At 62.9% G+C, this 42,944-nt stretch carries 10 protein-coding genes (1 of these 10 cut by a window edge); 6 read left to right on the top strand and 4 right to left on the bottom strand.

The annotated features are described in order from the left end of the window. A partial coding sequence (locus tag IB266_RS05740) for a non-ribosomal peptide synthetase (RefSeq protein ID WP_225613418.1) occupies positions 1 to 2,934 on the bottom strand: 2,934 nt, incomplete at its 3' end. Positions 2,935 to 3,295: 361 nt separating this feature from the next. Between IB266_RS05740 and IB266_RS05735 the strand changes: the two genes are divergently transcribed. The 3 genes from IB266_RS05735 to IB266_RS05725 all read left to right on the top strand — a co-directional run bounded on the left by IB266_RS05735 (position 3,296) and on the right by IB266_RS05725 (position 6,433). Continuing rightward, complete coding sequence (locus IB266_RS05735) at positions 3,296 to 4,300, top strand: cupin-like domain-containing protein (RefSeq protein WP_192260510.1); 1,005 nt, start codon at positions 3,296 to 3,298, stop codon at positions 4,298 to 4,300. Further along, the gene (locus IB266_RS05730) at positions 4,297 to 5,667 is read left to right on the top strand and encodes an MFS transporter (RefSeq protein ID WP_192260509.1); all 1,371 of its coding nucleotides are present in this window, start codon (positions 4,297 to 4,299) and stop codon (positions 5,665 to 5,667) included. The genes IB266_RS05735 and IB266_RS05730 overlap by 4 nt, the downstream gene beginning before the upstream one ends. 154 nt (positions 5,668 to 5,821) lie before the next feature. Further along, on the top strand, positions 5,822 to 6,433 hold the full coding sequence (locus IB266_RS05725) for an aspartyl/asparaginyl beta-hydroxylase domain-containing protein (protein ID WP_060742635.1): 612 nt from the start codon (positions 5,822 to 5,824) through the stop codon (positions 6,431 to 6,433). Positions 6,434 to 7,160: 727 nt separating this feature from the next. Here IB266_RS05725 and IB266_RS05720 read toward each other — a convergent pair. Genes IB266_RS05720 through syrB1 form a run of 3 tightly spaced genes read right to left on the bottom strand, consistent with a single transcriptional unit; the run spans position 7,161 to position 11,233 of the window. Continuing rightward, on the bottom strand, positions 7,161 to 8,372 hold the full coding sequence (locus IB266_RS05720) for an alpha/beta fold hydrolase (protein WP_192260508.1): 1,212 nt from the start codon (positions 8,370 to 8,372) through the stop codon (positions 7,161 to 7,163). Between the two features lie 60 nt (positions 8,373 to 8,432). Continuing rightward, on the bottom strand, positions 8,433 to 9,368 hold the full coding sequence (gene syrB2 / locus IB266_RS05715; protein ID WP_060742633.1) for a syringomycin E biosynthesis L-threonyl-[L-threonyl-carrier protein] 4-chlorinase SyrB2: 936 nt from the start codon (positions 9,366 to 9,368) through the stop codon (positions 8,433 to 8,435). A gap of 17 nt (positions 9,369 to 9,385) precedes the next feature. Next, on the bottom strand, positions 9,386 to 11,233 hold the full coding sequence (gene syrB1, locus IB266_RS05710) for a syringomycin E biosynthesis L-threonine--[L-threonyl-carrier protein] ligase SyrB1 (protein WP_192260507.1): 1,848 nt from the start codon (positions 11,231 to 11,233) through the stop codon (positions 9,386 to 9,388). Between the two features lie 339 nt (positions 11,234 to 11,572). Here syrB1 and IB266_RS05705 point away from each other — a divergent pair, with 339 nt between their 5' ends. The 3 genes from IB266_RS05705 to IB266_RS05695 form a co-directional block, all read left to right on the top strand. Then, the gene (locus IB266_RS05705; protein WP_103309111.1) at positions 11,573 to 12,634 is read left to right on the top strand and encodes a TauD/TfdA family dioxygenase; all 1,062 of its coding nucleotides are present in this window, start codon (positions 11,573 to 11,575) and stop codon (positions 12,632 to 12,634) included. Positions 12,635 to 12,668: 34 nt separating this feature from the next. Then, positions 12,669 to 14,369, top strand: a complete 1,701-nt coding sequence (locus tag IB266_RS05700; RefSeq protein WP_060742630.1) for a cyclic peptide export ABC transporter — start codon at positions 12,669 to 12,671, stop codon at positions 14,367 to 14,369. Positions 14,370 to 14,754: 385 nt separating this feature from the next. Beyond that, positions 14,755 to 42,944 carry the 5' portion of a non-ribosomal peptide synthase/polyketide synthase gene (locus IB266_RS05695; protein ID WP_192260506.1) on the top strand. The gene runs 841 nt beyond the window's last position, so 28,190 of the gene's 29,031 nt are visible here — the first part of the coding sequence; its start codon is at positions 14,755 to 14,757; the stop codon falls past the right edge of the window.

Genomic DNA, 42,944 nt, shown 5'->3' with positions numbered 1-42,944 from the left:
CAGGGCTTCCAGGCCGGGGGCCGGCAGGGCGCGGCGGTCGAGCTTGCCGTTGGCGGTGAGGGGCAAGGCATCGAGGTGGACGAAGGCGCTGGGTACCATGTATTCGGGCAGGTGCTTGAGCAGGGTGCTGCGCAGTTGTTCGGCCGGGATCGGCTCGCCGCAGACATAGGCGACCAGGCGCTTGCTTTCCGACTGCCCGGGGTGGTCTTCCCGGGCAATGACCACCACTTCACGAACACCCGGGCACAACGCCAGGGCCGCTTCGACTTCACCGATTTCGATGCGCAAACCTCGGATCTTTACTTGGAAGTCGTTGCGGCCCAAGTACTCCAGGGCGCCGTTGGCGAGCCAGCGGCCGAGGTCGCCGGTCTTGTACAGGCGCGCGTTCGGCTCGGTGCTGAACGGGTCGGCGATAAAGCGCTCGGCGCTCAATTGCGGTTGGTTCAGGTAACCCCGGGCCACGCCGATACCGCCAATGTGGATTTCCCCGGCGACACCCAACGGTTGTGGTGCGCCACGGCCATCGAGCACGTACATCTGGATATTGGCGATCGGCCGGCCGATGGGCACGCTTTCGCCAGGATCACTGGCGCGGCACTGCCAGGCCGTCACGTCGATGGCCGCTTCGGTCGGGCCATAGAGGTTATGCAGCTCGATCTCTGGCAACTGCCGTTCGAAACGCCGTTGCAGGCTGCGGGGCAGGGCTTCGCCGCTGCACAACACGCGTCGCAGGTCAGGGAAGGCCTGCCCGTCATGGTGTTCGAGGAACAGGTCGAGCATCGACGGCACGAAGTGCAACATCGTGACGCTGGCCTGGCGCATCAGCCGGGCCAGGTAGTCCGGTTCCTGATGGCCGCCCGGGCGGGCCATGACCAGTTCGGCGCCGGCCAGCAGCGGCAGGAAGAATTCCCAGACCGACACATCGAAACCGAACGGGGTCTTTTGCAGCACACGGTCGTTGGCATCGACGCCGTATTCATCCCGGGCCCATAGCAGACGGTTGACCACGCCGAGGTGTTCATTCATCACCCCTTTGGGGGTGCCGGTGGAGCCGGAGGTGTAGAGCACATAGGCCAGGTGAGTGGGGCGCAGGCCAAGGACTTGCGGGTCTGGGTCGTGTTCGGGTTGAGCGGCCAGTTGTGCGTGATCATCGAGGGCCAGCAGCGGCGCACTCGAGGCTGGCAGCAGGCCTTGCAACGCCTGGCTGGTCAGTACGGCCCGCGGGCTGCTGTCGTCGAGCATGAATGCCTGGCGTGCATTCGGCAGGTCCGGGTCGATGGGCACGTAGGCCGCCCCAGCCTTGAGAATCCCCAGCAGGGCGACGACCATTTCCGGTCCCCGCCTCAGGCTCACGGCCACTCGGTCATCGGGTTTCACGCCCAGCTCGATCAGGCGATGGGCCAACCGATTGGCCTGGCGGTTGAGTTGTTCATAACTGAGCAACGGCCCGGTATCGCCGCGCACGGCACAGGCGTGCGGACGCTGCCGGGCTTGCTGTTCGAACAACTGGTGGATCAACACATCCCGCGGATAGTCGCGGGCCGTGGCGTTGAATTCGACTTGCACGCATTGCCGCTCGGCGTGGTTCATGAGCGGGTACTGCCCCACGGGCGTTGCATGCTGTTCCAGCACGGCCTCGAGCATCGAGACGATGCGTTGTTGCAGGTGTCGGGCCTCTTCCAGGCTGAAGTAGGCGGTGTTGAAGTTGAAATCCAGGTGGACGTCTTCGAACGGATGATAATCGCGCACGAAAATCGCCATGGGCGTCTGCTCGTAGCCGTTGTCCATGGTGATGACCGTGGACGAGGTGCCGCCGAACTGATCGTCGCCGTCCAGGCTTTCGAACGACAGTGACACGTCGAACAGCTGGCGACGCCCTGTCTGTGCCAGGCGCAGGGTGCGGTTGAGCTCGGCGATGGGGAAGCGCTGATGGCGGTAGCAGCGGCGCAGTTGCCCGCCGGCAGTGTGCATCAGGTCCAGCAGCGAGGCGTCGAAGTCGACGGGCAGGCGGATCGGACTGACCGAGGAAAACATGCCCGCGGTTTCTTTCGCCCGGGCAGTGGTGCGGTTATGCACCGGCATGCCGATGACGATTTCATCGACGCCCACGGTGCGGCAGAAATAGGTGGCGACCACGCTGATCAGCACATGGGCGACCGACAGGCTGCGTTCGCTGGAAAATTGCGTCAACGCGTTGTACAGCGCCCGGGGCAGCATCGCCTGGACCTGGGCGCTGGGGGCCAGCTCATTGGCCTGGCCTGTCTTGAAATCGGCCCGGCGCTGCAGCAGCGACGGCGGCATCTGTGTGTAGGTTTCCTGCCAGAACTGGCGGTCGCGCTCATAGCGGGACGAGGCCAGGTAAGCCCGGTCGTCTTCCAGGAACGACAGGTAGGAATGCCCTTGGGCGACTTCGTCGTTGCCGGCCAGCAGGGCATTGTAGGCCGTCCCCACGGCATGGCCGATCAGGGCCACGCCAATGCCGTCGGTGACCAGGTGGTGGTAGCGGGCGAGCCAGTAATGGCGGTTCGGGCCGCAGCGGACCATGCGTGCCTCCCAGAGCCGGCCCGTCAATGATTCAAAGGGCTGGCGAAAGGCATTGCGCAGATAGTCCATGGCCAGGCCGGCCTCGGCGTCGGCCTCGGAGAACTCCACCACCTCCAGGTTCACCTTGACCTCGGGCAGCACGCGCTGGCGGCCGGTGCCGCCTTCATGACTGAAGCTCAGGCGCAGGGTGTCGTGCCGGTTGGCGACCAGCTCGATGGCTTTCTCGAACAATGCAATGTCGATCTGGCCCTTGATCTCCAGGGACATGCCGATGTTGTAGTAGGGCAGGTCCGGGTGTGCGAGCTGATCCAGCCAGATGCCCTGCTGGACGGACGCCAACTCGTGGGACGCGGAGTCTTGGGTAGGCAACATATCGGTCGACGAATCCATTTCGGAGCACCTGCTTGCAGAATCGATTGAGGTTTTTCTCCGTTCGAATGGCAGTGGTGAAGGCCTGGACGACTGCCAGTCGGCGGAATCAATAGCCGTGGAGAAGGACATCGGGGGCGGCGCAAGGCGCTGGGTGCGATGGGGCGGCGAGGGCTGCGTTGCGAGCCGTCGAGGGTCCCGTCCTGCCGTTCGGCTGCGCCTGATATCCCTTCACAAAGTGAGAAAAAATTAGAGCATCCGCCTTGGGATGTCTGTCATGGGAAGCAGGGACAACGGCGCGGAACGTGGCTTTGCGGTGCTTGGGCGTGGTCGCGCGAGTCTGTTATACCAACGGCCCTGAGTGTGCTTGCGAGGGTCGAACATGCCATTAACCGCCGAATCGGACCGCCCAGCGACGAAGTTCTGGAGCTTGTCCCGCTTTCCCAATCACCCACAGGCAGGCGCGGTCGACGTGATCGATGCGCTGGCGATTTCCAAAGAGGAATTCACCCGCCGCTACGTCAATCGCAACCGTCCCTGCCTGGTCAAGAATGCGGTACGGCATTGGCCGGCTTTCCAGAAATGGCAACGCCTGGACTACCTCAAGGCGCACTCGCGCAACAGTGCGGTGGTGGTGCGCTCGCAGATCGTTTCCGAGGTCATCGGTTGGTCCAACCCAAAGGTCAAGGCCGAGCTGACCGAGTATGCCAACACGGTGTATCGGGAAATGCCGTTCCACCAGTTTCTCGATGACCTGAACGTGGGGGATTCGCCGTTGGTGGCCGACAGCTGCCGGTTCTCCGAAGGTTCGGCCATCGAGCCGATGAAGGAGGATGTCGGTGGGTTGCCTTTCATGCCGCAGTTGGGCAAGTCCCGGCACTACCCGCCCCATCGCAGTTTCCTGTACCGCAACTCCTATACCGATTGGCACTTCCATGTCGTCGACGAAACGTTCATGGCCCAGGTCGTCGGTGCCAAGGAAGTGTTGCTGTTACCGCCGGACGAAGCCAGTTGGCGGGCCTTGCGCCCGGTGATCGAAGAGGCGGGCTACCTGTACGACATCGACACCAGGCGCTTCCCTGGCACTCAAGCGTTGCGAGCGCTGCGTACGGTGGTGGAGCCGGGGGATGCGTTGTACATCCCGGTCTACTGGTGGCACGCCGTGCAATCGATGGACGATGAATTCGGCGCAACCGTCGCGGCGACATTCCCAACGCCCTTGCACGTCAGTGGCAACATCAGCTCGCCCATCGCCAGGCGGGTGTTGCGGACCTATCTGTTTTCCCGTTTTGCGCCGTTGATATTGGGCGCGGTGCTTTATTCCCTGGCCTATCGGCTGCTGGACAAGTTGATCGGTGTGGTCACGCCTCGCGATGTGCGCCCATGAGCGTGGGGAGCGGCCGCCGGGGTTTTGACCTGGGGCGCGGTTTCTATTTCCTCTGGTGCGGCGAGTCGCTGGCGGTGGTGGGCACGGCGCTGATGGAGTTCGCCCTGGGGGTCTGGGTGTACAACCATACTGGTTCGGCGGTGGCCTTCGCCAACGTGGTACTGGCGGCGACATTGCCGGCGGTGTTGTTCTTGCCCTTGGCGGGTGGGCTGGCCGACCGGATCAGCCACCGGGTAATCATTGTCTGTTGCGATGTGACCCTGGCGGTGCTGCTCCTTGGGGTCATGGCGCTGCTCTGGTTCGAACGCCTGGAGCCGTTGCACCTGTACATTTTCAATTGCCTGGCGTCGATTGTCGGCGCCTTTCGCAAACCGGCCTATCAGGCTGCTGTCAGTACGATTGTCGCCCCTGACAAGTTCACCCGGGCCTCGGGGTTGATCAGTATCAGCAAGAACGCGTCGGCCCTGGTGGCACCGTTGTTGGCGGGTGCGATCATGGCCAGTGCCGGGTTGGTGACGATCCTGGCGGTGGACCTGATGACCTTCTGCTCCGGCACCTTGCTGGTGATCAAGGCGTTCTCCCATGTGCGAGGGGCGCCGGGTCGTCAGGACGGCGGGCCCAAAGGCACGGTGTTTGGCGGGGCGCTGGGGAATGTCGCCGCGGCGCTGAAGTTCTTTGTCGCCGAGCGGCTGATGGCCGGGTTGCTGGTCTACACCATGATGCGCACGGCGCTGTTGTCACTGGCCACCTTGATGATGACGCCATTGCTGCTGTCGACCCTGGGCAGCCAGGCCTTGGGCATGGCCTACACCTGGGCGGCCCTGGGTGGGCTGGCGGGCGCGGGGTTGCTGATCTCGATGGGCAATCCACGCCGGTTGATGGCGCTGGTGGCGGTGGCCGATCTGTTGTTGGCGGGCTGTGTCGTTGCCTTGGGGCTGGTCTCGCAGACCTTCGCCTACTGCGCACTGGCCTTTGTCGCAATCACCATGGCGAGCATCGCCGACGCCAGCGTGAACTCGCTGTGGATGCGCAGGATCCCCGCTGGCAGCCGTGCCAGTGTGTTTGCGTTGATCAGCATGTTGACCATCGCCACCACCAGCCTGGCGGTGATCGTCGGCGGTTTCCTGGTGGATCACTGGTTCCAGCCAGCGCTGATGCCCGGCGGTCTTTATGCCGACTCGATCGGACGCTGGCTGGGCGTGGGGCCGGGGCGTGGTGTGGGGTTGCTGTTCGTGGTGGCCGGTGGGTTGTTCGCGTTCCTGCCATTGAGCGTCTTGCTGTATGGACCGATGCGTCGACTGGACGAGACCCCGGCGCCGGTGGCGGGGGCGCGGATGATCGAAACCCCCCAGGTCGAGCCCCTGTAATGCCGGTCGGCCCCGGTGTACCTGATTCCCGTGACAGACAGGCCAAGCCCGGTAGGTCAACCTTGGCAGGCTCTCCTGCTACGCCCTCTCATCCGGCGGACAGGACTATCTGGCATCGCCAGCGGAATCGACAACCTCAATAAAAGGAGTACCTATGCGCCCGTCGTTTTATGATCCCAGCCGTTTTCCGCAACTGAAGAACCTGGCCGACAACTGGGAAGTGATCCGCGAGGAATTTCTGGCCCTCGATGCGCCAACCCTGACGATCAACCGCGTGGGCAAGCAGATTGCCGAGATCGTCGAGGAGATCGACGCTCACATGGCGGCTGGGGGAGAGTATGGCTGGCTCTGGGGATGGGGTGACGACATGGATATCATGCCGGAGTGGACCCAATACGGCCTGGTGGCCTACGACACTCCGATCCCCTACGCCCGCGACGCCATGCCCGGGACCATCGAGCTGCTGAGCAAGATTCCCGGCATCAAGCTTTGCGCCCTATTGCGCATGGAACCCAACGTGTTCCTCGGTACGCATTCTCATACCGGCACTTGGGAAGAAGGTCTGCTGCACATGCAATTGACCATCGACGCGCCTACCACACAGAACTATGCCTACCTTAATGTCAACGGCAGCTTCAACCAGAGCACCAACGGTAACCTGGTGATTTTCGATGGCTCCCTGGACCACTTTGCAGTCAATGCGTCCAGGGCTCACCGTACTGTGCTGTACCTTGAGTTTCATCGTGAGAAGCACATGGTGGCTTGATGTGGAACCCTGTCACCGGAAAGATTGTGGACGGATGCTGAATCTGTGGGCACCGAAGAACCCATGTGGGAGCCGAGCTTGCTCGCGATGAGGGCGGCACATTCAATCCCGATGCCAGCTGACCCACTGCTATCGCGAGCAAGCTCGCTCCCACAATGGATTGTGGGTGGATGCTGAATCTGTGGGTACCGAAGAACCCAGGTGGGAGCCGAGCTTGCTCGCGATGAGGGCGGCACATTCAATCCCGATGCAAGCTGACCCACTGCTATCGCGAGCAAGCTCGCTCCCACAATGGATTGTGGGTGGATGCTGAATCTGTGGGTACCGAAGAACCCAGGTGGGAGCGAGCTTGCTCGCGATGAGGGCGGTACATTCAATCCCGATGCCAGCTGACCCACTGCTATCGCGAGCAAGCTCGCTCCCACAGTGGATTGTGGGTGGATGCTGAATCTGTGGGTACCGAAGAACCCAGGTGGGAGCCGAGCTTGCTCGCGATGAGGGCGGCACATTCAATCCCGATGCAAGCTGACCCACCGCTATCGCGAGCGAGCTCGCTCCCACAATGGATTGTGGGCAGATGCTGAATCTGTGGGGCCCCAAGACCCCATGTGGGAGCCGAGCTTGCTCGCGATGACGTCGGCACATTCAATCCCGATGCAAGCTGACCCACTGCTATCGCGAGCAAGCTCAGCTCCCACAGGTTTTGCACCGCGCCACGGCTGGTAAGTCAGACCACCGTCGATTCGAGGGTCGATTCCAGGAAGCGGAAGGCAGTGTGTTTCGAGCGATGGGTCGACTCGAAGAACGCCAGATGGCTGCCATTGCGCTCCACATGCAGCAAGGCGTCACTGATGGACTCGGCAATGTGCTTGGAACCACCAAGGTGGGTGGTTTCATCGGCGTCGCCGGCGACGACCAGGGTGGGCGCCGTGATCTGCTCCAGCCGCGACTTCAACTCAGTCTTGTTCAGCGCATCGTTGAGTCGCGCATAGCGATAGAACAGCTCTTCGTTGACATAAGGGTAGAGCGCCGCATGGGCGATGGAGTCCGGAATGGTCGCCAGGGTCGCCTGGTCCAGGAACAACGCCTGCAGGTCGCTGGCTTCGTTGCGGTCCACGGCGGCCGATTCCATCAGCCACTCGAAGTTCTGCTGGTGGGTGGTGCGCAGGCTGTCGTCGCCCAGGTTGTAATCGCCGTGCCACAGGCTCAGGGAGTTGACCCGGTCGGTGTGGATGGCCGCCGCGCTGAGGGCGATCACCGCGCCACCGCAGATACCCATCAAGTGCGCGCTTTGCAGGCCATAGTGGTTCATCACATTGATCAGGTCGCCCACCTGGGCATCGGTGTCCACGGACAACTGATCGAAGGAGGTGCAGGAACCGAACAGCCCGCGGGTTTCCCAGGTGACCACGAAGAACCTTTCGCTCAGCGCATTGAACCAGTCGCGACACAAGTCGAACGGCATGCCGCAGGGCAGGGCGAGGACGATGGCCGGGCGGTTTCGATCGGTGCTGGCATGCACCGACAGCGCCACATTGTCGCGGGTAATCAGGTGCAGTGTCTCGACCTCGGGCACGGCACCGCTGAAATCGAAGTGTCTGACCAGGCGCCCGAAGTCTTTGGCACTGTCGACATCGTCGAAGTGGTCATAGGCAAACTCGAGCGCCTGGCAGATTTTCTTGCTGATGAACATCTCGAAAGACGACAGCTGCGCCTCGCCGTCATGCACGTACTGCACGGCTTTGACGCCGATCCTGGCGAACGCGGTGCTGACCGCGCGTTCCGTGGCTCTCACGCTGGAGGAAGCCTGGTCGGGCGCCACATCACTGCCCTGGGCCAAAAAGCTCAGGCAGATAGGATCGGGCAAATGGATGGCAAGGTGCCTAAGCATCCTCACGGTCTCACACAGGCGCGTCGCTGCGTCGGTGGAAATAGTCATGGATTGGGGACTCCTGTCAGGCACGTTGCGCATGCCAACTGTCATATGGCATTGAAAAGATCAGACGGCTTCGAACTTCTTGCCTCGGGTCGTGTGGGTGACAAGGCGATTGTATTCAGGGGTCGTCTCGCCGATGACCTGCACTGCGCCGTACTTCTCAAGGCTGATACGTCCACCGTATTCCTCGATGTGGTCGGAGTCCGGGTAGATCTTCACGAACGACGGTACATAACGCGAGGCGAAGCCCATGCGCATGTCCTGGGACTCGCCGCTGTGGGGGTAAGAGGCGTGCATCAGGGTCGACCAGAAAATGATGAACTGGCCGGCTTTCATCTGCATGGGCACGGCGGAGGCTTCGTCGGGCTTCCAGTTTTCGTCGATCTGCAGCTGGCGATAGTCGTAGCCGAAGAAACCGCGCCTCACACCATCCTTGACCACCGAGCTGTTGTTGGCATCGGGATCGTAGGCCATGCGCTTGGTTTCGTCGTAGTTCATGCTGTTCTGGGTGCCGGGAATGAACTGCAGGCAACCGTTGGCGATGTTGGCGTCGGTGAAGGCGGTCCAGACGGTGATGGTGCCGCCGAAGTCTTCGTTTTCCGGCCAGAGAATCTGCGGCTTGCCCGAGGCGTTGGCGAAGGTGTCGGCCTGGTGCCAGTCGGTGCCTTCGTCGCCCGGGTATTTAGGGAAAAACTCGGTGCGCCAGCACAGCACGTCCGGGCCGAGGATGCTCTCGACGCGGTCGCAGATTTGCGGACGGCAGATGTGGCTGGCGAGGAATTCGTCGTCCAGGTGGCGATCGTAGTTGGCAATGTTGGTGCCGCCGGAGATCGCATCCAGATCCTGGTAGGCCGCGGCACTGCGGTCGAGCAGGCGCAGGCGGGTGCGCTTCCAGGTCTCTTTCATTTCTTCTGGCGAATAGGCGTCGAACGGTCCGATGAAGCCGTTCTTTTCAAAGGACGCACGTTCTTCCGGGGTCAAGGCGAATTTTTTGCTCATGAGCTTTTCCTTTTCGATCAATGGGCTTGAACAAGGGAGCGCTGGATACAGCCGGCCAACACTTTGGCGGTCGCGCCATCTGCCAGCACACCTGGGTCGAGGTTGACCCGGTAATGGGCCTTGAACGTGCTCAACGAGCGGATCAGGGCCAGGGAGGTGCCGCCGAAGTCGAAGAAATCATCGTTCAGGCCGATGTTCTTCAGGCCCATGTCGTCCGACCAGACCTTGAGCACGAACTGCTCCTGTTCGGTGAGGCCCGTGTCGCTGGCGTGGTCCACGGTCGAGGTGGCGGAATCGGGCGAGGGCAGGCGGCTCTTGTCGATCTTGCCGTGGTCGGTGACCGGCAACGCGGCCAGTGGGATGTAGACCGAGGGGCGCATGTAGTCCGGCAGGTTCGCGGCCACCTGTGCGGCCACTTCGCTGCGCAGCTGTTCGGTCCAGGCCGCTACGCCATGGGTCGGCACCACGTAGGTGACCAGGCGCCAGTCGCCATCGCCGTAATCGTGACCGGCCACGTGGGCGGCGGCTACGGCGGGGCTGGCTTGCAGGCACGCCTCGACTTCGCCCGGCTCGATGCGGAACCCGCGGATCTTCAGCTGTTCATCGCAACGACCGGCGTAGCGGTACTCGCCATCGTCTCCCAGTACCAGCAGGTCGCCGGTGCGATAGGCACGGCTCGAGGTGCCCGGCAGCTGGACGAAGCGTTCGGCGTTCAGGGCAGGACGATTCAGGTAGCCCAGGGCGACCCCGGCGCCTTCGATGTACAGCTCACCGGCGTTGCCTGGGGACACCGGTTGTTGATCGGCGTCGAGCAGGTGCAGGCGCCAGCCGTCCAGCGGCGCGCCGATGGACACCATGGCGGCGCTTTCCAGATCCTGGCCACGCACGCGTTTGAAGGTGGTGTGGACGGTGGCTTCGGTGATGCCGTACATGTTGATCAAGGCCGGCTTCTGATCGCCATGGCGCTCAACCCACGGCCGCAGCACGGTGGCTGGCAGTGCCTCGCCGCCGAACACCACATAGCGCAGGGCCAGTGGCGCACTGACAGAGCGGTCCGCCTCATCCAGGCCGCGGAACGCCGATGGCGTCTGGCTCAGGACAGTCACGCCCTGGTCGGCCAGCCATTGACGCGTGCCACTTGGCGAGCGCGAAACATCGTAGGGCACCACGGCGACGTGGCCACCGTGGGCGAGGGCGCCCCAGATTTCCCACACCGAAAAGTCGAAACCGATGGAGTGGAACATCGACCAGACGTCGTTTTCGGTGAAGGCGAACGAGCGCTGGGTACTTTCCAACAGGCGGCTGACGTTACCGTGCGCCACCAAGACGCCCTTGGGCTCACCGGTGGAACCGGAGGTATAGATGACATAGGCCGCGGCCTCGTCGGGGTTGCGTCGGTCGTTGGCGGGCAGCGGTTGCAGGGTCGGGCCGGCCAGCAATTCGGCCAGGGACAGGACGCGTACGGACGCGCTCGGCGGCAGTTCGGCGAGTTCACCGATCATCAGGCCCAGGCCGCTGTCGCGCACGATGTGTTCGACACGTTTACCGGGGTATTGCGGGTCGACCGGGACGTAGGCGCCGCCGGCCTTGAGGATACCCAGCAGGCTGATGACCAGGTCGACGCCACGTGGCAGGCACATCCCCACCAACATACCGTCCTGGACGCCTTCCTGGCGAAGCCTGGCCGCCAACTGCGACGAAGCCGTGTCGAGTTGTGCGTAGCTCAATGAGCGAGAGGCGTCGGAAACCGCGGTTCGCTCAGGGAATTCACGGGCCCGGGCGACGAATGTTTCATGCAGGAATGCACCGGGCGTGAGAGGGGCTGGCGCGGGATTGACCGATCCGCCAGTGTTCTTAATCGGCATGACTAACGCTCCTGTTAAATGCCAGGCACAGCGTGTTTGCATGTTGCGCAAACCGATGTGCTCGAGACGTCACTGCGACCCACGGCATCGTTTGCGGTACCTGTGCAATTCGCAGCTGACGCATTTCAGCACCGACTTCGTGTCGGCGTCTGTCGCGGGAAATGGGGACAAGAATTTGCCGCTCCGCAAACGGCTCAAGTAGACACCATGACCCCCTCTGTCCCGGTTTGCGGTGCCAGACATCACCGCGGATCAGTGTTTTTATCCTTGCCCGATGGTGGGGCGCATTGGTCCGGCCCTGCGACGTGGATCCGATGATCCGTGGTTCAGGAGTTATTCATGAGTCTTCAAACTGACGCATCGCCCGTCATGCCCGCTGACGGGATGGCGGATTCGCTTGTCTGGCCAGGTCACGGGGCCGGCGAATCGGTCAGGCTGTCATTGCTCGCCGACGGTTTGAGTTTGCCGGTGGTGATCGAACCGATCGAACCGGGGCTGGATCCTTCGCTGTGGGCCAACACCCATCGCGAGGCTATCGAGGCGTTGCTGTGTCGTCACGGCGCGGTGCTGTTTCGTGGTTTTGACCTCGGCTCGGTGCCGGCCTTCGAGGCGTTCGCCGAAGCCTTGTCGCCCGGGTTGCACGGCAGCTACGGCGACTTGCCGAAGAAGGAGGGCGGACGCAACGTCTACCGCTCCACGCCGTATCCCGAGCGCGAGATGATCCTGTATCACAACGAGAGCTCGCACCTGGAAAGCTGGCCGCGCAAGCAATGGTTCTATTGCGAGCAGCCGTCACGGGTTGGCGGTGCGACGCCGCTGGCCGACATCCGCCAAGTGCTGCAAAGCCTGCCGCCGCAGGTGGTGGCTCGGTTCGAACAAAAAGGCCTGATGTACAGCCGCACCTTTACCGCTGGCGTCGAGCCGAGCTGGGCATCGTTCTTCGGCACCAGCGACCGCGCGGCCGTCGAACAGCGATGCCGGGAACAGGGCACCGATTTCGAATGGCTCGACGACGAAACCCTGCAGGTGCGCACCCTCTGTCCAGCGGTTATCCAACATCCGGTGACCGGGGAGCGGGCTTTTTTCAACCAGGTGCAGCTGCACCATCCGTTCTGTCTCGGCGAGGAAATGCGCGAAGACCTGCTCGATATGTTCGGCGCCGATCGTCTGCCGCGCATGGTCAGTTACGGCGATGGAACGCCGATTGAAGACGACGTCATGGCGTTGCTCGGCGAGGCCTATGAGGCCTGTGCGGTCAGGTTCGCCTGGCGCAAGGGCGATGTGGTGATGCTCGACAACATGTTGGCCGCCCACGCTCGCGATCCTTACGAGGAACCACGCCTTATCGTTGTGGCGATGGGCGAAATGACCGCCCGGGGCGATGTATGGCGACCGGCGTGAGCCCTTTCGCGACTCCATTGAAGGATAGCAACCCATGAAAAAAGAGAAGAAAGCGAAGAAGCCCAAAGCGGGCTCGGTCATGCGCCTGTTGTGGCGTAACCATCCCTGGCTGACGCTCTTTACGTTGATCTGCGGTGTCATCAGCGGAGTGGCGTCCATCGCGGTGGTGAGCGTGATCAACGACGCTCTCTACAATGACGGCTCGCGCCTGCAGGCGCTGTACTGGTTCATCGGGCTCAGTGCCACGGCGCTGATCCTGCGCAACGGTGCGGCGTTGTTCCCGGCCTACGCCAGCATGCGGATCATGACGCGCTTGCGCATTGCGCTTTGTCGCAAGATTCTCGCCACGCCACTGGAAGAAGTGGACCGGCGCGGCCCGCCCAATGTGCTGACGATGCTGACCAACGACATCCCGCAATTGAATACGACATTGATCATCATGCCTACCATCCTGGTGGAGACGACGGTCTTTCTGTTCGGCATCGGCTACCTGGCCTACCTGTCGTGGGTCGTGCTGGCCTTGACTGTGTCACTGATGATCCTGGGGGTGGGGCTGTATCTGTTCTTCTTTTCCTGTGGCGTGCGGAACACCTCTCGTGTGCGGGACGAATACACCGCGTTCAATGAATACACCCACGCCCTGGTGTTCGGCCTCAAGGAACTCAAGCTCAATGGCGTGCGGCGTCGTTGGTTCGGTCGCTCGGCCATCGAGGCGTCTTCGACCCGTGTGGCGCGCTACAACTTCGTCGAGCGCCTGTGGTACACCGCTGCCGACAACGTTGGGCAATTCACGCTGTCGCTGCTGATCGGTTGCCTGCTGTTCGCCGCGCCCCTGGTCGGTGCCATCGAGCCGAAAATCATGACCGCCAGCGTCCTGGCGGTGTTGTACATCATGGGCCCGCTGTCGTTGCTGGTCGGGGCGATGCCCTTGCTGGCGGCGGGACGGGTGGCGTGTACGCGTCTTTCGGAATTCGGTTTCTCGATCAACGATCCGCACCCGGAGCCTATCGAGACCGACGTGCCCAAGGTTCATCTGCTGGAGCACAAGAAGTCCTGGAATCGCATCGAATTGAAAGCCGTGCGCATGCATTACCAGGAGCTGCACGCCGAGACCGGCTTCTCCCTGGGGCCCATCGACCTGACGGTGCAGGCCGGCGAGTTGATCTACATCGTCGGTGGCAACGGTTGCGGTAAAAGCACCTTGGCCAAGCTCCTCTGCGGGCTCTACATCCCCCAGGAGGGTGAGGTCCAGCTCGATGGCAAGCCTGTCACGGATGAAAATCGCAACGACTATCGCGATCTGTTCTCCGCGGTATTTTCCGATTTCCATCTGTTCAATCGCCTCATTGGCCCCGACGAAGAGGACGGCAGCCCGACACTGGCGAGCAAGTACTTGGAAACCCTGGGGCTGGCCGACAAGATCAAGATCGAAGGGCAGGGGTATTCAACCCTGAAGGCCTTGTCCTATGGCCAGCAAAAACGCCTGGCACTGGTGTGCGCCTACATGGAAGATCGGTCGGTCTACGTGCTGGACGAATGGGCCGCGGACCAGGATCCGCCGTTCAAGAAGTTCTTCTACGAGGAACTGCTGCCTGACCTCAAGCGTCGTGGCAAGACGGTGCTGATCATTACCCATGACGACCAGTATTTCCAACTGGCCGATCGCATCATCAAGTTGTCGGATGGCCAGATCGTTTCCGACATCAACTGCGCCCTGCGCGACAAGCGAGCCTGATGCCCATTCAGGCTCCATCGTCCGGCTTGCGATGTCGCGACAGGACTGCTGAACACCCGTGATAAACGCTTGGCATCCCCCCGGCAGACGTGTATCCGCCGCCGGGTGGCGATGCCATGCAAGAACGCTCCGATCGTTCGACCGACCCCATGCCGCGCTGGCTAGCCGCGCGGATTTGCATCAACTCCAGGCGTGCCTGTTGCATTCAACCCGGGCAGCACTGACAAATCTCTGAGAAGGAACGTATGGAATTTATCTTTGCGCGTGCTGTGGATGGCGTTGTTGCAACAGGCCTGTCGGCTGACCGGTGTCATGAAAAACGCCGGGCCCCCAGGGCTTCGGGCAGTGCGTTGTGGGTGTGCGTGCGCGTGTCGGAGGGGCAGGTATGAATCAGTTTTTCCAGCTCTCGACAAGTTACCCTCTGACGACAGCGCAGCGGGACATCTGGCTGGACCAGATGACCAAGGGCGATTCTCCCCTGTACAACATTGGTGGCTATCTCCATATCCAGGGCGCCGTCGACCCGGAGCGTTTTCAGCGGGCGGTCGACCTGTTGATTGAGAAATATGATGCCCTGCGTACGGTATTGCATTACGGCGCCGACGGCGTGCCCATGCAAACAATGGCCGAGACATTGGAGGCGCGGGTTCCCGTGCTGGATTTTTCCGATCGGCCCGACCCAGAGGCAGCGGTCCATGCCTGGATGCAACAAAGGATGGCGGTCGCCATCAGGTTGGATGAAAGCCCGTTGTTCCGGTTCTATCTGGCTAAACTCGGTGACGCATCGTTTTATTTTGTGATGCACCTTCACCACATCATCCTGGACGGGTGGGGCGTCGGTCTGGTGCTGACTTCGCTGGGCGAACTCTATGACGCCCTGGAGAACGACCAGCCGCCTGACTTGTCGGCACCGTCCTATGTCGGATTCATCGACGAGGATGCCCGCTATCGTGACTCCCCTCGTTTCAAGCTCGATGAGGCGTACTGGCTGGACAAATACCAGGACGTTCCGGATCCACTGTTCATCGCGCGTCACCACGATCAGCCACCCGGGGTCCTGGCTCCCAGTGCTCAAGCCTTGTATCGCTTCGCCCACACTTTGAGCGATCGAATCGATGTCCTGGCGCAAGCGCATCAGGCGTCACGTTTTTCGGTGCTGCTGGCTGCACTGTATGTCTTTTTCATACGGACCACCCAGCGTGATGAGTTGGTGATCGGCCTGCCGATCCTGAACCGCCCCAATGCAACCTTCAAGAAAACGGCGGGGTTGTTCACGCAGGTCAGTGCCGTGCGCTTCAAGTTCGCCAGCGACTTGTCATTTGGTGAGTTGATACGTGGCGTGACCCGCACACTCAAACAGGACTATCGCAACCAGCGGTTCCCCCTGAGCGAGATGAACCGTTCGCTAGAGTTGCGGCGCGATAACCGCGCGCAACTGTTCGACGTTTCGTTTTCCTATGAGCAGGAAGATCGTCGGTTCATGTTCGGACAGGCGCCGGCTCATTTTGTGATGGGCTCGAACGGCCAGGAACAGATGCCGCTGTCCATCCATATCCGAAGCAACCCGCACGACGACAATGCCTGGCTGCACTGGATCTACAACGAAAGCTATTTCCAGGCCGATGAAATCGAGTCGATGGCCGACCGATTCATGCATGTGCTGGAGCAGGGCTTGCGTGACGATACATTGCCGATCGAAGGCTTCGTTCTGCCGACTGCGGCCGAAGCGGACATGCTCCAGGCCTGGAACGCGAGCGATGCGCGCACGTATGAGCATGACCACACGATCCATGGGCTGTTCGAAGCGCAGGCGCGGGTGCGGGCTGACGCGGTAGCGGTGGTGCATGAAGACCGTTGCCTGACTTATGGCGAACTCAACGCCCGGGCGAATCAGGTGGCGCACCGGCTGTTGATCCTCGGAGTCCGCCCGGACGACCGCGTGGCGATCTGTGTTGAGCGCGGTCTGGACATGATCATCGGGTTGTTGGGCATTCTGAAGTCCGGTGCCGGCTATGTGCCGCTGGATCCGGCCTATCCCCAGGAGCGCCTGGCATTCATGCTCGACGACAGTGCGCCGGTTGCTTTGCTCACTCAATCGACGCTGCAGGTTCAACTGCCGGCGTCGCAAGTTCCGGTGTTGTTGCTTGACCAGGCCGATGCGGCGGGTATCACCGCACAGCCACGCTACAACCCTGATGTGCGCACCCTGGCCTCACACCACTTGGCCTACGTGATCTACACCTCGGGTTCGACCGGGTTGCCCAAGGGGGTGATGGTCGAGCACCGCAACGTCGCGCGGCTGTTCTCGGCGACCCAGCCCTGGTTCGACTTTGGCCCGCAGGACGTGTGGGCGCTGTTTCATTCCTTCGCCTTCGATTTCTCGGTCTGGGAAATCTGGGGCGCGTTGACCCACGGCGGCCGTCTGCTGGTGGTGCCGCAACTGGTCAGCCGTTCTCCCCAAGACTGCTATGCGCTGTTGTGCGAGGCCGGGGTCACGGTGCTGAATCAGACGCCAAGTGCTTTCCGGCAGTTGATCGCGGCCCAGGGTGACAGCGACCTGTGCCACAGCCTGCGCCAGGTGATCTTTGGCGGTGAAGCGCTGGAAACCAGCATGCTCAAGCCGTGGTATGCCCGTGCGACCAATGCCGGGACACAACTGGTGAACATGTACGGCATCACCGAAACGACTGTGCATGTGACTTATCGTGCGTTGTGTGCCGCGGATGCGCAGTTGACCGGCGTCAGCCCGATCGGTAAGCGGATTCCCGATCTGCGCCTGTACCTGCTCGACAAGTACGGCCAACCGGTGCCAGTAGGCGTGGAGGGCGAGTTGTATGTGGGGGGCGCTGGCGTGGCGCGGGGTTACTTGAACCGGCCCCAGCTTGACGAAGCGCGATTCCTGGCCGACCCGTTCGACGGTGGGGCTCATGGGCGAATGTACCGTACCGGAGACCTTGGCCGCTGGCTGAAAAATGGTGAACTGGAATACCTGGGGCGCAACGATGAACAGGTAAAGATCCGTGGTTTCCGCATTGAACTGGGCGAGATCGAAGCGAAGCTGGCGGTATGCGCGCAGGTGCGCGAAGCGGTGGTGATCGCCCGGGAAGACAACCCGGGGGACAAGCGCCTGGTGGCTTATGTGGTGGCCGACGCAGGTCGGCAACTCTCGGTGGCTGACCTGCGAGACCAATTGCTGGGCTTGTTGGCGGACTACATGGTGCCGAGTGCATTCGTGTTGCTGGATGCGCTCCCATTGACGACCAACGGCAAGCTGGACCGCAAAGCCCTGCCGGCGCCCGATTCACAGGCCTATGCCCGGCGCAGCTACGAAGCCCCGGAAGGCGAAGTGGAAACTGTCCTGGCCAGGCTTTGGGCCGAACTGCTTGGTGTGGAACAGGTGGGTCGACACGATCGGTTCTTCGAACTGGGCGGCCACTCCTTGCTGGCGGTCAAGCTGATCGAACGCATGCGCCAGGTCAAGCTGCACGCCGATGTGGGGGTTCTGTTTGGCCAGCCGACGTTGGCATCGCTGGCCGCCGCCACGGGTGTCAGCAAGGGCATCGTGGTGCCGGACAACATGATTGCCCACGGGGTCGAATGCATCACATCGGACATGCTGCCACTGGCAACGCTGACCCAGGACGAGATCGATCGAGTGGTCGCGGCAGTGCCGGGCGGCGTGGACAATGTCCAGGATATCTACGGGCTTGTGCCGTTGCAGGAAGGCATCCTGTATCACCACCTGGCGACCGAGGAAGGCGATCCGTACCTGTTGCAGATTCTGTTGCGCATCGACAGTCGCGAACAGCTCGATGCTATTGTGCAGGCTTTGCAAGTGGCGATCGAGCGCCATGACATTCTGCGTACCTCGGTGGCGTGGGAGGGCTTGGGCGAGCCGGTCCAAGTGGTCTGGCGCCAGGCACAACTGATGGTCGAAGAGCTCGGGCTGGACGTGGCTGAAGGTGATATCGCTGGCCAGATGCAGCGCCGTTTCGATCCACGTCACACCCGCTTCGATCTGCGCCAGGCGCCGATGATGCGCCTTCATTTCACCGAAGATGTCGCCCACGGCAACTGGGTCGCGGTGTTGTTGTTCCATCACCTGATTGACGACGCCACCTCCCTGGGGATGCTGGGCAAGGAGATCGAGGCGCATCTGGAGGGCCGTTCGGCCGAACTTCCGGTATCGGTGCCTTACCGCAACTATGTGGCGCAGGTGCGGTTGGCCGGCAATCAGGAACACCATGAGGCGTTCTTCAGCGAGATGCTGGGGGACATAGACGAGCCGACATTACCGTTCGGTCTGCGGGATGTGCAGGGCGACGGCGTCGGTGTCGAAGAGACGGTGTTGCCGCTGGCCGCCGATCTGGCCCAGCGGTTGCGTACCCAGGCGCGGCGCCTGGGAGTGAGTACGGCCAGCCTGCATCACCTGGCTTGGGGTCAGGTGGTGGGGCGTTTGTCCGGTCGCCAGGATGTGGTGTTCGGCACGGTGCTGATGGGCCGCCTGCACAGTGGGCAGGAAGCCGGCCATGCCCTGGGCATGTTCGTCAACACACTGCCCTTGCGCGTCGAAGCGGGGGGGCAGGGGGTATTGGCCGCGCTGAAAGCGACCCACGCACGGTTGGCGACCCTGCTGAGGCATGAACACGCGCCATTGTCCCTGGCGCAGCGTTGCAGCGGTGTCGCGGCGCCGACCCCCTTGTTCAGCGCGCTGATGAATTACCGGCAGACTGCCGTGGCGGCGCAGGCACCCAAGGCGGTCGGTGAAGGGCGTCGCTGGGCCGGGGCGCAAATTCTGAGTGGCGAAGAACGCACCAACTATCCGCTGACGCTGTCCGTGGACGATCTCGGTGACGGCTTCAGCCTGACCGTTCAAGCGGTGGTCGAAATCGGCGCGCGGCGTATCGGCGCCTATATGGAAGCGGCATTGACGAGTCTGGCGGCGGCGTTGGAGCGTGCGGTTGAATCGCCCCTGGCGGATTTGACGATTTTGCCGGCATTGGAACGCGAGCAACTGCTGGTGGCATTCAACGCCACCGAGGCGGATTATCCGCAGCAGCAGACGGTTCATGGTTTGTTCGAAGAACAGGCCCAGCGTACGCCGGATGCGGTGGCGGTGATCCGGGGTGAGCAGCGCCTGACTTATCACGAGTTGAACGAGCGGGCCAACCGCCTGGCCCATTACCTGCGCAAACAGGGCGTAGAGCCCGATTCGCGGGTGGCGATTTGCGTCGAACGCAGTATCGACATGGTTGTTGGATTGCTGGCGATTCTCAAGGCTGGCGGCGGTTATGTGCCGTTGGATCCGGCGTATCCGCTGGATCGGATTGCCTACATGCTGGAAGACAGTGCGCCGGCGGCGGTGTTGGCCCAGGACGCTACAGTCGGCTTGTTGAGCGATGCCTCGATGGCAGTGATCAATCTCGACAGCGGCGATTGGCAGGACGAATCCGTCCAGAATCCCGAGGTCACTGAGCTGACGTCCTCGCACCTGGCTTATGTCATCTACACCTCAGGCTCGACCGGTCTGCCCAAGGGCGTGATGATCGAACACCGCAACACAGTGAACTTCCTGACCTGGGCCCATCGTTCGTTCGATGACGCCACGTTGTCGAAAACCCTGTTCTCGACGTCGCTGAACTTCGACCTGGCCGTCTATGAATGCTTCGCGCCGCTGACCTCGGGCGGCAGCATCGAAGTGGTCACTAATGTGCTGGAACTGCAGCAGGGCGAGCACGACATCACGCTGATCAACACCGTGCCGTCGGCGCTCAAGGCCTTGCTGGAGTCCGGTGGATTGGGCGAGGGCGTCGACACGGTCAACGTCGCCGGTGAAGCGCTCAAGCGCAGCCTGGTGGAGACGTTGTTCGAGCAGACCCAGGTCAAGCGCCTGTGCAACCTCTACGGCCCGTCGGAAACCACGACCTATTCAAGCTGGGTGTCGATGGCCCGCGAAGACGGATTTGCCGCACACATCGGCAAACCGGTGGCGAACACCCAGTTCTATCTGCTGGATGAGCACAAACAACCCGTGCCGCTGGGCGTGCCGGGCGAAATCTACATCGGTGGTGCCGGGGTCGCTCGCGGTTATCTCAACCGTGATGACCTGACGGCCGAGCGTTTCCTGAAAGATCCATTCAGCACGGCTCCAAACGCCCGTATGTACAAAACCGGTGACCTGGGCCGCTACCTGCCGGACGGGAACATCGAGTACCTGGGCCGCAATGACGACCAGGTGAAGATCCGTGGTTTCCGCATTGAACTGGGGGAGATCGAAGCCAAGCTCGCCCAGGCTCCCAACATCAAGGAAACCGTGGTCGTGGCCCGGGAAGATGTGCCGGGCGACAAGCGCCTGGTCGCCTATTTCACCCAACACTCGCCGGACGAAACAGTAGAGATCGAAGCCCTGCGCACGCACCTGCAAGCGCAATTGCCGGCCTACATGGTGCCGGTGGCCTACGTGCGCCTGGATGCGTTGCCACTGACGCCGAACGGCAAGCTCGACCGCAAGGCCCTGCCGGCACCGGACCTCGATGCGCTGATCACCCGTGGCTACGAAGCCCCGCAAGGCGAAACCGAAACCACCTTGGCGCAGATCTGGCAAGACGTGCTCAAGGTCGAACGCGTCGGCCGGCACGACCATTTCTTCGAACTGGGCGGGCATTCCCTGCTGGCCGTCAGCCTGATCGAGCGGATGCGCCAGGCCGGCTTGAGCGCCGATGTGCGCATACTATTCAATCAACCGACCTTGGCCGCGCTGGCTGCCGCAGTGGGCACTGGCAACGAGGTGACTGTCCCGGCAAACCTGATTCCTTTGGGTTGCGAACACATCACCCCAGCCATGCTGCCGCTGGCGAAGTTGAGTCAGGAGGCCATCGACCGCATCGTATCGACGGTGCCAGGCGGTGCGTGCAACGTGCAGGACATCTATCCGCTGGCGCCGCTGCAGGAAGGCATTCTTTACCATCACCTGGCCGCCGAACAAGGCGATCCTTATGTGCTGCAAGCGCAGTTCACCTTCGATAGCCGCGAACGCCTGGACGATTTCACCCAGGCCTTGCAGGGTGTGATCGACCGCCACGACATCTTGAGGTCATCCATGGCCTGGGAAGGGCTGGACGAGCCGGTGCAAGTGGTCTGGCGCAAGGCGGTACTGGGTGTTGAACACGTCATCCCGCACGATGAGGAGGGTGACATTCTCGCTCAGTTGAAGGCGAGCTTCGACGTCAGTCACCACCGCCTGGATATCCGCCAGGCGCCGTTGATGCGCGTTCGGTTCGCTCAGGACGCCGTCAACCAGCGTTGGTTGGCGACCTTGCTGGTCCATCACATGGCGCTCGACCACACGGCGCTGGAAGTGATGCGCCACGAGATACAGATGCACTTGCAGGGCCACGCTGGTCAGTTGGGCGACGCGGTGCCTTATCGCAACTATGTGGCCCAGGTGTGCCTGGGTGTGAGTCGTGAAGAGCACGAAACGTTTTTCCACGCGATGCTCGGCGACATCGACGAGCCGACGCTGCCGTTCGGCTTGCAGGATGTCCGTGGCGATGGCAGCAGTATCGAAGAAGCCCAGCAGGCCATCTCGACGGAGCTGAGCCGCCGTCTGCGCCTGCAGGCGCGCCAATTGGGCGTGAGTGCCGCGAGCCTGTATCACCTGGCCTGGGCCCAGGTGCTGGGCCGGGTTTCGGGTCGCGAGGACGTGGTGTTCGGCACCGTGTTGATGGGGCGGATGCAGGGCGGCGAAGGGGCCGACCGGGCCTTGGGAATGTTCATCAATACCTTGCCGATCAGTGTGCAAGTCGGTGCACAAAGTGTGCGCGACGGCGTGCTGACGACCCATGCGCGGCTGAGCGGTCTGTTGGGCCATGAGCATGCTTCCCTGGCGTTGGCCCAACGTTGCAGTGGCGTGGTTGCACCGACGCCATTGTTCAGTGCATTGCTCAACTACCGTCATTCGGTCGCCGAGCCTAATGCGTTACAAGCGTCGTCGACCTGGGAAGGGATCGAGGAAGTGGGTGGCGAAGAACGCACCAACTATCCACTGGTGCTGTCCGTGGATGATCTCGGCGAAGGCTTCAGCTTGACCGTTCAGGCAGCGGCCGAAATCGGCGCACGGCGGATCGGCGCCTATATGGAAGCGGCATTGACGAGCCTGGTCGTGGCGTTGGAGTGTGCGGCTGGAACGTCATTGTCTGATTTGACGATCTTGCCAGCGCAGGAGCGTGATCGGTTGCTGGTGACATTCAACGCCACCGAGATCGACTATCCGCAGCAGCAGACGATTCATGGGTTATTCGAGGACCAGGTCCAGCGTACGCCGGATGCGGTGGCGGTGATCCGTGGCGAGCAACGCCTGACGTATCACGAGTTGAACGAACGGGCCAACCGCCTGGCCCATTACCTGCGCAAGCAGGGCGTGGAGCCCGATTCGCGGGTGGCGATTTGCGTCGAACGCGGTATCGACATGGTTGTTGGGCTGCTGGCGATCCTCAAGGCTGGCGGCGGTTATGTGCCGCTGGATCCGGCGTATCCGCTGGATCGGATTACCTACATGCTGGAAGACAGTGCGCCGGCGGTGGTGTTGGCGCAGACGGCGACCCTTGAATTGCTGGCAGCAGCCTCGATGCCGGTGATCGATCTCGACAGTGGCCTGTGGCAGGACGAATCCGTCCAGAATCCGGAGGTGGCCGAGCTGACGTCTTCGCACCTGGCCTATGTCATCTACACCTCCGGTTCGACCGGTCTGCCCAAGGGCGTGATGATCGAGCACCGCAACACGGTGAACTTCCTGACCTGGGCCCATCGTTCGTTCGATGACGCCACGTTGTCGAAAACTCTGTTCTCGACTTCGCTGAACTTCGACCTGGCCGTCTACGAGTGTTTCGCGCCGCTGACCTCGGGTGGCAGCATCGAAGTGGTCACTAATGTGCTGGAACTGCAACAGGGCGAGCACGACATCACCCTGATCAACACCGTGCCGTCGGCGCTCAAGGCCTTGCTGGAGTCCGGTGGATTGGGCGAGGGCGTCGACACGGTCAACGTCGCCGGTGAAGCGCTCAAGCGCAGCCTGGTGGAGACGTTGTTCGAGCAGACCCAGGTCAAGCGCCTGTGCAACCTCTACGGCCCGTCGGAAACCACGACCTATTCAAGCTGGGTGTCGATGGCTCGCGAGGACGGGTTTGCCGCGCACATCGGCAAACCGGTGGCGAACACCCAGTTCTATCTGCTGGATGAGCACAAACAACCCGTGCCGCTGGGCGTGCCGGGCGAAATCTACATCGGTGGTGCCGGGGTCGCTCGTGGTTATTTGAACCGCGACGACCTGACGGCCGAGCGTTTCCTGAAAGATCCATTCAGCACGGCTCCAAACGCCCGTATGTACAAAACCGGTGACCTGGGCCGGTATCTGCCGGATGGGAACATCGAGTACCTGGGCCGTAACGATGACCAGGTGAAGATCCGTGGTTTCCGCATCGAGTTGGGCGAGATCGAAGCCAAGCTCGCGCAACACGATGCCTTGAACGAAACCGTAGTCCTGGCCCGTGAGGACGTACCGGGCGACAAACGCTTGGTGGCTTATTTCACCCAGCATTCGCCAGACGAGTCGGTAGACATCGAAGCCTTGCGCGCCTATCTGCAGGCATTGTTGCCGAGCTACATGGTGCCGGTGGCTTACGTGCGCCTGGATGCGTTACCACTGACGCCGAACGGCAAGCTCGACCGCAAGGCGCTGCCGGCGCCGGATCTGGATGCCGTCATCAGCCGCGGCTACGAAGCCCCGCAAGGCGAAACCGAAACCACCCTGGCGCAGATCTGGCAAGACTTGCTGGGCCTGCAACAGGTCGGTCGCCATGATCACTTCTTCGAACTGGGGGGGCATTCCCTGCTGGCGGTCACGCTGATCGAGCGCATGCGCCAGGCCGGCTTGAGCGCCGACGTGCGCATATTGTTCGGCCAGCCAACCCTCGCGGCGTTGGCGGCGGCAGTGGGAGGCAGCAACGAAATCGTGGTGCCAGTCAACCGGATCGCGCTCGACTGCGAGCGGATCACGCCTGACATGCTGACGCTGACCAGCCTCGACCAGGACGCCATCGACCGCATCGTGTCCACCGTACCGGGTGGTGCGCGCAACGTGCAGGACATCTATCCGTTGGCCCCCTTGCAGGAAGGCATCCTTTACCATCACCTCGCATCCGAACAAGGCGACCCTTACGTGCTGCAAACGCAGTTCGCCTTCGACAACCGCGAACGCCTCGACGCTTTCATCCAGGCCCTGCAAAGCGTCGTTGACCGCCACGACATCTTGAGGTCATCCATGGCCTGGGAAGGGCTGGACGAGCCGGTGCAAGTGGTCTGGCGCAAGGCGGTGCTGGGTGTTGAGCACGTCATCCCGCACGATGAGGAGGGTGACATTCTCGCCCAGTTGAAGGCGAGCTTCGACGTCAGTCACCACCGTCTGGATATCCGCCAGGCGCCGTTGATGTGCGTCCGATTCGCAGAGGACGCCGTCAACCAGCGTTGGCTGGCGACCTTGCTGTTCCATCACATGGCGCTCGACCACACGGCGCTGGAAGTGGTGCGTCACGAGATGCAGGCGCACCTCTCGGGCCAAGCCGGTCAGTTGGGCGATGCGGTGCCTTACCGTAACTATGTGGCCCAGGTATGCCTGGGTGTGAGTCGTGAAGAGCACGAAGCGTTTTTCCGCGCGATGCTCGGCGACATCGACGAACCGACGCTGCCGTTCGGCCTGCAGGATGTTCGTGGCGATGGCAGCGGTATCGAAGAAGCCCGACAGGCTATCGCGACCGACTTGAGTCGACGCCTGCGGACCCAGGCCCGTCGCCTGGGGGTGAGTGCGGCAGCCTTGCATCACCTGGCCTGGGCCCAGGTACTGGGTCGGGTTTCGGGGCGCGAAGACGTGGTGTTCGGCACCGTGCTGATGGGGCGGATGCAGGGCGGCGAAGGCGCCGACCGTGCCTTGGGAATGTTCATCAACACCTTGCCGATTGGCGTGCAGGTCGGTGCGCAAAGCGTCCGCGACGCTGTACTGGCGACCCATACGCGGTTGAGCGGCTTGTTGGGCCATGAACATGCCTCCCTGGCGTTGGCCCAACGTTGCAGTGGCGTGGCTGCACCGACGCCACTGTTCAGTGCATTGCTCAACTACCGTCATTCGGTCGCCGAGCCTATTGCGCTGCAAACCTCGTCAGCCTGGCAGGGTATCGAGATACTGGGGAGCGAAGAACGCACCAATTATCCGTTGACGATGAGCGTCGATGACCTGGGTAAAGACTTCAGCCTGACGGTGCTGGTCGAGTCTCGGGTGGGTGCCCAACGTATCTGCGGCTATATGCAAGTGGCGCTGGAAAGTCTGGTCGAGGCGTTGGAGCATGCGCCACAGACGCCGATGTGCAGCCTGGCAATATTGCCGCTGGCCGAACGTAAGCAACTCCTTGAAACCTGGAACGCGACAGCGGCGATCTATGCCCATGACCCGCTGATCCATCGGCAGTTCGAGGCCCAGGCCGCGGCACACCCGCAAGCGGTGGCAGTGGTGCATGCAGGCCAGACACTGACTTACTGTGAGCTCAACGCCCGGGCGAACCAGGTCGCGCATCGCCTGTTGGCCTTGGGCGTCTGCCCCGATGATCGAGTGGCGATCTGTGTCGAACGCAGCCTGGAAATGGTTGTCGGCCTGTTGGGCGTGCTGAAGGCCGGGGCCGGCTATGTCCCTGTGGACCCGGCCTACCCGGCGGAACGTATTGCCTACCTGTTGCAGGACAGCGCACCGGTTGCGGTGTTGGTGCAGGCCGTCACCCAGGGTTTGCTGGCCGCTGGCGCGGTGCCGGTCATCAATCTCGATAACGCCGGTTGGCAGGACGAGTCCGTCTCCAACCCCGCGGTGCCAGGGCTCGAAGCCCGTCACCTGGCATACGTGATCTACACGTCCGGCTCGACCGGTCTGCCCAAGGGCGTGATGGTCGAGCATCGCAACCTCAGCAACCTGGTGGGCTGGCATTGCCAGGCCTTTAATGTGAAACGCGGTAGCCGCACCTCCAGTGTCGCCGGTTTCGGTTTCGATGCGGCGGCCTGGGAGATCTGGCCTTCGTTGTGTGCGGGGGCGACGTTGCTGTTGCCACCGGCCCATGCGGGCAGCGAGGACGTCGGCGCGCTACTCGACTGGTGGCAGGCCCAGGCGCTGGATGTGTGTTTCCTGCCCACGCCCATTGCCGAATACGCGTTTGGCCGCAACCTGGGACACGATCAACTGCGCACCTTGCTGATTGGTGGCGACCGCCTGCGCAAGCTACCGGCCGATCTGCCCTTCGAACTGATCAACAACTACGGCCCCACGGAAACGACGGTGGTGGCTACCTCGGGGCGGATCGATGCCTCGCAGGCGGTGTTGCATATCGGTAAGCCGGTGGCCAACACCCAGGTCTACCTGCTCGATGCCCACCTGCAACCGGTTCCGGTCGGCGTGGCAGGTGAGCTGTACATTGGTGGCGCCGGGGTTGCCCGGGGTTATTTGAACCGTGGGCAATTGACCGCCGAGCGCTTTGTGAAGGACCCGTTCAGCCCTGTGCAGGACGCGCGGATGTACCGCACCGGTGACCTGGGGCGCTACTTGCCGGACGGCAACATCGACTACCTGGGGCGCAACGACAGCCAACTGAAGATCCGTGGCTTGCGTATCGAGCTGGGTGAAATAGAAGCCAGGCTCGGCGCTTGCGCCGGAGTCCGGGAGGCCGTTGTCGTCGCGGTGGGAGAGGCCCCGGATGACCAGCGCCTGGTGGCGTATTACACGGCGCACGACACCCTGGATCAAGCGCTGACAGCCGATAATCTGCGCGAGCAATTGCAGGTGCACCTGCCCAGCCACATGGTGCCGGCGGCCTACATGTGCCTGGACGCCTTGCCTTTGACCCCGAACGGTAAACTCGACCATCGGGCCTTGCCTGTCCCGGACAGCGAGGCCTATTCGGGACGCGGCTACGCAGCCCCGCAAGGCGAAGTCGAAACGGCATTGGCGCGGATCTGGTCCGAGCTGCTCAAGGTCGAGCAGGTGGGTCGCTACGACAATTTCTTTGAGCTGGGCGGGCATTCGCTCATGGCCGTCAGCCTGATCGAGCGGATGCGCCAGGTCGGCTTGAGCGCCGACGTGCGCGTGCTGTTCAGTCAACCGACCCTGGCCGCGCTGGCCGCCGCCGTCGGTAGTGGCAGTGAGGTCAGTGTCCCGGCGAACTTGATTCCCTTGGACTGTGAACACATTACCCCGGCGATGCTGCCGCTGGTCGCTCTGGACCCGCACGCCATCGAGCGCATCGTATCGACAGTACCGGGGGGGGCGCGCAATGTGCAGGACATCTATCCGCTGGCCCCGCTACAGGAAGGTATTCTCTACCATCACCTCTCGGCCGAGCAGGGCGATCCCTACCTGCTCCAGACGCTGTTCGCTTTCGAGACCCAGGACCGTCTGGAGGACTTCGCGCGCGCGTTGCAACAGGTTATCGATCGTCACGACATTCTCAGGACGTCGATACGTTGGGAGGGATTCGAGCAACCCTTGCAGATCGTCTGGCGCAAAGCGCTGCTGAGACGGCAAGAGGTCGCCCTGGCTCCGGTCGACGGCGATGCCGCGGCGCAACTGTATGAACGCTTCGATTCCAGGCATCACCGTCTGGATATTACCCAGGCACCGATGCTGCGTCTTGTGCATGCCCACGACACGGATAATGACCGTTGGCTGGCGATGCTGCTGTTCCACCACATGACGCTGGACCACACCGCGCTGGACGTGATGCAACACGAAATACAGGCCTGTCTCTCGGGAGAGGCGGCGCAGTTGGGCGCCGCGATGCCGTATCGCAACTATGTGGCCCAGGCCCGTCTGGGTGTGAGTGGCGAAGCCCACGAACGTTTTTTCCGCGACATGCTCGGCGACGTCGACGAGCCGACGCTACCGTTCGGCTTGCAGGATGTGCAAGGCGATGGCAGCGACATCGAGGAGGTCCGCCAGGACGTCGCGGCCGACCTGAGTCGCCGGTTACGGGTCCAGGCGCGTCAGCTCGGGGTGAGCGCGGCGAGCCTGTATCACCTGGTTTGGGCGCAAGTCCTGGGCCAGGTGTCGGGCAAGGACGATGTGGTGTTCGGCACGGTGCTGATGGGCCGGATGCAGGGCGGCGAGGGCGCCGATCGGGCGTTGGGCATGTTCATCAATACGCTGCCCTTGCGGGTGAGCGTGGCGCAAGCCGGCGTCCGTGCCGGCGTCAAGGAGACCCATGCCCGCCTGACCGCGTTGCTGGCCCATGAACACGCTTCCTTGGCGTTGGCGCAACGTAGCAGTGGCGTGCAAGCACCAACACCATTGTTCAGTGCCTTGCTCAACTACCGTCATACCGGAGCGACAACCGCGATCGAGCTGTTGCCGGCCTGGGACGGTATCCAGATACTCAGTAGCGAGGAACGGACCAACTACCCGTTGACGTTGTCGGTGGACGATCAGGGCGAAGCGTTCAGCTTTACCGTCATGACCCCGGCACGCATTGGTGCGCAGCGGCTTTGTGGTTATGTGCAGCACACATTGGAAAACCTGGTCGGCATGCTCGAGCAGACGCCGGACCAGCCTTTGCAGCACCTGTCGATCCTGCCGGCCTTGGAACGTGAACAACTGCTGGTGACATTCAACGCCACCGAGGCGGATTATCCGCAGCAGCAGACGGTTCATGGTTTGTTCGAAGAACAGGTCCAGCGTACGCCGGATGCGGTGGCGGTGATCCGTGGCGAGCAGCGCCTGACTTATCACGAGTTGAACGAGCGGGCCAACCGACTGGCCCATTACCTGCGCAAGCAGGGGGTGAAGCCCGATTCGCGGGTGGCGATCTGCGTAGAGCGTGGCATCGACATGGTCGTGGGGTTGCTGGCGATTCTCAAGGCCGGTGGCGGTTATGTGCCGCTGGATCCGGCGTATCCGCTGGACCGCATCGCCTACATGCTGGAAGACAGTGCGCCGGCGGCGGTGTTGGCCCAGGACGCTACAGTCGGCTTGTTGAGCGATGCCTCGATGGCAGTGATCAATCTCGACAGCGGCGATTGGCAGGACGAATCCGTCCAGAATCCCGAGGTCACTGAGCTGACGTCCTCGCACCTGGCTTATGTCATCTACACCTCCGGTTCGACCGGTCTGCCCAAGGGCGTGATGATCGAGCACCGCAACACGGTGAACTTCCTGACCTGGGCCCATCGTTCATTTGACGCTCAAATCCTGTCGAAAACCCTGTTCTCGACGTCGCTGAACTTCGACCTGGCGGTCTACGAGTGCTTTGCGCCGCTGACCTCGGGCGGCAGCATCGAAGTGGTCACTAATGTGCTGGAACTGCAACAGGGCGAGCACGACATCACGCTGATCAACACCGTGCCCTCGGCGCTCAAGGCCTTGCTGGAATCCGGCGGATTGGGCGAGGGCGTCGACACGGTCAACGTCGCCGGTGAAGCGCTCAAGCGCAGCCTGGTGGAGACGTTGTTCGAGCAGACCCAGGTCAAGCGCCTGTGCAACCTCTACGGCCCGTCGGAAACCACGACCTATTCAAGCTGGGTGTCGATAGCCCGCGAAGACGGATTTGCCGCACACATCGGCAAACCGGTGGCGAACACCCAGTTCTATCTGCTGGATGAGCACAAACAACCCGTGCCGCTGGGCGTGCCGGGCGAAATCTACATCGGTGGTGCCGGGGTCGCTCGCGGTTATCTCAACCGTGATGACCTGACGGCCGAGCGTTTCCTGAAAGATCCATTCAGCACGGCTCCAAACGCCCGTATGTACAAAACCGGTGACCTGGGCCGCTACCTGCCGGACGGCAACATCGAATACCTGGGCCGCAATGACGACCAGGTGAAGATCCGTGGTTTCCGCATCGAACTGGGCGAGATCGAAGCCAAACTCGCCCAGGCTCCCAACATCAAGGAAACCGTAGTCCTGGCCCGGGAAGACGTGCCGGGGGACAAGCGCCTGGTGGCCTATTTCACCCAACACTCGCCGGACGAAACAGTAGAGATCGAAGCCCTGCGCACGCACCTGCAAGCGCAGTTGCCGGCCTACATGGTGCCGGTGGCCTACGTGCGCCTGGATGCCTTGCCACTGACCCCCAACGGCAAGCTCGACCGCAAGGCCTTGCCGGCACCGGATCTCGATGCGCTGATCACCCGTGGCTACGAAGCCCCGCAAGGCGAGGTCGAGATCAGCCTGGCGCAGATCTGGCAAGACGTGCTCAAGGTCGAACGCGTCGGCCGTCACGACCATTTCTTCGAACTGGGCGGCCATTCGCTGTTGGCGGTCACGCTGATCGAGCGCATGCGCCAGGCCGGCTTGAGCGCCGACGTGCGCGTACTGTTCGGCCAGCCCACCCTGGCCGCGCTGGCGGCGGCAGTGGGGGGCGGCAGCGAAATCGACGTGCCGGTCAACGGCATCCCGTTCGGCTGCGAGCGGATCACACCTGACATGCTGACGCTCACCAGCCTCGACCAGGACGCCATCGACCGCATCGTGTCGACCGTTCCAGGTGGGGCGCGCAACGTGCAAGAGATTTATCCAGTGGCACCGTTGCAGGAAGGCATTCTTTACCATCACCTGTCGGCCGAGCAGGGCGATCCCTATGTCTTGCACGCGCAATTTGCCTTTGACAGCCGCGAACGCCTCGACGGGTTCACCCAGGCCCTGCAAAGTGTCATTGACCGCCACGACATCTTGCGCACCGCGATTCTCTGGGAAGGTCTCGACGGGCCTCGACAAGTGGTCTGGCGCGAAGCGCGGCTGGGGCTTGAAGAATTGGTGCTGGACCCGCAGGCCGGAGCGATCGCCCAACAGCTGCAGCACCGTTTCGACGTCCGGCACTATGCCCTGGACATGACCCAGGCACCGCTGATGCGCCTGGCCTTTGCCCAAGACAAGCCGAACCAGCGCTGGGTAGCGATGCTGTTGTTCCATCACATCGCCCTCGATCACGCGGCGCTGAAAGTCGTACAGAGCGAGATGCAGGCCTACCTGCTGGGGCAGGCCGGTCAATTGGACGTTCCGGTACCGTATCGCAACTACGTGGCCCAGGCGTGCTTGGGTGTGGATCGTGAAGCGCAGGAAGGGTTCTTCCGTGAGATGCTGGGTGATGTCGACGAACCCACGCTGCCGTTCGGTTTGCAGCAGGTGCAGGGTGACAGCCATGACATCGAGGATGCGAGCCTGGTGCTCGACGGCGACTTGAGTCGTCGGTTGCGGCGCCTGGCACGCCAGTCGGGCGTGGGCGTTGCCAGTTTGCATCACTTGGCCTGGGCCCAGGTGCTGGGGCAAGCGTCCGGCAAGCAGGACGTGGTGTTTGGCACCGTATTGATGGGGCGGATGCAGGGCGGCCAGGGTGCTGACCGTGCGTTGGGCATGTTCATCAACACCTTGCCCCTTCGTGTGAGCGTGGGCGATCAGGCCGTCAAGGCCGGCGTCAAGGCGGTCCATGGGCAATTGACCGCACTGTTGGGCCACGAGCACGCCTCGCTGGCAGTGGCCCAGCGTTGCAGCGGCGTGGCGGCACCACTGCCGCTGTTCAGCGCCTTGTTGAACTACCGCAACTCCAGCGAACAGGCCGATACAGAAGCGGCGCAGTTGGCCTGGCACGGCATTGAGACACTGGGTGGCGAAGCACGTACCAACTATCCATTGACGCTGTGTATCGACGACTTGGGTGAAGATTTCGCCCTGACCGTCCTGGCCACGAGCGGTGTCGGTGCGCAGCGAGTCTGTGCCTACATGGCGACCGCGCTGCAAAGCTTGGCAACGGCGTTGGAATCCGACCCGACATCACGCTTGCAAACGCTGGCGGTACTGCCGCAAGCCGAGCGTCATCAGGTACTGACCGGCTTCAATACCACTGCCCGACGCTATCCTCAGGACAGGACCGTCCATGGCCTGTTCGAGGCGCAAGCCAACGAGCGTCCGCAAGCCGTTGCCGCCGTGCACAACGAGCACAGCCTGACCTACGCCGAGTTGAACCACCGGGCCAATCGCCTGGCCCGTCATCTGGTTGGTCTCGGCGTGCGACCGGGGGATCGGGTGGCGATTGCGCTGGAGCGTTCGCTCGAGCTGCTGGTCAGCCAACTGGCGATCCTCAAGTGCGCCGCCGTCTATGTCCCACTGGATGTCAGCGCGCCTCTGGAGCGTCAGCAGTTCATGGTGCAGGACAGCGGGGCACAGGTCGTGCTGACGTCGGGCACGGCGGTAGCGCCTGAAGCCTCGCAACGGGTCGATCTGGATACGCTGGTCTTCAATGAAGCCGCCGATAACCTCCACCTGACGCAAAGCGGCGAATCGGTGGCCTACATCATGTACACCTCCGGCTCCACCGGCACCCCGAAAGGCGTGCTGGTGCCACATCGGGCGATCAACCGACTGGTGATCAACAACGGCTACGCCGAGTTCAACGCCCAGGACCGGGTGGCCTTTGCCTCCAACCCGGCCTTCGATGCCAGCACCCTCGACGTCTGGGCACCGTTGCTCAACGGCGGTTGTGTGGTGGTGGTCGACCAGGACGTGCTGTTGTCCCAGGCGGATTTCCACGCGCTGTTGCTCGAACAATCGGTCAGCGTGCTGTGGATGACCGCTGGTCTGTTCCATCAATACGCCGCGGGGCTGATGTCGGTGTTCGCCCAATTGCGCTACCTGATCGTCGGTGGCGATGTGCTCGACCCAGCAGTGATCGGCCGCGTCCTGAAAGAAGGCGCGCCGGCTCATCTGCTCAACGGTTATGGCCCGACCGAAGCCACCACGTTTACCACCACCCACGAGATCAAGAGCGTGGGCGAGGGCGGTATTCCCATCGGTCGTCCGATCGGCAACACCCGTGTCTATGTGCTGGATGCCAATCGTCAGCCAGTGCCCATTGGCGTGGCCGGCGAGCTGTACATCGGTGGCGATGGCGTGGCGAAAGGGTACTTGAATCGTCCCGAGCTGAGCGCCGAGAAGTTTGTTGTCGACCCGTTCAATGCCGATCCCGGTGCCTTGCTCTACCGCACCGGCGACCTGGCGCGCTGGCGGGCGGACGGCACGGTGGATTACCTGGGACGTAACGACGACCAGGTGAAGATCCGTGGTTTCCGTATCGAACTGGGCGAGATCGAAGCCCGGTTAGGCCAGCATGACGAGGTCAAGGATGTCGTGGTGCTGGTGCGCGAAGACGTCCCGGGTGAGAAGCGCCTGGTGGCGTACTTCACGCCGCGGGACCTGGACGTTGCGCCACACATCGAGACCCTGCGTACTCATTTGCAGGGGCAATTGCCGGACTACATGATTCCGGTGGCCTACATTCGCCTCGACACACTGCCGTTGACCGCCAACGGCAAGCTCGACCGCCGCGCACTGCCGGCGCCGGACAGCGAAGCCTACGTCAGCCGTGAATATGAAGCGCCGCAGGGCGAGGTCGAGCAGCTCTTGGCACAACTCTGGGCCGAGCTGCTCAGGGTTGAGCAAGTGGGTCGCCATGACAATTTCTTCGAACTGGGCGGCCATTCGCTGTTGGCCGTCACGCTGATCGAACGCATGCGCCAGGTCGGCTTGAGCGCCGACGTGCGCGTGCTGTTTGGTCAGCCGACCCTGGCCGCACTGGCCGCGGCGATTGGCAGCGGCAGGGAAGTCAGCGTTCCGGCGAACTTGATTCCTTTGCATTGCGACCACATCACCCCTGATCTGTTACCGCTGGTCAACCTGTCCCAGGCCGCCATCGACCGACTCGTCGCCACGGTGCCGGGTGGTGCGCGCAACGTGCAGGACATCTACCCGCTGGCGCCGCTGCAGGACGGCATTCTCTACCATCACCTGGCCGCCGAGCAGGGCGACCCCTATGTGCTGAAAACCGTGTTCGAACTGCAGAGTCGCGACCGCTTGGCGGCGTTTGTGGACGCGCTGCAATACGTCATCGATCGCCACGACATCCTGCGCACCAGTGTGGTGTGGCAAGGCTTCGACGCACCGATCCAAGTGGTGTGGCGCGAAGCGAAGCTGCATCTGGAAGAGATCGCCCTGGACATTGCCAAGGGCGAGATCACGGCGCAGTTGCAGGAGCGTTTCGACCCGCAACGCTACCGGCTGGACATCACCCAGGCCCCGCTGATGCGTCTGGTCTTTGCCGAAGACGCGCTCAACCAGCGTTGGGTCGCGGTGTTGTTGTTCCACCATATGGCCCTCGACCACACGGCGTTGGAAGTGGTGCAGCAAGAGATGCAGGCGCACCTGCTGGGCCAAACCGACCAACTGCCCGTGGCGATGCCGTACCGCGCCTATGTGGCGCAAGCGCGCCTGGGGGTGAGTCAACAAGAGCACGAAGGGTTCTTCCGCGAGATGCTCGCCGATGTCGACGAGCCGACCTTGCCGTTCGGCTTGCAGGACGTGAGCGGCGACGGACAGGCCATCGAGCAGGCCCGGCAGGTTGTCGAGGCGACCTTGAGCCTGCGTCTGCGGGCGCAAGCCCGGCAGTTGGGCGTGAGTGCCGCCAGCTTGGTCCACTTGGCCTGGGCGCAGGTACTGGGGCGTGTGTCAGGCAAGGACGATGTGGTGTTCGGTACGGTCCTGTTGGGCCGGATGCAGAGCGGCGATGGTGCTGACCGGGCGCTGGGCATGTTTATCAATACCTTGCCGCTGCGGATCGACGTGAGCAGCCAAGGCGTGCGCGAGGGGGTGAAAGCCACTCACGCACGGCTGACCGGGTTGTTGGGCCATGAACACGCCTCGCTGGCCTTGGCCCAGCGTTGCAGCGGCGTGGTTGCGCCGCTGCCGCTGTTCAGCGCGCTGCTCAATTATCGGCACAGCGCCAGTGCAGCGGCCGAGGTCTCGAATGAAACCCAGGCCGCATGGCAGGGCATCGAGTTCCTGAGCAACGAAGAACGGACCAATTACCCGCTGACCCTATCGGTGGATGACCTGGGCGATGGCTTCATGCTGAGCGCCCTGGTAGTGCAGGGCATCGGTGCGGCACGCATCTGCGCCTACATGCACACGGCCCTGGAAAGTCTGGTGCAGGCCCTCGAACACGCGCCCCAGACGCCACTCAACCGACTGGAGATCCTGCCGCAAAGCGAGCGCAATCAGTTGCTGGAGGACTTCAACGCCACCCAGCGCGTCTATCCACATGAGCAGACCGTCCTGGCGCTGTTCGAGGCTCAGGCCACGTACCTGCCGCAGGCGATTGCAGCGGTGCACGGGCAGCGGCAAGTGAGCTACGCGCAGTTGAACGAGCAGGCCAACCGCCTGGCCCATCACCTGATCGGCCTCGGCGTGCAACCGGACGACTGCGTGGCCATCCTGCTGCCACGCTCCATCGAGTTGCTGGCCAGTCAACTGGCGATCCTCAAGTGCGCGGCGGCCTACGTGCCGCTGGACCGCAACGCCTCCCTGGAGCGCCAGGGCTTCATGCTCGACGACTGCCAAGCCCGGTACCTGCTGACGTTCAGTACCGAGGCGGTGCCTGCGGGCGCGCGGCGCATCGACCTGGACACGCTGGACAGCCAAGGGCCGGCACACAACCCGGCATTGGCGCAGTCCAGCGAGTCGATCGCCTACATCATGTACACCTCGGGTTCCACCGGGCAGCCCAAGGGCGTGCTGGTGCCACACCGGGCCATCAACCGCCTGGTGATCAACAACGGCTACGCCGACTTCAACGCGCAGGACCGCATCGCCTTCGCCTCGAATCCGGCGTTCGACGCCAGCACCATGGACGTCTGGGGCGCCTTGCTCAATGGCGGGCAGGTGGTGGTGATCGACCATGAAACCCTGCTTGAGCCGTCAAGGTTTGCCCAGGTCCTGCAGGACTCGAGCGCCACGGTGCTGTTCGTGACCACGGCAATCTTCAACCAATACGTGCAACTGATTCCCCAGGCCCTCGGCGGCTTGCGGATCCTGCTGTGCGGCGGCGAACGGGCCGATGTGGCGTCGTTCCGGCGCTTGCTGGACCTGGCGCCCGGTTTGCGCCTGGTGCACTGCTATGGCCCGACCGAAACCACCACCTACGCCACCACCCTCGAGGTGAAGGCCGTGGCGGCGGACGCCGAATGCGTGCCCATTGGCGGACCGATCGGCAATACCCAGGTGTACGTGCTCGATGCACGCCAGCAATTGGCGCCGTTGGGTGTCGTCGGTGAGATGTACATCGGCGGCCAGGGCGTGGCCAAGGGGTATCTGAATCGACCGGACCTGACCGCGGAAAAATTCATCGCCGACCCGTTCAGCCATGACCCCGACGCGCTGCTGTACCGCACCGGTGACCTCGGTCGCTGGTTGCCGGAAGGCAGCCTGGAATGCCTGGGGCGCAACGATGATCAAGTGAAGATCCGCGGTTTCCGCATCGAGCTGGGCGAGATCGAAGCCAAGCTGGTGGCCTGTGACGGCGTGAAGGACGCGGTGGTGCTGGTGCGAGCCGATGAAACCGGCGAGAAACGCCTGGTGGCCTATGTCATTGCCCAACCGCAAGTCACGCTGAGCGTGGCCGGGTTGCGCGAGCAATTGTCCTCGACCTTGTCCGAGTACATGGTGCCTGCGGCGTTCGTGACGTTGCCGGCGTTCCCGTTGACGCTCAACGGCAAGGTGGACCGCAAGGCGCTGCCGGCGCCGGACGCCGAGGCTTACGCGAGCCAGGCCTACGCGGCGCCCCAGGGCGAGATCGAACAGGTCTTGGCCGGTATGTGGGCCGAGTTGTTGAAAGTGGAGCGGATCGGTCGCCACGATCACTTCTTCGAGCTGGGTGGCCACTCGCTGCTGGCGGTGACGCTGATCGAACGCATGCGCCAGGCCGGCTTGAGCGCCGACGTGAGGGTGCTGTTCAGCCAGCCAACCTTGGCCGCACTGGCCGCGGCGATTGGCAGCGGCAGGGAAGTCCGCGTGCCGGCGAACCTGATTCCTTTGGACTGTGAACACATCACCCCGGACTTGTTGCCCTTGATCAACCTGTCCCAGGAGGCCATCGACCGCCTCGTCGCCACCGTTCCCGGTGGTGCGCGCAACGTGCAGGACATCTACCCGTTGGCGCCATTGCAGGAAGGCATCCTCTATCACCACCTGGCCGCCGAGCAGGGCGACCCCTATGTGTTGCAATCGCAATTCGCCTTCGACAACCGTGAGCGCCTCGATGCCTTCATCGGCGCACTGCAAGTGGTGATCGATCGCCACGACATCTTGCGCACCAGTGTGGTCTGGGAAGGCTTGGATGAGCCGGTGCAAGTGGTCTGGCGCCAGGTGGTGCTGGCGCCGCAGTGCATCGTTCTCGATGCCACGGCCGGCGACATCGCCACGCAATTGGCCAGCCGTTTCGATGCGCGTCACAGTCGCCTGGATTTGGGCCGGGCACCGTTGTTGCACCTGGCTTACGCCCGGGACGAGGCCCAGGATCGCTGGGTCGCGATCCTGTTGTTCCATCACATGGCCCTGGACCACACCGCCCTGGACGTGATGCAGCATGAAATGCAAATGCACCTGCTGGGCCAGGACGAACACCTGGTCGCATCGGTGCCGTACCGCAACTACGTGGCCCAGGCCCGCCTGGGGACGAGTGAACAGGAGCACGAAGCGTTTTTCCGCGACATGCTTGGCGATATCGACGAGCCGACGCTGCCATTCGGCCTGGCCCAGGTTCAAGGCGACGGGCACGGCATCGAAGAAACGAAGGTGTTTGTCGATGACGCCCTGAGCCAGCGCCTGCGCACGCAAGCCCGCCAGCTGGGTGTCAGTGCCGCCAGCCTGGTCCATTTGGCCTGGGCCCAAGTCCTGGCCGTGGCGTCGGGCCAGGAGAACGTGGTGTTCGGCACGGTCCTGCTGGGCCGGATGCAGGGCGGGGACGGGGCTGACCGGGCCCTGGGCATGTTCATCAACACCTTGCCCATCTGCGTGCCGGTGAATAAGCAAAGCGTGCGGGACGCGGTGAAGATGACCCATGCGCGGCTGACCGGGTTGCTGGGGCATGAGCATGCCTCCCTGGCCCTGGCCCAACGCTGCAGTGACGTGGCCTCGCCAGCGCCGCTGTTCAGCGCGCTGCTGAACTTCCGCCACAGTTCGCTGCAGGTGACGGATGAGGCATTGTCCGCCTGGAGCGGCATGCAAATCTTGTCCAGCGAGGAACGTACCAACTATCCGCTGACGCTGAACGTCGACGACCTGGGCGAAGGCTTCAGCCTGACGGTTCAGGTCGAGTCCCGGATCGGTGCGCAACGTATCTGTGACTATGTGCAGGAGGCCCTGCAGAGCCTGGTTGACTCCTTGGAACAAGCGCCGCAGACGGCGGTGCGCAACCTCGCGGTATTGCCACCGGCCGAACGCAAGCACCTGCTGGAAACCTGGAATGCGCCAGAGGCGACGTATGCCCATGACGCGCTGATCCATCGTCAATTCGAGGCCCAGGTTGCGACGCAATCCGGCGCGGTGGCGGTGGTGTTCGAGGATCAGGCTCTGACCTACGGCGAACTCAACGCCCAGGCCAACCAGCTCGCTCATCGCTTGTTGTCCCTGGGCATTCGCCCGGATGACCGGGTGGCCATCTGTGTCGAACGCGGCTTGGACATGATCGTCGGCCTGCTGGGGATCTTGAAAGCCGGTGCCGGCTATGTGCCGTTGGACCCGGCTTCCCCGGCGGAACGTATCGCCTACATGCTCGAGGACAGTGCCCCCGTGGCGATCGTGGTGCATGCCGCCACCCAGGCGCTGCTGGCCGAAGAGTCGGTACGGGTGATCGAACTCGATAGTCCGGCGTTGCGCAGCCAGTCCACTGCCAACCCGCAAGTACCGGGCCTGACCTCGTCGCAATTGGCCTACGTGATCTACACCTCCGGTTCCACCGGGTTGCCCAAGGGGGTGATGGTCGAGCACCGCAACGTCGCGCGGCTGTTTTCGGCGACCCAACCCTGGTTCGAGTTCGGCCAGCAAGACGTCTGGGCACTGTTCCATTCCTTCGCCTTCGATTTCTCGGTCTGGGAAATCTGGGGTGCGTTGATCCATGGCGGACGCCTGCTGGTGGTGCCACAGCTGGTCAGCCGCTCCCCGCAAGACTGCTACGCGCTGCTGTGCCAGGCCGGTGTGACCGTGCTGAACCAGACGCCAAGCGCTTTCCGGCAACTGATCGTGGCCCAGGGCGAAAGCGATCTGCGCCACAGCCTGCGCCAGGTGATCTTTGGCGGTGAAGCGCTGGAAACCGCGATGCTCAAGCCCTGGTACGCCCGTGTAGCCAATGCTGGGACACAGTTGGTGAACATGTACGGCATTACTGAGACGACGGTGCACGTGACCTACCGTCCCCTCGAAGCGGCCGACGCGCAGTTGACGGGCGTCAGCCCCATCGGCAAGCGCATTCCCGACCTGCAACTGTATGTGCTCGACGCCCGGCGCGAGCCGGTGCCGGTAGGCGTGGTGGGTGAGATGTACGTGGGTGGCGCAGGCGTGGCGCGGGGTTACCTGAACCGGCCCGAGTTGACCCAGGAACGTTTTATCGCCGACACCTTTAGCGGCTGTGAAGGGGCGCGCCTGTACAGGACCGGCGACCTCGGCCGCTGGCTGGCCGACGGCAGCATCGAATACCTGGGCCGCAACGACGACCAGGTGAAGATCCGCGGTTTCCGCATCGAACTGGGCGAGATCGAAGCGACCTTGGCCGCCTGCGAGGGGGTCAGCGAGGCGCTGGTGATAGCCCGTGAAGACGCGCCGGGGGACAAGCGTCTGGTGGGCTATGTGATTGCCGCAGACGGCGCGCAACCGTCAGCCGCTGAGCTGCGCGCACAATTGCTGGTTTCGCTGGCGGACTACATGGTGCCCAGCGCGTTCGTGGTCCTTGAGGCGTTCCCGCTGACCACCAACGGCAAGCTTGACCGCAAGGCCTTGCCGGCGCCGGATCAGTCGGCGGTGGCGGCCCGCGAATACGAAGCGCCGCAAGGCGAGGCCGAGACGGTCATTGCCGCGATCTGGCAAGACCTGCTGGACCTCGAGCGGATCGGCCGTCACGACAACTTCTTCGAGCTGGGCGGCCATTCGCTGCTGGCGGTCAAGCTGATCGAGCGCATGCGCCACGTCGGCTTGAGTGCCGACGTGCGGGTGCTGTTCGGCCAACCGACGCTGGCGGCCCTGGCTGCCGCGGTGGGCGGGTACACGGAAGTCGTGGTGCCGGGCAACGCCATCCCGGACGGTTGCACGCGGATCACCCCGCAGATGTTGCCCCTGGCCGACCTGGACCAGGGCGCCATCGACCGGATCGTGGCCATGGTCCCGGGTGGCGTGGCAAATGTGCAGGATATCTACGCCCTGGCGCCGTTGCAGGAAGGGATCCTGTATCACCACATCGCCGCCGCCCAAGGCGATCCCTACTTGCAGTACGTGATGTTCGCGTTCGACAGCTTCGCCCATGTGGAACACTTCACCCAGGCGCTGCAAGCCGTCGTCTGCCGTCACGATATCCTGCGCACCGGGGTGCTCTGGGAAGGCCTGGCCGAGCCCGTACAGGTGGTCTGGCGTGAGGCGCGGCTGGTGGTCGAGTCGGTTGACCTGGATCCGGCGGCCGGGGAGGTTGCCACGCAGTTGCATCAGCGTTTCGACCCTCGGCACTATCGCCTGGACATCCGCCAGGCGCCGCTGCTGCGGGTCGCTTATGCGCAAGACCCGGCCAACCAGCGCTGGGTGGGCATACTGTTGTTTCATCACTTGGTGGACGACGCCACCTCGCTGGCCGTGCTGTCGGCGGAGATCGAGGCGCACATGCTCGGCCAGGCACAACGCCTGCCGGCATCGGTGCCGTATCGCAACTACGTGGCCCAGGCTCGGTTGGGCGTGAGTCGCGAAGCCCATGAACGGTTCTTCCGCGACATGCTCGCCGATGTCGACGAGCCGACGTTGCCGTTCGATTTGCAGGATGTGCAAGGCGACGGCAGCGGCATCGAAGAGGTGCGCCAGGAGGTCGAGGCCGACCTCAGCCGTCGGCTGCGGCTCCAGGCACGTCAGCTCGGAGTGAGCGCGGCGAGCCTGTATCACTTGGTCTGGGCCCAGGTACTGGGCACGGTGTCGGGTCGCGACGACGTGGTGTTCGGCACCGTGTTGGTAGGGCGGATGCAGGGCGGCGAGGGCGCCGACCGTGCACTGGGGATGTTCATCAATACCTTGCCGTTGCGAGTGAGCCTGGGGCAGACCGGTGTCCGTGCCGGTGTGAAAGCGACCCATGCGCGCCTGAGCGCGTTGCTCGGCCATGAGCACGCCTCGCTGGTGCTGGCGCAACGTTGCAGCGGCGTGGAGGCGCCGACGCCGTTGTTCAGTGCCTTGCTCAACTATCGCCATACCGGCGCGGCGGCTTCAGCCGAAGCGCTGTCGGCCTGGGACGGTATCCGGGTGCTCAGTGGTGAGGAGCGGACCAACTACCCGCTGACGTTGTCGGTGGATGACCAGGGCGAGGCGTTCAGCTTCAGCGTCATGACCCCGGCGCGCATTGGTGCGCAGCGGCTTTGCGGTTATGTGCAAGTGGCGCTGGAAGGCCTGATCCAGATGCTTGAGCAGACGCCAGAGGCGCCGTTGCACCAACTGTCGATCCTGCCGCCGAGCGAGCGTTTGAAACTGTTGGCCGAGTTCAATACCGGTGGTGCCGATGACCCGCAGGAGCAGACCGTTCTCGGGCTGTTCGAAGCCCAGGCCCAACGCACGCCAGAGAGCGTGGCCGTCCTGCATGGCGAGCACGCGTTGAGCTATCGCCAGTTGGACGCGCGAGCCAACCAGTTGGCGCATTACCTGCGCAAGCAGGGCGTGAAACCGGATTCGCGCGTGGCGATCTGTGTCCAGCGCAGCGCCGAGATGGTGATCGGCTTGCTGGCGATTCTCAAGGCGGGCGGTGGTTATGTGCCGTTGGATCCGGCTTATCCCGCCGAGCGGATTGCCTACATGCTGGTCGACAGCGAGCCGGTTGCGGTGCTGGCCCAGGTAGCGACCCGAGGGCTCTTGTCGCAGGTTCAGGTGCCACTGATCGACCTGGACGACGGTCCATGGCAAGACGAGCCGGAGCATACCCCGCAGATCACCGGCTTGACGCCGGCCCACCTGGCCTACGTGATCTACACCTCCGGCTCCACTGGCTTGCCCAAAGGGGTGATGGTCGAACATCGCGGCTTGCGCAACCTGCTGGACTGGTACCTCGAGGACCTGGCTTTCCACGCCGGCGACGCAGTGCTGCTGGCGTCCTCCTACAACTTCGACCTGACCCAGAAAAACATCCTCGCACCGCTGATGGTCGGGGCCTCGTTGCACCTGGCCGCCGAACCCTTCAACCCCGGCGCCATTGTCGCCCAGGTCGCCGAGGCCGGGATTACCCACCTCAATATGTCGCCCAGCGCCTTCCACGCACTGGTGGACGCCGACCACGGGCAAGCCCTGGCCTGCCTGAAACGGGTAGTCCTGGGGGGCGAGCCGATCCAGGTCGCCATGCTGGAAAAACTCGCCCAGCCACGGCCCACGGTGATCAACAGCTACGGGCCGACCGAGTGCAGCGACGTGGTCGCCTGGTACACCGCCGACAGCGACCTTGAGACCTA

It is taken from the genome of Pseudomonas sp. Pdm06, assembly GCF_014851795.1.
GTDB classification, from domain to species: domain Bacteria; phylum Pseudomonadota; class Gammaproteobacteria; order Pseudomonadales; family Pseudomonadaceae; genus Aquipseudomonas; species Aquipseudomonas fluorescens_AA.
This window is presented reverse-complemented; position numbering and strand designations above follow the sequence as displayed.

Bases quoted from the DNA above. Each gene is read 5' to 3' on its own strand.
- IB266_RS05735 (WP_192260510.1), top strand. From the start codon at position 3,296: ATGCCATTAACCGCCGAATCGGACCGCCCAGCGACGAAGTTCTGGAGC.
- IB266_RS05730 (WP_192260509.1), top strand. From the start codon at position 4,297: ATGAGCGTGGGGAGCGGCCGCCGGGGTTTTGACCTGGGGCGCGGTTTC.
- IB266_RS05725 (WP_060742635.1), top strand. From the start codon at position 5,822: ATGCGCCCGTCGTTTTATGATCCCAGCCGTTTTCCGCAACTGAAGAAC.
- IB266_RS05720 (WP_192260508.1), bottom strand. From the start codon at position 8,372: ATGACTATTTCCACCGACGCAGCGACGCGCCTGTGTGAGACCGTGAGG.
- syrB2 (WP_060742633.1), bottom strand. From the start codon at position 9,368: ATGAGCAAAAAATTCGCCTTGACCCCGGAAGAACGTGCGTCCTTTGAA.
- syrB1 (WP_192260507.1), bottom strand. From the start codon at position 11,233: ATGCCGATTAAGAACACTGGCGGATCGGTCAATCCCGCGCCAGCCCCT.
- IB266_RS05705 (WP_103309111.1), top strand. From the start codon at position 11,573: ATGAGTCTTCAAACTGACGCATCGCCCGTCATGCCCGCTGACGGGATG.
- IB266_RS05700 (WP_060742630.1), top strand. From the start codon at position 12,669: ATGAAAAAAGAGAAGAAAGCGAAGAAGCCCAAAGCGGGCTCGGTCATG.